Below are 57,671 nucleotides of genomic sequence, written 5' to 3'. Positions count from 1 at the left end.
TCTCAATCACGCTTTCGCCTCCGCGGCAGCTGCGTTGCGGCGCGCAGAGCTCGCCGGGGTGGACATCATCGCGCTGCAGGCAGACCTTCCCGCCCTACGTCCCGCCGAGCTGGAGCAGGCCTATGCCTCGGCACGACGGGGAGGCAGATCGCTGGTGGTCGATCATCACGGCACCGGTACCGCCGCTCTGATTCTCAAGGATTCCCCCGGTCAGCTCGAGCCACTGTTCGGGGTGGACTCCGCACGCCGCCATGCCGAATCCGGAGCACCGACACTCGACGGCATCTGGCCGGGTCTTCGGCTCGACGTCGACACCGCCGTGGACGTCCGCGCCGCACACCGGCTCGGAGTCGGACCGGCGACGGCAACCGTCCTGCGCTCGCTCGGTTGGACCGACGACGCATCGGCGACAACGGCCTGACCGAGTTTCCCCCTTCGGTGTTTCACCCGCGCCGGGTATGAGGGATGATCGTCCGGTGAGCACAGACGACGCGCAGCCAGCGAACGAAGATCCGTCGATCGAGACCGGGGCGGGCACCGGTTCGGAACCGGTATGGAGCGCTCCGATCGCCTCGACCATGCCGAGCATCCCCTCCGCGCTACCGGCCGCCACGCCGGAGTCGGTGGACGTCACGACTACCGTGCTCCCCGAAAATCGTTATCTGAACCGGGAATTGAGCTGGCTGGACTTCAATTCTCGTGTCCTCGCGCTGGCCGAGGATTCATCGCTGCCGCTGCTCGAACGAGCGAAATTCCTGGCGATCTACGCCTCGAACCTCGACGAGTTCTACATGGTTCGAGTCGCCGGCCTCAAGCGCCGAGACGAAACCGGTCTTTCCGTGAGATCGGCCGACGGAATGACCCCGCGCGAACAGCTCGCGGTGATCGGCCAACGCACCCAGGAGTTGGCGCTCAAACATGCGCGAGTACTGCTGGATTCGATCCTCCCCGAGCTCACTGCCGAAGGCATCGCCATCATTCGGTGGTCGGATCTGGACAGCGACGAACGTGCCCGGCTCTCGGATTACTTCACCGAACAGGTCTTTCCGGTACTCACTCCACTGGCCGTCGATCCGGCTCACCCGTTCCCCTACATCAGCGGCCTGAGCCTCAATCTCGCTGTGACGGTGAAGGATTACTCGACAACCGGCGAGCACTTCGCGCGCGTCAAGGTTCCGGACAACGTCGATCGCTTCGTGCGGGTCAAACGCGGCGAGGGCTCGCACCGGATCGACGCCTTCCTGTCGATGGAGGAGCTGATCTCGGCTCACCTCGACGTGCTCTTCCCCGGCATGCAGGTCGTCGAGTCCCATGCGTTCCGCATCACGCGCAACGCCGATTTCGAGGTCGAGGAAGACCGAGACGAGGATCTGCTGCAGGCGCTCGAACGAGAGCTGGCCCGCAGACGTTTCGGCTCACCGGTCCGTCTCGAGATCGCCGACGACATGACCGAGCACATGCTCGAATTGCTGCTTCGTGAACTCGATGTCGATCCCGGCGACGTCATTCAGGTGCCGGGACTGCTCGATCTGTCGTGCCTCTGGCAGGTCTACAGCGTCGATCGCCCCAATCTCAAGGACGCTCCCTTCGTCCCGGCAACACATCCCGCGTTCGGTGAGCGCGAGACCCCCAAGAGCGTGTTCTCGACGCTGCGCGACGGCGATGTCCTGGTGCATCATCCGTACGATTCGTTCTCCACCAGCGTTCAGCGCTTCATCGAACAAGCGGCGGCCGACCCGCAGGTGCTCGCCATCAAGCAGACGCTGTACCGCACCTCGGGAGATTCGCCGATCGTCAATGCACTCGTCGATGCTGCCGGTGCCGGCAAGCAGGTGGTTGCCCTGGTCGAGATCAAGGCGCGTTTCGACGAGCAGGCCAACATCGAGTGGGCGCGCAAGCTGGAAAAGGCAGGCGTACATGTGGTGTACGGCCTCGTCGGCCTCAAGACACACTGCAAGACCTGCCTCGTGGTGCGCCGAGAAGGCTCCGTCATTCGCCGGTACTGCCACATCGGAACCGGTAACTACAACCCCAAGACTGCACGCATCTACGAGGACGTCGGTTTGCTCACATCGTCCCCGGAAATCGGTGCCGACCTCACCGATCTCTTCAACTCGCTCACCGGTTACTCGCGAAAGTCCAAGTACCGCAACCTCCTGGTGGCACCGTACGGAGTGCGGCGCGGCATCGTCGAACGCATCGAGGCGGAGGTCGAACACCTCAGGGAGGGGCGCGCCGCCGGAATTCGCCTCAAGGCCAACGCATTGGTCGACGAGCAGGTCATCGACGCGCTGTACCGCGCGTCCATCGCCGGCGTTCCGGTCAAGGTGGTGGTTCGCGGCATCTGCGCGCTCAAGCCGGGTGTCCCCGGATTGTCGGAGAACATCGAAGTCCGATCCATTCTCGGCAGATTCCTCGAACACTCGCGCGTTCTGCACTTCCAGGGTGCCGACGAGTTCTGGATCGGCAGTGCAGACATGATGCACCGCAACCTCGATCGCCGAGTCGAGGTGATGGCTCAGGTCAAGGACCCGCGATTGGCGAATCAACTGAGCGAGATCTTCGATTCCGCACTCGACCCCACCACGCGCTGCTGGGAGCTGGGAGCGGACGGCGGGTGGGTGGCCTCACCGGCGCAGGGTGAGAAAGTTCGTGAGCATCAGGTGGAGTTGATGCGCAGTCGGAGGAATCAGGGGTCCTGATGGGCACATCCGACGGAGCCCCCCGCGCCAACATTTTCGCGGCCGGCTCGATCCTCTGGCGCCGGTCCCCTGAGAACCACTCGTCCGTCGAGGTCGCCCTGGTTCACCGCCCCAAGTACGACGACTGGTCTTTTCCGAAGGGAAAGCTGGATCCGGGCGAAACCGCAGTCGATGCGGCCGTCCGAGAAGTGAAGGAAGAGACCGGGTTCGACTCCCGACTCGGTCGATCCTTGTCCTACGTCACCTACCCGATTCCCGGTCACCGTCGGGTCAAGAAGGTCTTGTACTGGGCAGCCGAGGTCACCGGGGGTGAATTCGTCCCCAATGCGGAGGTGGACGAACTGCGCTGGATAGCTCCCGAGAAGATCGGCGGTGAGCTCTCGTATCCCATGGACCACAAGATTCTTCGGCGGTTCGTGGCGAAACCCGCGGACACCTCGACGGTGCTCCTGGTTCGGCACGGCAGCGCGGGCTCGCGCTCGCGGTACAAGGGCAACGACGTGGACCGCCCTCTCGACAGAACCGGCCGGCGGCAGGCCGCCTCCTTGGTCTCGCTGCTCCGAGCATTCGGGGCCGATTCCGTGTATGCGGCCGACCGCGTCCGATGCGTCCAGACGGTGGCCCCGTGTGCGGAAGCGTTGGGGGTCGAGATCACCGAGGAGCACCTCCTGTCCGAGGAGGGGTACGCCGACGATCCTCGCAAAGGCCGCCACCGCGCTCGCGACATCGCCGAACTACCGGGCACTCCCGTCATCTGCAGCCAAGGAAAAGTGATTCCAGACCTGATGCGATGGTGGGCCGAGAAAGACGGAATTACATTGCCCGCCAACAGAAATCGAAAAGGCAGCGTGTGGGTTCTCTCGCGTCACGACGGTAGGCTCGTCGCGGCCGACCACATCGCCAGTCCCCTGCCGACCCTCGTCGCCGACGACTAGCGATACGCCACGACGACAGCAAGGCCCCCGACTCACCGTTGGAGTCGGGGGCCTTGCTGTCGTTCGACAGGTCGAAACGTGGAACCTACAGGGTTCTACTTCTTCGCTGCGCGCTTCGCGGGAGCCTTCTTCGCCGGAGCCTTCTTGGCCGGAGCCTTCTTGGCTACGGTCTTCTTGGCAGCCGTCTTTGCCGGAGCCTTCTTGGCGGGTGCGGCCGTCGTTGCTGCCTTACGAGCAGTGGTCTTGGCCGGGGCCTTCTTGGCAACGGTCTTGCGCGCGGTGGTCTTCGCGGGAGCTGCCTTCTTCGCTGCGGTCTTCGCCGGAGCCGCAGTCTTACGAGCGGTGGTCTTGGCCGGTGCGGCCTTCTTCGCCGCCGCGGTGGTGGTTGCCTTGCGTGCGGTTGTCTTCACGGCTGCCTTCTTAGCAGCCGTCTTCTTCGCCGCAGCGGTCTTCTTGGCCGGAGCCGCAGCCGAACCGCGCTTGACGGCAGGACCGGTGGCAGGCAACTTCTGGCCGCCTGCGATGACTGCCTTGAACTGAGCGCCCGGACGGAACGCCGGAACGTTGGTCGGCTTGACGCGAACGGTCTCGCCGGTGCGGGGGTTACGTGCGACACGCGCTGCGCGACGACGCTGTTCGAACACGCCGAAGCCCGTGATCGTGACACTCTCGCCGCGGTGTACCGCGCGCACGATGGTGTCGACGATGTTCTCGACAGCCTCTGTGGCGCTCCGCCTGTCAGACCCCAACTTCTCGGTCAGGGCGTCGATCAGCTCTGCCTTGTTCATGGAATTTCCTCCGCTATATTGTGGCCCATCGTCGGACCGACTACTACAACGGTAAACCCCAAGTCGTCAAGAGTCTATGCGCCACGCCAATTTTCATTTCGGTGTCGCGGAATGATTCACGGCCGCATAGCGTGTCGGACCCCCACCCGATCAGCTTTCGGCAGGGGTCTCGATCCGCGCCGGGAGCGTCAGGGGTTTGTATGACGGCCTTGACTTTTCGTACTCGGTAATGGCCTCTACCTGGCGTAATGTCAATCCGATGTCGTCCAGACCTTCCAACAGACGCCACCGGGTGTAGTCGTCAATAGCGAAGCGCACCACCAAGGTTCCAGCGGTCACGGTCTTGTCGACGAGGTCGACAATTATCTCCAAACCGGGCTGTTCTTCTAAGGCTTTCCACAGCAATTCGACGTCCGACTGTTCCACTTCTGCCGCCAGCAACCCGGCTTTGCCAGAATTTCCGCGGAAGATATCGGCGAAGCGCGACGCGATGACAACCCTGAAACCGAAGTCCGACAGCGCCCAGACGGCATGCTCGCGTGACGATCCCGTACCGAAATCGGGTCCGGCCACGAGTACGGATCCGCGGTTGTAGGGCTCGAGATTGAGGATGAAGTTCGGATCCGAACGCCAGGCCGCGAACAGCCCGTCCTCGAAACCGGTACGGGTCACCCGCTTGAGGTAGACCGCGGGGATTATCTGATCGGTGTCGACGTTGGACCGCCGAAGCGGAACTCCGATACCGGTGTGCCGAGTGAAAGCTTCCATCGAATTTTCTCCTATGCGTTCGATCGATCCGAGCGAGGACGCGTGCTACGCGAGATCCGCCGGAGAGGAAAGGGTTCCGCGGATCGCGGTAGCGGCTGCAACCAGAGGCGAGACGAGATGAGTACGACCTCCCTTACCCTGTCTCCCCTCGAAGTTGCGGTTCGAGGTCGACGCCGATCGCTCACCGGCCACCAGTTGATCCGGGTTCATACCGAGGCACATCGAGCATCCGGCCTGACGCCATTCGGCCCCTGCGGCAGTGAAGATGTCGCCGAGACCTTCCTCTTCGGCCTGCGCTCGTACCCGCATGGAGCCGGGTACCACCAACATTCGCACTCCCTCGGCAACGCGGTGCCCCTCGAGAACGGACGCAACGGCACGCAGATCCTCGATCCGGCCATTGGTGCACGAACCGACGAACACGGTGTCGACGGCGATCTCGCGAATAGGCGTTCCGGCCTCGAGGCCCATGTACTGCAGCGCCTTCTGCGCCGACAACTTTTCACCCTCGTCGGTCATCGCTTCCGGATCGGGCACCGTACTGCCCAGGGGCGCACCCTGACCGGGATTGGTCCCCCACGTGACGAACGGCGTCAACGTGTTCGCATCGATGTGGACCTCGTTGTCGAACACTGCATCCGGATCGGTCGCCAATTCGTTCCACGACGCCACTGCCGCATCCCAATCGGATCCCTGCGGAGCGTGCGGACGGCCTTTCAGGTATTCGTAGGTGATCTCGTCCGGTGCGATCATGCCCGCTCGTGCACCGGCTTCGATCGACATGTTGCAGATGGTCATTCGCGCTTCCATCGACAGCTTTCGAATGGCTTCACCGCGGTACTCGAGAACGTAGCCCTGTCCGCCACCGGTACCGATCTGGGCGATGACCGCGAGAATCAGGTCCTTGCTCGTGACGCCGGGTGCGAGTTCGCCGTCGACGGTGATCGCCATGGTCTTGAACGGACGCAGCGAGAGGGTCTGCGTGGCCATCACGTGCTCGACCTCGCTGGTGCCGATACCCATCGCGATCGAGCCGAAGGCACCGTGCGTCGAGGTGTGACTGTCTCCGCACACGACCGTCATTCCGGGTTGGGTCAGGCCGAGCTGAGGACCGATGATGTGCACGATGCCCTGATCGAGATCGCCCATCGGGTAGAGCCGCACTCCGAATTCCTCGCAGTTGCGCCGTAGCGTGTCCACCTGCGTACGCGAGACGAGATCTGCGATGGGCGCGAAGATGTCGGCCGTCGGGACATTGTGGTCCTCGGTCGCGATCGTCAGATCGGGACGGCGAAGCTCGCGGCCGGCCAACCGCAAACCGTCGAACGCCTGCGGACTGGTCACCTCGTGCACGAGGTGAAGGTCGATGTAGATCAGGTCCGGCTCACGCGCGCCGCCCTCTCCGCCGCCTCGGACCACCACGTGCTGGTCCCATACCTTCTCTGCCAGAGTCTTCGGTACTTCGGTCTTCGGTGTTTCGGACATCGGTGTCGTCGACCTCGTCTTCCTGTCGTCGCGCTGGCGAACGTCGCTTGTTCGCCTCGCGTCATCGTCTCGACATCATCCCTCTCGGCACGCAGGAGATCTCGCAGTTGTGCAATCTCAGCATGCGGGAGGTTAATATCGTTCTATGAGACAGCATAGCCTGGGTGGCCTCGTCGACAAATCGAGCGGCATCGGCGTCCTCGACAAGGCGATGGCCGTGCTGCACGCAGTGGCCGAAAAACCGTGCAATCTCGGCGATCTCTGCGCCCGAACCGCGTTGCCCCGCGCCACCGCTCACCGACTTGCCGTCGGCCTCGAGACCCACCGACTGCTGGTGCGAGACGCCGACGGCCTGTGGCACACCGGGCCGGGCCTCGGGGAGCTCGCGGCAAGCGCGTCCGATGCGTTGCTCGATGCAGCCGCCTCCGTACTTCCACGCCTACGCGAAATCACCGGCGAAAGCGTCCAGATCTACCGGCGGGAAGGAACCGTACGTGTCTGCGTTGCATCCATGGAACCCCCGACGGGCCTTCGAGACACGGTGCTCGTCGGCGCGCGGCTGCCGATGACCGCCGGTTCCGGTGCCAAAGTTCTTCTCGCATGGGCAGACTCGCACACTCAGAGAATCGTTCTACCCGATGCGGAATTCGGCGAGCGCGTCCTGGTAGAAGTTCGGCGCCGCGGCTGGGCGCAGAGCGCAGGCGAACGCGAACCCGGTGTCGCGAGTGTGGCGGCACCGGTTCGAGACGGCAACGACACTGTGGTGGCCGCGATCTCGGTGTCCGGCCCCATCGATCGAATCGGACGCAAGCCCGGTGCGCGCTGGGCCGCGGATCTCCTCGCGGCAGCCGACGCGCTGCACAAGCGACTGTGACCGACGCTCGTCGGCCGGACACCCGAACCGCCAGGGTCGCACACCCGAAAAAGCAGCTGAGCGCGCGGCGAAAAGGGAGTAGCTTCGTCTCGAGCGGTCCCACCGGCCGGTCGTCTACTGCGAGGAGTCACCCATGCCCGAATCCGGCAGTGAAGAACTGAAGAAGAAGTTCCGCGAAGTTCTGGAACAGAAGAACAGCAAGGCTCACAATTCCGTCGAGCACAAAGACGGTGGGCCGAAGGTCAACAACGCACACGGACCGGCCGATCATCAGAAAATGTTCCGACGCAAGAGCGTGTGAAACTTCGGACCGAAACGACAACACCCTCTCGATCCGCGGATCGAGAGGGTGTTGTCTGTTGTAGCCCCGACGGGATTCGAACCCGCGCTACCGCCTTGAGAGGGCGGCGTCCTAGGCCGCTAGACGACGGGGCCAGGAACTTCACCTGCATTGTTTCAAGCTTGTGTGTGCCGAGTCAGCTTAACCGCCTCGGCACCGGCGACAAAATCGCCGTTACCTGCTCGCTGGGGTACCAGGACTCGAACCTAGAATGGCGGTACCAGAAACCGCTGTGTTGCCAATTACACCATACCCCAAAGGACTTGAATCGAATTGCTCACCGGATGCGGTGTGCACTGCGTTTCGAGCCGGGATAGAGACTATCAAAGGTGCATACCGTTTCTCCAAATCGGCTGCTCAGGGCATCGAAAACTGCGCGATGGGTGCTGTCCGGCAGCGTCGAGTCGGTCATCCTCTGCGATCCACGAGCCCGAAGTACGCCTCGGTTCACACGTGCAGCAGACTCGGTGACCGTGACCTCGCACACCCACTGCACCATCCGATGAAGGTCGTGCTCGTTCCTCACGGCGAGCAGGCGGTACTGACGTATCTGGACGACGACTGTTCGATACGGCGGGCTCCCACTGTGGTCGAGGACCCGGCCGCGGCAGTCGCCGAGCTCGAGGAGTCCGAGCGACCCAGGTGGGTGTGGGAGGACACCAGCCGGATCTACCCTCGCCTGCTCGCACGTGGGGTCCGCGTGCGCCGCTGCCACGATCTCGCTCTGGTGGGAGCGATCCTGGCGATGCGAACCGGCACCGCAACTGCCTCGTCCGCGCCCGCGGACCTGCGACCGGGACTGTTCGACGCGGACCCGCACTCCGACCCCGCAGCAGTGCTCACCGAGTACCACCGTCAGTTCCGGACCATCGGTGCAGACCGTGCACTTGCGCTACTGGCGGCGGCCGAATCGGCAGGAGGTCTGGCTGCTGCCGAGATGACCCACGACGGATTGCCGTTCTCGGCTGCAGCCCATCGGCGACATCTGGAGTCGACACTCGGGACCCGTACGGTCGACGGTTCTCCTCCCCCGGCGCTCGTACAGCTGGAGAACGAGATCTCCTCGGCGTTCGGCCGACGCGTCAATCCTTCGTCTCCGGTGGACGTGGTAGCCGCGTTCGCACGCGCGGGAATCGAACTGACATCGACTCGCGCACACGTCATCCGCGAGATAGATCACCCCGCCGTTCCCCTGCTGCTGCGCCATCGCGATCTCTCGAAACTGCACAGTACGAACGGATGGGCCTGGCTCGACTCGTGGGTCCGAGGAGACAGGTTCCGGCCGGTCTACGTTCCCGGTGCCGTGGTCTCGGGCCGGTGGGCAAGCCGCGGCGGAGGCGGCCTACAAATTCCGAAACCGTTGCGAGCCAGCGTGATCGCTGACTCCGGGCACACCTTCGTGGCTGCCGATGCCGGTCAACTCGAACCTCGTATTCTCGCGGCCATGTCCAACGACCCACGCATGGTGGCCGCGGCCGGGACCGCAGATCTGTACGCACCGGTGGCCGCAGAGTCGTTCGACGGCGATCGAAGCAAGGCCAAGGTCGCCGTGCTCGGCGTACTCTACGGCGCAACCTCGGGCGAGGCCCGCGGATTGCTCACGCGACTGCGGGCCAGGTTCCCCGGCGCGGTGGCGCTCGTGGAAGACGCCGCTCGCGCCGGCGAACGGGGCGCAGTGGTCCACTCGTGGTTGGGGCGCGCCTGCCCACCGCCCTCAGCGCAGTGGTGGTCCAGTGGGGACGAGCACGCACGCGGACGGTTCACCCGAAACTTCGTGGTTCAGGCCACCGCTGCGGAATGGGCATTGTGTCTGCTGGCCGATCTGCGGGGGCGGTTGCGCGACGAGATCGGAGGCACCAGCGAACTGGTGTTCTTCCAGCACGACGAGGTGGTGGTCCACTGCCGGACAAACGATGCGATTCGGATATCGGAAGCCGTTGCGGCAGCAGCACTGTCGGCGACTCGATTGATGTTCGGCCACACGGCCGTGCGTTTTCCGATGGAGACGAGGATCGACCGCTTCTACGGCGTTCCGGCGTCCGATTCGGAGCCGGTGCCCGCGTTCGATTCCGAGTCGGATTCCGAGTCCGGGTCGGATTCCGACTGAGCACTCGGTGGGTCCTCGAAGGTCACGTCGATTTCCTCGAATGCTGTGCTGCGCTGCGCTTCTGCCTGCCCGGTGTAGGTGAGCTTGTCGCCTTCGGTCAGTTCCACGTCGTCGGTGAAGGGTGCCAGGAGAGCTCGCGGAAAGAGTCGATCGACGCGAACGACGTTGATCTCGATACACATCACCACGGACAACGAAGTGACGTACAGAAACGCGAGCAGTCCGAGCACCACTGCGAACACTCCGTTGGTGACGGTTGCATTGCTCACCACGTATTTGACGTAGACGCTGCCGAAGCTCTGCAGCAGTTGCCAGATGATGCCCGCGACGATGGCCCCCGGCAGGACGTCCCGGACCGACAACGGCCTGGCGGTGGCCAAGCGAAAGGCCACCACGAACACCGCGAGGTACAGGAGGGTGCCCACAGCGAAAATGATCGGGCCGGCTTCCGGGCCGAAATACCCTGCGGCACGGAGCACATTGACCGCGGTGATCGTCAGGGTGGCGAGTCCGACAGTGCCGAGCAGGCCCAACCCCCGCACCCGCGCGCGGATCGGATCGGGGCGCAGGTTCTTGGGCACGGCCCACGCGGTGTTGGTGGCGTTCTGCAGTGCCACGGACACACCGAGCCCGCCGTAGAGGGATCCGAGCCCACCGACGACCAAACCCACGACCCCGCCGCTGATTCGATCCGGCTGTCCGAGTTCGTCGCCGATCACCGGAATCTGTCCCAGCGCCGAATCGAGGATCTGTTGCTGCAACGCGGGGTTTCCGACCAAGACGATGCCGAGGACCGTCGAGAGCAGCAACAGCAGCGGGAACAATGAGACGAATGCGTAGTAGGCGATCAGCGCGGCCAGGTAGCCGCCCTGATCGTCGACGAACTTGTAGACCACGGCGATCGGAAATCCGAGAACCGGACGTCTGCGCTGCAATCGATCCAGTCGATCGGCGACGCTCACGTGCCGAGGTCCCCGACCGACCGTGACGATCCGCGGCGAACTGTCGTCACGCGATAGCAGTGCGCGCAGCAGCGAGGCGCGCGAGGGTTCTTTCGCGGCCGAGCAGTTCCATGGACTCGTAGAGCGGCGGGCTGATGTGCGACCCTGTCACTCCCACTCGCACCGGCGCAAAAGCCTTGCGCGGCTTCAGTTCCAGCTTCTCGATCAACGCGTCTTTGAGAGCCGCCTCCACGTCGGCTGTGGTCCACGTGTCCAGCGACGTCAACGCGTCGATGGCCGCGTCGAGAACGGGTGCCGCATCGGGCCCGAGGTTCTTGGCCGCAGCGGCGGGATCGATCTCGAAGTCGGCCTCGTCGACGAACAGGAACTTCAGCAGTCCCCACGCATCCGACAGCACCACGATGCGGGTCTGCACGAGCTCGGCTGCAACAGCGAATGTCTTCTCGTCGACCGGCTCGGTGAGATGCCCCCGCGCGACCAGGTACCGACGGAGCCGCGCTGCGAAGTCGTCGGGCGCCAGCAATCTGATGTGCTCGGCGTTGATCGCGTCGGCCTTCTTCTGATCGAAGCGTGCCGGATTGGAATTGACCGACGAGATCTCGAACGCCGCCACCATCTCGTCGAGCGAGAAGACGTCGTGGTCGTCGGAGATACCCCACCCGAGAAGCGCGAGGTAGTTCAGCAACCCTTCGGGGATGAATCCCCGATCGCGGTGGATGAAGAGATCGGCTTCGGGATCGCGCTTGGACAGCTTCTTGTTGCCCTGACCCATGACGAACGGCAGATGCCCGAACTCCGGGGTGCGATCGGCCACGCCGATACGGATCAGCGCCTCGTAGAGGGCAAGTTGGCGCGGCGTCGACGACAGCAGATCCTCGCCGCGCAGCACATGGGTGATCTTCATCAGTGCGTCGTCGACGGGATTGACCAACGTGTACAACGGAACTCCGTTGCCGCGGGTCAGCGCGAAGTCCGGGACGGTCCCTGCCTTGAAGGTGGTCTCGCCGCGCACGAGGTCGTTCCACGTCAGATCGTGATCGGGCATGCGCAGGCGAACCACGGCTTTACGGCCCTCGTCCACGAAGCCCTGTCGCTGCTCCGGAGTGAGATCGCGATCGAAGTTGTCGTAACCGAGCTTGGGATCGCGCCCGGCGCTCTTGTGCCGAGCTTCGACTTCCTCGGGTGTGGAGAACGATTCGTAGGCTTCGCCTGCATCGAGCAGTTGCTGGACGACGGCCACGTGCTGGTCGCGTCGCAACGATTGACGGTAGGGCTCGTACGGTCCACCCACCTCGGGGCCTTCGTCCCAGTCGAGGCCGAGCCAACGCAAGGCGTCGAGCAGCGCGGCGTAGGACTCCTCGGAGTCGCGTGCGGCGTCGGTGTCCTCGATGCGGAAGACGAACGTGCCGCCGTGGTGCCTGGCGAAAGCCCAGTTGAACAGCGCTGTTCGGATCAACCCGACGTGCGGGGTTCCGGTGGGAGACGGGCAGAACCGAACGCGTACGTCTGCTGGAGTGGTCATCGTTGTCCTACTTCTTCGCTGCGACGGGGTTGGTCAGGGTACCGATTCCCTCGACGGTGATCGACACGCTGTCACCGTCGGTGATGGGTCCCACTCCCTCGGGGGTTCCGGTGAGGATGACGTCGCCGGGAAGCAGCGTCATGACCGCGGACACCCATTCGATGATCTTCGGAATGTCGTGCAGCAGAAGCGAAGTCCGACTCCGTTGCTTGACGACGCCGTCGACCTCGGTCTTGATCTCCAGATCGGTCGGGTCGAGGGAGGTCTCGATCCACGGCCCCAGTGGGCAGAAGGTGTCGTGCCCCTTCGCACGAGTCCACTGCCCGTCGTTCTTCTGGTGGTCGCGGGCCGACACGTCGTTGGCGACGGTGTAGCCGAGTACCACCTCGTACGCCTTGGACGCGGGAACGTCCTTGCACGGACGACCGATGACGATGGCCAGTTCACCCTCGTAGTGCACCTCGTTGGACGACGGTGGCAGCACGATGGCGGCACCCGGGCCGACGATGGAGGTGTTCGGCTTGATGAAGATCACGGGGTCCTTCGGTGCCTCACCACCCATCTCGGCGGCATGTGCGGCGTAGTTCTTGCCGATGGCGATGACCTTGCTGGCGAGAATCGGTGCCAGCAGTCGTACGTCGGCCAGTGGCCACGACCGACCCGTGAACGTGGGTGTGCCGAAGGGATGTTCGGCGATTTCCTTCGCAGTCTGCGAGTCACCCTCACCTTCGATACTCACGAATGCCACACCATCAGGACTTGCAATTCGACCGAGACGCATGCCGGAAGTCTATCGACCGTCGTAACTCGTACATCGACGCCATCCGATCCGCCGATCTTTCGCCGGTGTAAAGTTCCGTGCAAGATCCATATACCAAGATTTACGTTCCATATAGTGAGAACAGAGGCGACATGAACGTCACGAAGCAGCGGGCCGACATCGGTGAGACACGGCGTTGGTTCATGCTCGTACTCGGAATGCTTGCGCAGACCGCAGGGGCCGTCTTCATCAACGGTGCTGCATTTCTCATTCCGTCACTGCACGACGACCGAGGGCTGAGCCTCGCGAGCGCAGGCTTCGTCGTCGCGATGCCCACCGTCGGCATCATGTCGACCCTCATCGCATGGGGCGTGCTGGTCGACCGCATCGGCGAACGACTCGTCCTGGTGATCGGACTCGGGCTCACCGCGGCCGCGAGCATCGCCGCGGTGGTCACCACGTCCATTCCCGTCCTGGCCGTCTTTCTGTTGATCGGCGGTATGGCGGCCGCCAGTGCGAACAGCGCGAGCGGACGCGTCGTCGTGGGATGGTTCCCCCCGCATCGCCGCGGGCTTGCGATGGGGATCAGGCAGATGTCGGTGCCGCTGGGCGTTGCCATTGCCGCACTGACCATCCCGCCGATCGCCCGAGATCACGGCGTCGGCGCGGCACTGCTGGTTCCCGCTACCGTGTGCGCGAGCGCGGCCCTTCTGTGCCTGTTGGTCGTCGACCCTCCCCGTCCGAATCGCATCGACGCGGCCGAGCAGGGTTTGCTCGACAATCCCTACCGAGGCAGCAGCCAACTGTGGCGCATTCACGCCACGTCCATCCTGTTGGTGGTGCCGCAATACGTGGTCTGGACTTTTGCGCTCGTGTGGCTGATGACCGACCGAGGATGGACGGCTGCGGCGGCAGGCGTCCTCGTCACGGTGACGCAGATTCTCGGTGCACTCGGCCGAATGAGCGTCGGCGCACTGTCCGATCGCGTCGGCAGTCGCATGCGGCCGCTTCGGTGGGTCGCACTGACTGCCACCGCAGCCATGATCGGACTGGGAATTGCCGACTGGTTCGACTCCCCCGCCGCGATCGTTCTCCTCGTCGTCGCGTCCGTTGCCACCGTTGCCCCGAACGGGCTTGCCTTCACCGCTGTCGCAGAGATTTCGGGACCGTACTGGAGTGGACGTGCCCTCGGGGTGCAGAACACGAGTCAGTACGTGTTCGCATCGGCAGTGCCGCCGGTGTTCGGGGCCATCGCGGCGATCAGCTTCCCCGTCGCGTTCCTGGTGTCGGCAATCTTCCCCGCGCTCTCCGTACCGATCGTCCCCGACGATCCGGCCACCGAGCCCTCGGACGAGAGAGCCGACGAGAGTGCGGACCACGCCAAACGATGACCGGCCCATGACAGACGAGATGCCACGGAGGGCCGTCGGCCCTTCCGTGGCATCTCGTGGAGTTCGAGTTACAGGCGACCGGCGATTCGCGCGCCGATCTCTTTCGTCGACGCCGTCGTGGTTCCACGCTCGGCGAGATCCGCTGCGACAGCAGCCTCGACCCGTGCCGCGTTCGCCTCGTCGCCGAGGTGTGCCAGTAGCAGTGACACCGACAGGATCGCGGCCGTCGGGTCGGCCTTCTGCTGCCCGGCGATATCGGGCGCGCTCCCGTGAACCGGCTCGAACATGCTCGGGTTGGTACCGGTGGCGTCGATGTTTCCACTGGCAGCCAAACCGATTCCGCCGGTGACGGCAGCCGACAGGTCGGTCACGATGTCGCCGAACAGGTTGTCGGTGACGATCACGTCGAACCGGCCGGGATCGGTGACGAGGTGGATCATCGCGGCATCGATGTGCTGATACGCGACCTCCACATCCGGAAACTCCAGCGACACTGCCTCGACCGTGCGTGACCACAGACTGCCCGCGAACGTCAGCACATTGGTCTTGTGCAACAGCGTCAGGTGCTTCCTACGGGTCATCGCCCGCTCGAAACCGTTGCGCACCACCCGCTCCACGCCGTAGCGAGTGTTGACGCTGACCTCGGTGGCCACCTCGTGCGGCGTACCGACCCTGAGCGCGCCGCCGTTTCCGGTGTACGGACCTTCGGTGCCCTCGCGAACTACGACGACGTCGATCTCCTTGTCGCCGGCCAACGGGCCGACGACTCCGGGATACAACTTGGCCGGCCGCAGATTGATGTGGTGATCGAGCGCGAATCGAGCACGCAGCAGCAGCCCGCGTTCGAGCACACCACTGGGTACCGACGGATCACCGATGGCTCCCAACAGAATTGCGTCGTGCTCACGCAGTTCCGCCAACACCGAGTCCGGCAGCAGCTCCCCGGTGGCGTTGTAGCGGCGCGCACCGAGGTCGTACTCGGTCTTTTCGGTGCCCGGCACTACCACGTCGAGCACGGCAAGCGCCTCGGCGACGACCTCGGGTCCGATTCCGTCCCCGGCGATGACGGCCAGCTTCATCTCACTCCTCGTAGTTCGTGAACTTCGGTCCGATCGACTTCGATCGATCAGGACAGGTCGACCAGCTCGATGGTGGAGGCACCCACCGCGGTTGCAATACTGGCGCTGAGCTCTGCCGGCACGTCCTTGTCGACACGCAACAGAATCGTTGCGCCGTCACCCTCGGAGTCCTGGCTCAACGCAGCAGCTTGAATGTCGATGCCGGCGTCGCCGAGCAGCGTGCCGATCCGGCCGAGGCTGCCGGGCTGATCCGCGTAGTTGACGATGAGGTTCTTGCCCTCGGCGCGCAGGTCGAAGTTACGACCGTTGATGTTGACGATCTTTTCCACCTGCGTCGTACCGGTGAGAGTGCCGGCCACGTTGAGGACCGTTCCGTCGCCGTACACGGCCCGGACGTCGACGACGCTACGGTGATTCTCGCTCTCCGACGCCGTGGTGACCTCGGCGGTGACGCCGCGTTCCTCGGCGAGCGAGGGAGCGTTGACGAAGGTGACCGAGTCCTCGATGACGGCGGAGAACAGACCCCGCAACGCCGACAGCTTGAGGATCTCGACGTCCTCGGCGGCGAGCTCGCCGCGGACGTCGACCGACAGCGAGGCGGGCAGCTCGGTGGACAGCGCACCCAACAGGACACCCTGCTTACGCACGATCTCGAGCCACGGCGACACCTCTTCGCCGACGGCTCCGCCCTTGACGTTGACCGCGTCGGGCACGAATTCACCTGCGAGAGCGAGCAACACGGACTTGGCGACATCGGTGCCTGCACGATCCTGAGCCTCGGTGGTCGACGCCCCGAGGTGCGGGGTGACAACGACCTGCGGCAGCTCGAACAGCGGGCTGTCGGTGCACGGCTCGGAGGCGTACACGTCGATGCCTGCGGCGAACACGTGACCGGAGGTGATGGCGTCGGCGAGCGCCTGCTCGTCGACCAGACCACCGCGGGCAGCGTTGACGACGATGACGCCGGGCTTGGTCTTGGCGAGGGCTTCCTTGCCGATGATGCCCTTGGTCTCCGGCGTTTTCGGCAGATGCACCGAGAACATGTCGGCACGCTCGAGCAGCTCGTCCAGGCTCACGAGTTCGATACCGAGCTGGGCCGCGCGTGCTGCCGAGACGTAGGGGTCGTAGGCGATGATGTGGGTCTCGAACGCGGCCAGGCGCTGCGCGAAGAGCTGGCCGATGCGGCCGAGTCCCACTACGCCGACGGTCTTGCCGAAGATCTCGACACCGTTGAACTTGCTGCGCTTCCACTCGTGCTGACGCAGTGTGGCGTCGGCGGCGGGAATCTGGCGCGCGGCCGCGAGGAGCAACGTGACGGCGTGCTCGGCAGCGGTGTGGATGTTCGAGGTCGGTGCGTTGACGACGAGGACGCCGCGCTCGGTGGCTGCGGGTACGTCGACGTTGTCCAGGCCGACACCGGCGCGGGCAACGATCTTGAGATTGGTCCCGGCAGCGAGCACCTCGGCGTCGACCGTGGTCGCGGACCGCACGAGGATGGCATCGGCCTCGGGAACCGCGGCGAGCAGTGCCGGACGATCCGGGCCGTCGACCCAACGGACCTCGACGCCGTCACCCAGTGCCTCGACGGTGGACTGCGCAAGTTTGTCGGCGATCAGTACGACAGGACGGCCTGGCTGGCTCACGTGAAGAACTCCCTAAGTCGGTTCGAGTCGGTTGACGGTAAAAATTCGGAGCTGGTGCAGCAGAAACAGTTTAGTGGCCGGTGATGCCGAACTGCGACGCCACCGTCGGCCACGCACCGAAGGGCACCGCCACCTGTGTAGCGGTGCCCTTCGGATCAGCGTGCGTACGAACGCGATTCGACGAAAATCATGCCGTTTCGGTGATGGGGCGATCGACCCAGCTCATGAGGTCGCGCAGCTTCTTGCCGGTGACCTCGATGGGGTGCTCGGCGTTGGCCTTGCGCAGGCCTTCTAGCTCGGTGTTGCCGTTCTCGACGTTGGCGACCAGGCGACGAGTGAACTCACCCGACTGGATGTCGGCCAGAATGGCCTTCATGCGCTCCTTGGTGCCGGCGTCGATGACGCGCGGTCCCGAGAGGTAGCCGCCGAACTCCGCGGTGTCGGACACCGAGTAGTTCATGCGAGCGATGCCGCCCTCGTACATCAGGTCGACGATGAGCTTGAGCTCGTGCAGCACCTCGAAGTAGGCCATCTCGGGCGCGTAGCCGGCCTCGACCATGACCTCGAAGCCCGTCTTGACCAGTTCTTCGGTGCCGCCGCACAGCACGGCCTGCTCACCGAACAGGTCGGTCTCGGTCTCTTCCTTGAACGTGGTCTTGATGACGCCTGCGCGGGTGCCGCCGATGCCCTTGGCCCACGACAGCGCGAGCGCCTGGCCCTCGCCCTTCGGGTCCTGATCGATGGCGATGAGCGCGGGAACGCCCTTGCCGTCGACGAACTGGCGACGCACGAGGTGGCCGGGACCCTTGGGGGCAACCATGCCGACGGTCACGAACTCCGGAGCCTTGATCAGGTCGAAGTGGATGTTGAGGCCGTGGCCGAAGAACAGCGCGTCGCCGTCCTTCAGGTTGGGCTCGATCTCCTCGGAGAAGATCTTGGCCTGAGCGGTATCGGGTGCGAGCACCATGATCACGTCGGCCCACTCGGACACCTCTGCGGGCGTTCCGACCTTCAGGCCCTGCTCCTCCGCCTTGGCGCGGGACTTCGAGCCCGCCGCCAGGCCGATGCGAACATCGACGCCGGAGTCGCGCAGGCTCAGCGAGTGCGCGTGGCCCTGGCTTCCGTAGCCGATCACAGCGACCTTGCGGCCCTGGATGATCGACAGATCAGCATCGTCGTCGTAGAACATCTCGACTGCCACTGGTTGTTACCTTTCCTCTTGGGTTTTACGCATGTTCGTCACCGGGGCCGCTATCGCGACGCAGTGATCGATTTCGGTCCACGTCCGACGGCAACGACTCCCGACTGAACTATTTCTCGAATTCCATAGGGGTCCAACATCTTCAGCAACGCGTCGAGCTTGGAGCGCGTGCCTGTCGCTTCGACCGTCACCGCCTCGGGCGAGACGTCGATGACCTTGGCGCGGAACAGATTCACAGTTTCGATGACCTCGCTGCGAACGCTCGCGTCGGCACGAACCTTGATCAGCACCAGCTCACGGGCCACCGACGAATCGTCGTCCTGCTCGACGATCTTGATGACGTTGATGAGCTTGTTGAGCTGCTTGGTCACCTGCTCGAGCGGGAACTCGTCGACTGTCACCACGATCGTCATGCGCGAGATATCGGGAATCTCCGTACCGCCGACGGCGAGTGAGGAGATGTTGAAGCCGCGGCGCGAGAACAACGCGGCCACGCGCGCCAGCACACCTGGCTTGTCCTCGACGAGAACGCTGAGGGTATGGCTCGTGCTCACTTGTCGCTGCCTTTCACATCGTCGGTCGATGCACCGTTGGCACGCTGCGCGCCGTGCGCCTGCTCGCGGGCCATTGCCTCGTCGATCACCGCGGGCTCGACGCCTTCGGCTTCGTCGTCGTCGAACAGGGGACGGATACCGCGGGCGGCCATGATCTCGTCGTTGCCGGTTCCCGCGGCCACCATCGGCCACACCTGCGCGTCGGCACCGACGATGAAGTCGATGACGACCGGGCGATCGTTGATGGCACGCGCCTGAGCGATCACCGCATCGACGTCTTCCTCGCGCTCGCACCGCAAGCCGACGCAACCGAGCGCCTCGGCCAGCTTGACGAAGTCGGGAATGCGCACCGCGCCGTGAGTTCCGAGATTGGTGTTGGAGTAGCGCTCCTCGTAGAACAGGGTCTGCCACTGGCGGACCATGCCGAGGTTGCCGTTGTTGATGAGCGCGACCTTGATCGGGATGCCCTCGACCGCGCAGGTGGCAAGCTCCTGGTTGGTCATCTGGAAGCAGCCGTCACCGTCGATGGCCCACACCTCGGCGTCGGGCAGACCCATCTTGGCACCCATCGCCGCCGGCACCGCGTAGCCCATCGTGCCCAATCCACCGGAGTTGAGCCATGTTCGAGGCTTTTCGTAGTTGATGAACTGCGCTGCCCACATCTGGTGCTGGCCGACACCCGCGCAGTAGATCGCGTCGGGTCCGGCGAACTTGCCCACCGAGGAGATGACGAACTCGGGAGACATCGCACCGTCCGAGGGACGGTCGTAGCTCAGCGGGTACGTCTTGCGGATGCCATCGAGGTAGACCCACCACTGCTCGAGGTCGAGAGTCGTTCCGGTGGCGCGATCGGCCCGCAGAGCCTCGATCAGCTCGGTGATGACCTCGCCGCAGTCGCCCACGATCGGCACGTCCGCGTACCGGTTCTTACCGATCTCGGCCGGGTCGATGTCGGCGTGGATCACCTTGGCGTCGGGCGCGAAGGACGAGAGCTGACCGGTGACGCGGTCGTCGAATCGGGCACCGAGCGTGATCAGCAGGTCGCTGCGCTGCAGCGCTGCGACCGCGGCGACGGTGCCGTGCATACCGGGCATGCCCAGGTTCAGCTGGTGGGTATCGGGAAAAGCCCCGCGCGCCATCAGCGTGGTGACGACCGGGATGCCGGTCAGTTCCGCGAGCTCGAGCAGTTCTGCCGAAGCGTTGGCCTTGATGACTCCACCGCCGACGTACAGCACCGGCTGCTTGGCATCGGCGATGTAGCGCGCTGCCTCACGAACCTGCTTGCCGTGCGGCTTGGTGACCGGGCGGTAGCCGGGCAGACGCATTTCCGGCGGCCACGAGAACGTGGTCTGCGCCTGCAGCACGTCCTTCGGGATGTCGACGAGGACAGCACCGGGACGACCCGACGCGGCGATGTAGAACGCCTCCGCCATGATCCGCGGAATGTCCGCGCCGTCGGTGATCAGGAAGTTGTGCTTGGTGATGGGCATCGTGATGCCCGAGATGTCGGCTTCCTGGAAACCGTCGGTACCGATGAGGCTGCGTGCGACCTGACCGGTGATCGCGACGATGGGAACCGAGTCCATCTGCGCATCGGCCAAAGGGGTGACCAAGTTGGTCGCGCCCGGACCGGACGTCGCCATACAGACACCCACCCGGCCGGTGGCCTGGGCGTAGCCGGTTGCGGCGTGGCCTGCCCCCTGCTCGTGGCGCACCAGCACATGGCGCACCTTGACGGAGTCGAAGAGCGGGTCGTAGACGGGGAGAACCGCGCCACCGGGAATGCCGAATACGGTGTCGACGTCGAGTTCTTCGAGGGCTCGAACGACCGACTGTGCGCCGGTGACCTTCTCGGGCGCGACGTGACGTCGCGATCCGTTGGTCGCCGCTTCTGCGGACGGGCTGCTGGTCGACGGGCTTGCGGCCGGCCCCGACTTACGAGTCGTGGGCCCCGGGCGTGCGGTTGGTGCGCTCACTGATTGCTTCCTCAGGAATGTGAAATTGCTGGGCGATCTCTGGGCAAGAAAAAACCCCCGTCAGCGTGAGCTGTACGAGGGTGGCGCGTCGATGCGAGTTTGAACAACCGGCTCAGGCGTTGACGCGCCGGCCGATTACGAGTATCCAATTCCGCTTCACGCGCTCGACGGTAGGCGCGCGCACAGGGAAGAGTCAAACTCGTCACGACGCAATCCCATTATGTGAGATCGCGTAGATGCAATGCGAAGATGAATGGGTGTCGTCTCCGCAGCAGTCCGAACCACCTCGGCCATCATCCCACACTGTCCCCGACGCACCGAACGGTGCCGAGGGTCGGCAACCGTCGACCACGCAGGTCATTCGGCTACCGCGTCTTGCGCTGATCGGCGTGGCCCTGCTGTTGTTCAGCACCGCGCTGCCCGCGTTCAGCTGGCCCGCTGCTCTCGGCTGGCTGCTGATCCTGCCCATCGTCGCGTTCGTGTGGGTCCTTCGAGTGCGCACGGTGGTCACCCCCGACGCGATCACCGCTCGACGGTTCGTGGGCTCGGACGTGATCGAGTGGAGTTCGGTGACGGGTCTGCACTTTCCGGATCGCCGCTGGGCCCGCGTGGTCCTGACCGACAAGACCGAGAAGTCGCTGCCCCTGGTGCGGTTCGATCTACTCCCCCAACTCGCCGCGGCCAGCGGTGGCCGCATCACCGACCCCTACGCTGCGGCCGCGGCGGCCGAGGAGCAGGCTCGAGCGGAAGCCGAGGACGACGGCGAGCAGGCGTCGAAAGAGCAGTAGTCGACGGCGAGTAGCCTCTTCGATGCGAGAAACCGCTGCAACGAACGAGGACTACGCATATGCCGCCGCTACGCTCACGGGTCACCACAGTCGGACGCAATGCTGCGGGCGCACGCTCGCTCTGGCGCGCCACCGGAATGACCGATTCGGATTTCGGTAAACCGATCGTCGCCATCGCGAACTCGTACACCCAGTTCGTACCGGGCCACGTCCATCTGAAGAACGTCGGCGAGATCGTCGCCGACGCCGTCCGCGCGGCCGGCGGGGTCCCTCGTGAGTTCCACACGATCGCCGTCGACGACGGCATCGCCATGGGTCACGGCGGCATGCTTTACTCGCTGCCCAGCCGCGAGATCATCGCCGATTCCGTCGAATACATGGCCAATGCCCACACCGCCGACGCGCTGGTGTGCATCTCAAACTGCGACAAGATCACCCCCGGCATGCTCAATGCCGCGATGCGCCTGAACATCCCGGCAGTCTTCGTCTCGGGCGGACCGATGGAGGCAGGTAAGGCCGTCGTCGTCGGCGGCGTCGCGCAGGCACCGACCGACCTCATCACCGCGATCTCCGCCAGTGCCAACGACGCGGTGTCCGAGGAGGGCCTCGACGAGGTCGAGCGCAGTGCGTGCCCGACGTGCGGGTCCTGCTCGGGAATGTTCACTGCGAATTCGATGAACTGCCTCACCGAAGCGCTCGGACTGGCGTTGCCCGGCAACGGCTCGACGTTGGCTACCCACGAGGCCCGCCGTGCCTTGTTCACCCGCGCCGGCACCACCATCGTCGAGGCAGCGCTCAAGTACTACCGGGACGAGGACGAGTCGGTACTTCCCCGCAACATCGCCACCCCAGCGGCATTCCGCAACGCAATGGCGCTGGACGTCGCAATGGGCGGATCCACCAACACCGTGTTGCACACGCTCGCCGCCGCGCAGGAGGGCGAGGTCGATTTCGACCTCGACACCATCGACGCCATCAGCCGTAAGGTGCCGTGCCTGGCGAAGGTCTCTCCCAATTCCGATTACCACATGGAAGACGTGCATCGCGCCGGCGGAATTCCGGCGCTGCTGGGTGAGCTGCGGCGAGCGAATCTGCTCGAAACCGATGTCTCGACGGTGCACACCAAGAGCTTCGACGAGTGGCTCGACACCTGGGACATCCGGTCCGGGGCGGCATCCGAGGAAGCGCTCGAGCTCTTCCACGCAGCTCCTGGCGGCGTCCGCACGGTCGAGCCTTTCTCCACCAGTAATCGTTGGTCGTCGCTCGACACCGACGCCGCAGGCGGTTGCATCCGCGACCTCGAACACGCGTACACGGTCGAGGGTGGCCTGGTGGTGCTGCGGGGCAACATTGCCATCGACGGAGCGATCCTCAAGACCGCAGGCATCGACGAGGATCTCTTCTCGTTCCAGGGGCCGGCATTGGTCGTCGAATCCCAGGAAGAAGCCGTCTCGGCCATCCTGCAGAAAAAGATTCAGCCCGGCGACGTGCTCGTCGTGCGGTACGAAGGACCCAAGGGCGGACCGGGAATGCAGGAGATGCTGCACCCGACCGCGTTTCTCAAGGGGGCCGGCCTGGGCAAGGTCTGCGCGCTCGTCACCGACGGACGCTTCTCCGGCGGCACCTCCGGCCTGTCCATCGGCCACATCTCCCCCGAAGCCGCCGCCGGCGGAGTCATCGGGCTCGTCGAGAACGGCGACCAGGTTCGTATCGACGTTGCCTCGCGCACCCTCGAGATCCTCGTCGACGACGAGACGCTCGAGACACGTCGCGCGAAGATGAATGCGTCCGAGCGGCCGTGGCAACCGGTGGACCGTCAACGAACTGTCACCACGGCGCTACGGGCCTACGCAGCCTTGGCGACATCCGCGGACAAGGGTGCTGTGCGCTACGTGCCCTGACCAGACCGAAAAACATGTGAGCGGTTCCTCGTAGCCTGCTACGAGGAACCGCTCACATGGTCGTCTCGACTGGATCAGCGAACGACCGGGTTCGCCCCGTTGAGGAAGATCCAGATGCATACGCCCGCAGCGATTCCTATCGCGAGCGCGAGGAACGATCCGATACGCGGGCGGGTCGCCCAGCCGCGGCGGCCGTCGAACGCGATCTTTCCGGGTCCGGTGAGGATGATGGCCGCGGCCGCGAAGCCCAGAACCGTCTCGTACTCCACGCCGGTTTCACCGGAGAACTGCAACCCCGGCTCGGCGGCCTGCTTGAAGCACCAGGCGTTGATGATGGTGGCCAACACTGCCGCACCGCCCAACGGTGTCGCCAGTCCCAGGATCAGCAGCGCGCCGCCCAGAGTCTCCCCTGCGGCGGCCGCGATGGCCAAGATCTCCGGATAGCGAAAGCCGTCCTGCTCCAGTAGCTTCTGAAATCCGTCGAGGCCGGGACCGTTCCACAATCCGACGAGCTTCTGCAGCCCGTGCCCGAGAAACACCGCTCCGATCGTCACGCGCAGTACGAACAGTCCGAGATCGGCGGTCCCACGTCGCGCAGAAACCTCGACGGTCTCGGTCCGAACCTCGGATCGGTCCGCGACTGCCGCCCCGGACGCAGCGGCACCTGCACCCGCCGACGTGCCGAGGTACTCGGTGGAGTGGTCGGAATATGCGGCCGAGGACGTGCTGTCGGCTGCAGACGCGCCGGTGGAGGACGAATCCGCATACGCCGACGGCCGAAAGGCCTGAATCTTCTCGGTCGGTTGCGCGTCGGTCGACCTGGCATCGGAAGAACGTACTTCGCTCGAACGCGCTTCGGTCGAACGCGCATCGGACGTCGTCGAGTACGGGAAGTCGAGCTCGTCGTCGGTCCGAGGCAGTCGGTCCGAACGCTGGGCACCGAACGCAGCAGTCGGTGAGCCGGAGCTGCCCGCCGCAGTTGTACCGGACGCAGAGCGCGAGGGTGGGATCTGTTCGGTGGGGTTGTCGTACGGGCTCTCGGCCGGTTCGTACGACTGATCCGGCCGGTTGGGGTCGCGCGGTGTATCGGTCACCCCTCCAGAGTAGAGCCGATACACGCCGATCCCCTTCATGGCCGCGTGGCGAGTCCGCGCCGCTGCTGCGTACCGTTCGAAGGATGAAGCCGGTCCGAGCGTCACCTCGAAGCGCCACTACCGTCGTCGTCGCACTGTCCATGACGGCCGCCATGCTCGCCGGGTGCGCCCGATTCGACGACTCGAATTCGTCGCCGTTCACTCCTGCACCCGAGGTCGGTGCCGCCGAGTTGAAACCCACGACCCCCAGTGAGGCACCGCCGTCGTCGGATCCGAATGCTCCGCCTCCGCCGTCGGGCCCCTGCGTCGATCCCGACCCGTCGGTCATCGCGACATGTCTTGACACCACCGGCGGCCTCGTCGCCCTGCCGGACGGACAGAGCGCGCTGGTCGCCGAGCGTCGAACCGGTCGCATCATGGAGGTCGCGGCCGGGCGGACGCCAACCGAAGTGGCCCGGATAGCAGTCGACGGCACCGGCGACGGCGGTCTGCTCGACATCGCGCTCTCTCCGACGTACGCCGAAGACAAACTCCTCTACGCTCTCGTCACCACGACATCGGACACCAGAGTGGTTCGGCTCGCTCCCGGCGACGTCCCCAAGGACATCGTGACCGGAATCCCGCGCGGCGCGACGGGCAATCGTGGATCGATCGATTTCTACACCCCGACCGAGCTGCTCGTCCTCACCGGTGACAACGGTGATCCGGCCGCAGCCCTGAGTCCGGATTCACTGTCCGGCAAGCTGTTACGGGTGACGTCGTTGTCACCGACAGCCGATCCCCCACGTCCGCAGATCGCACTGAGCGGAATCGGGACGGCAGGCGACGTATGCACGGACGGTGCCGGAAACATCTACGTCACCGACCGCACCGCGATCGAAGACCGCTTGCAACGCATCGACAAACTGGGCGCGGTGTTCTCCCCGGTATGGACGTGGCCGGATCGCCCCGGCGTCGCCGGATGCGCAGCAGGCGACGGCGGAGTGGCCGTAGCACTCACGACCGCGAAAGCTGTTGCGGCGCTGACCACCGACGCGACCACAGGGGCCGTCTCGGCCGAGCCGACTCTGCTGATTCAGGACCGCTATGGGCAACTGAACGGAGCAACGAGCTCGGCCGACGGCCAGATCCTGGTGGGCACGGTGAACAAGAACGGCGCGGAGCCCGGCCCCACCGACGACCGAGTCGTCAAGGTGCCCTTCCCCGGCGGCGGCGGAGGCGGTAACGACTGATCGATACACGACTGCGGCCGAGCGCGATTGCGCTCGGCCGCAGTTGTTTTCGAAGATCAGGACTGGCCGCAGGCCTCGAGAACGAGCTCCTTGACACGGGCCGCGTCGGCTTGACCGCGCGTCGCCTTCATCACCGCACCCACGATCGCACCGGCGGCTTGAACCTTGCCACTCCGGATCTTCTCCACCACACCGGGATTGGCCGCAAGTGCCTCGTCGACGGCAGCTTGCAACTTGGTGTCGTCCTTCTCCAACACGAGGTTTCGGTCGGACATGACCTGGGCCGGCTCGCCCTCGCCGGCGAGAACCCCGTCCACCACCTGACGGGCGCCGTTGTTGTTGAGCTTGCCGTCGGCGACCAATGCGGCCACTTCCGCCACCTGGGCCGGAGTGATCGCCAGATCGGCCAGCTCGACACCGGCAACATTGGCCTGCTGAGACAGGTAGGACACCCACCAGGACCGAGCAGCCTGCGGTGACGCACCTGCATCCACCGTTGCCGCAACGAGCTCGAGCGCGCCCGAGTTCACCAGGTCTCGCATCTCCTCGTCGGAGACGCCCCAGTCCTTCTGGATTCGGCCGCGTCGCAACCACGGAAGCTCGGGCAGGGTGCCGCGCAGCTCCTCGATCCACGCCGCGTCCGGAGCGACGGGTGCAAGATCGGGCTCGGGGAAGTACCGGTAGTCCTCCGCGGTCTCTTTCTTACGGCCGGGGGTGGTGGTGCCGTCCGATTCCTGAAAGTGCCGCGTTTCCTGCGTCACCTCACCACCGGATTCGAGAACCGCTGCCTGACGGCGCATCTCGTATCGAACGGCAACCTCGACGCTCTTGAGCGAGTTGACGTTCTTCGTCTCGGTGCGGGTGCCGAATTCCGTCGCCGTCTTCTTCATCAGCGACACGTTCGCGTCACAGCGCAGCGAACCCTGATCCATCCGGACGTCGGAGACGTTCAACGACTTCAACAGATCCCGGAGTGCGGTGACGTACGCACGCGCGACCTCGGGCGCACGCGCACCGGTCCCGGTGATCGTCTTCGTCACGATTTCCACCAACGGCACACCGGCACGGTTGTAGTCGAGCAGCGAGTGCGACGCCCCCTCGATCCGGCCGGTCGCTCCCCCGACGTGCGTCGACTTGCCGGTGTCCTCTTCCATATGAGCGCGCTCGATCTCGACGCGGAAGGTACTGCCGTCGTCGAGCAGAACGTCGAGGTAACCCTCGGTGGCGATGGGCTCGTCGTACTGCGAAATCTGATAGTTCTTCGGCTGATCCGGATAGAAGTAGTTCTTGCGCGCGAACCGACCCCATGGAGTGATCGAGCAATTGAGCGCCAACCCGATCCGGATCGCGGATTCCACGGCAGCGGCATTGACCACCGGAAGCGCTCCGGGAAGGCTCAGGCACACCGGGCACACCTGCGTGTTGGGCTCGGCACCGAACGCGGTGGGGCAACCACAGAACATCTTGGTCTCGGTACCCAACTCCACGTGGACCTCCATGCCCAACACGGGGTCGAACGTGGCGAGCACATCGTCGTAATCGATCAGATCGACGGTTGCAGCAGTCATGGCTCGTAGTTTATGCATTGCCCACGACGCGTGAGTAACCACGTGTACCGGTGACCGTGCACGGGCGAGGTACACCGATGAGCACAGACTGTCGATGACCGTGTGATGACGCCGGACATGAGGTCTGGACCTCGGGCGACCGGGTTTCAGCCGAAGAACGCGGCGGCGTCGTCGTATCTGGTCTGCGGTACGCGCTTGAGTTGCTTGGTCGCCTCGGCCAAGGACACCAGGCCGATCTCGGCACCGCGCAGCGAGACCATCTTTCCGAAGTCTCCGGAATGCGCCGCGTCGGTGGCGTTGACACCGAATCGCGTGGCGAGCACGCGGTCGTAGGGAGTGGGAGTTCCGCCGCGCTGGACATGTCCGAGGACCGTGGTGCGAACTTCCTTGTTGATGCGGCGTTCGATCTCGACGCCGAGCTGATGAGCGACTCCGGTGAACCGAACGTGACCGAACTCGTCGATACCGCCGTCGAGCAGTTGCATCGAACCCTCGATGGGCTTGGCCCCTTCGGCCACGACACAGATGAAGTGCGAATCTCCACGCTGAAAACGCTTGCGTACCAGAGTGCAGACTTCCTCGACATCGAACGGATGCTCCGGGATGAGCGTCATGTGCGAACCCGACGCCAACCCGGCGTGCAACGCGATCCACCCCGCGTGCCGGCCCATCACCTCGACGAGCATCACCCGCTGATGGGACTCGGCCGTGCTGTGCAAACGGTCGATCGCGTCGGTGGCGATCGTCAGTGCCGTGTCGAAGCCGAATGTGACGTCGGTGCAATCGATGTCGTTGTCGATGGTCTTGGGCACCCCGACCACCGGCACTCCCTCTTCCGACAACCACGCGGCCGCAGTCAGGGTTCCTTCGCCCCCGATCGGAATCAACACGTCGATACCGTTGTCTTCGAGGGTCTGCTTGACCCGATCGAGCCCGGCGCGCAGCACATCCGGATTGGTGCGCGCGGTGCCGAGCATGGTGCCACCCTTGGTGAGCAACCGGTCGTTGCGATCGTCGTTGCGCAGCTGCACGCGACGGTCCTCGAGAAGGCCGCGCCAGCCGTCCTGGAAACCGACGACCGTGGAGCCGTACCGCGCATCGGCGGTACGAACCACTGCTCGGATCACCGCATTGAGCCCTGGGCAATCGCCGCCTCCGGTCAGAACTCCGATGCGCATCGATTTTCGCCTCTCTGCTTGCAGATCCGTGACGCAATGACGGTCGTCAGCCTAATCGGGTGCGGGGTGCTGCGCGCGCCGGTACCGCCCGCAGCTCACTTCGGCGTCACGACACCGGTCTCGTAGGCCAGCACGACAGCCTGGGCACGATCGCGCAGACCGAGCTTGGCCAGAACCTTGCCCACATGGGTTTTGACGGTCTGTTCGGCCAGGAACAGCGAGCCCGCGATCTCGGAGTTGGACATACCGGTGGCGATGAGTTCGAGCACCTCGCGTTCGCGGGGAGTCAGATCGCTCAGACGCGGCGACGGGTGACGGCGCGCTCCGCGGCGGGCGGTGACCTCCGCGATCAGCCGTCTGGTCACCGACGGAGCCAGCAGGGCCTCACCCGCGGCGACGACGCGCACACCTCGAATCAACTCCTCTGCCGGCGCATCCTTGAGCAGAAAGCCGCTCGCGCCGAGCGCCAGCGCCTCGTAGACGTAGTCGTCGATGTCGAATGTGGTCAGCATCAGCACGCGCACCGGCGTCGGGAGAGACGCCGAGAGGATCGCTCGTGCGGCATCGAGACCGTTCATCTCCGGCATTCGAACGTCCATCAGCACCACGTCGGGCAGCAGGCGAGCCACCTCGCTGACCGCCGTCCTCCCGTTGTCCGCATCCCCGATCACCGAGATGTCGGCCTGCGCGCCGAGGAGGGCACCGAACCCTTGCCGCACCATCGCTTGGTCGTCGGCTATGAAGACCGTTGTCACCACGTTCGCCAGCCTAGGCGAGATCGTCCGTGGTCACCGGTGCCGTCGACGTCGGCATGCTCAGGGGGACGTGTACCGCCACCTCGAACCCGCCGTCCGGCAGGGCGGCGGCTCGGAGCCGACCGTGTGCCGCCTGCGCTCGTTCGCGCATGCCCATGATCCCGTGTCCTCCGGTATCGAATTCGGCTCGTCGTCCCACACCGGAGTTCGGTGACGGGCCGTTCCTCACCGTCATATCCACGCCGGTCGAATCGACCGCGATATACACGATTACGCCGGCCTCGGGCGAATGTCGCGCAGCATTGGACAGCGACTCCTGGAGAATTCTGTACAGCGTCAAACCTGTTGTATCCGATATTAATTCGACCGGACCCGTGATGTTCCAGCGCAGTTCCATACCGGCCTTGCGGCTCGCATGGAGGGTGCGTTCGAGATCGAGTGCTGTCGGTGCCGGCGCATCCTGCCACTGCTGACCATCGCTGCGGAGTACACCGAGCATTCCCCTGATCTCGTTCAGCGCCTCGCGCGCCGTGGCACCGATCGACGCGAATTCCGACGCGGCGGCCTCGGAGACGTCGTCCAGTCGATACGGCGCACTCTGTGCCTGCACAACCACCATGGACATGTGATGCGCGACGACGTCGTGCAGATCACGAGCGATCTTCGCCTTCTCCTCGAGAATCGTGCGCCTGGTGCGCTCGAGTTCGCTGACCTCCTCCTGTTGCGCAAGTTGCCTGCGGGAGAGGACGAGCCAGCGAATCAACAGTCCGAACACGACGACCGCCGTCAGACCGACCGACCACCCGACTCCATCCGAGCCCGGCATGTACGCGAAGAACACCAGCATGCTGGCCAACCAGGCCACCAACAACACTGATGGCGGCGACCGCAGAGCGACCGCGAACAACAGCGCCAACAGGACGAGAATGTGCACGACCTGCCACGGGTAGTCGTATCCCGGAGTGCGGTCGAACGCTGCCGGAACGACCAGAGCCGCCAGAGCCGAGATCGCCCACCCCACCGCGGGATTGATTCGAATCAGCACGAACGGGAACGCCGCGAGCGCACCGACGATGGGCATCAACGGCGCCGAAACCTGATGGGTGACCGGCAGTGTCGGCCAGGCGATGGAATACAGCACAGCACCGACGACAACGATCAGCACGTCGACCGAACGGACACCGGCAATTCGTGTCGGCACCCGACGCCTTGCCGCCGAGGGCTTCGATTCTCCTGCTCTGTTCTTGCGCACGAACCGAGCCTAGGCAGTACGTGCCGACGACGACGTCATACCTGAGTATCAGTTCCGCCCGCACCTGCAGTATCGGGCCGGTCGCAGTCCGACACCCACCGGTGTTGAAGAACGGGGACCTCGGTGCGATGCTCGTCGGGCATATCGCTCCTTAGCGTCGAAACCCATGAACAGGAACACTTCTCGCATCCTGATGTGCATCGCCGCTGCGACGGTAGCGGTGACTGCGACCACCGGTGCCGCCTCGCACCCACCGTCGGCCCCTGACCGGTCCGGCCCTGTCGCGGCGGCCGTGCACGCGCTCGTCACCGAACCGGCAGACGAGGCGACCCGAGCTATCCCCGTCGACTTCGCCTCGGTGCTGAGGTACCGCCCGATCGTGCTCGACGACATGGCCGAGAATCCCCACGGGGACTGTTCCTCACCCGTGCCGCTGCCGCCGGAATTCGAATCCGCCTGCAAGGCTCACGATCTGGGTTACGACCTCATTCGGTACGCCGCCGCGACGGGCACGGCCGTCGACCCACAGTGGCGACGAGCCATAGACGCCCAGTTGGAGCGCAGAATGCACGCCGCCTGCAGCGAGCGAACCGACGATGGATCCCGCCGGGCCTGCGACGTCGCCGCGTCGGTGGCCGCGGTGGCCGTGGACGTCAATTCCTGGCGGCAGTCGTTCGGCGCACCGGTGGCCGAACCCGCACTGCCGATCACGCTGGGCGGCGCAGCCGGTGTGCTGATAATGCTCTCTGCTCTTCTGGCCGGCCGATTCCTCCGCCGCACAGGAGTATCGGTACCCGAGATCGGCGCGCACGCATGATCACCTCGGTCACCGGATCCTCCGAACGAGTCGGCAATACCGCCCCGACAGTTGCGCCGCCACTCTCGACGGGCATCCGGCTGCCGCGAATCGGAACGTCGATTGCGCTCACAGTTGCAGTGTCGATGGCGTCGGCCCCTGCACTGCTCCCCCGCCCGGCCGTCACCCAGGCACTGTTGATCGGCGTATCGACGGCGATCGCGCTCGCCGTCGCATGGCTGGCCCGGAACGTGCTCGGCGCGCGCCACCCTGCCGGGTTCGGTGCGCGAGCCTGGGCAGTAGGCGTTGGAACGCTGATCTCGATCACCGCGATGTACTCGAATATTCTGTGGCAGAACAAGATACGATCCGCGATGGCCACTCGCACCGTCGACTGGCATTACGCGGTCGACGCCATCGGTGGAGCGGCGTGCGTCGCCCTCGCCCTCTGGGGAATCGGTCTCGGAGTCCGGCGGGCCTGCACCGCGCTCGGCGGTGTGCGATCGATCGTTCTGATCACGCTCGTCGCCGTGCTGTCGTACGTTTTCGCCGTGCCCGCGCTCCCGTCGGCAGTGTCCCGTCATTTCTCGGCCTCGAACTCGGTCTCGGACGATTCGGTGATCGCGCCTGATACAACGACGAGATCAGGGGGTCCCGGATCCCTCGTTCCGTGGGGCACGCTGGGTGACGAGGGGAGAAAATTCGCGTCCGGCGGCCCTGTACGCAGCACCGTGCGCACCTACGTCGGACTCGACTCGGCACCCACGCTCGATCAGCGCGTCGCGTTGGCCGTCGCGGACATGGAACGGGCAGGGGCATTCGATCGCAGCGTGGTGGTCGTCGCGATCCCGACGGGATCGGGCTGGGTGGACGAGAACGCGGTCACCGGTGCCGAGAGCAGATTCGGCGGGGATGTCGCGACCGTGGCAGTGCAGTACTCGAACAAGCCCAGTTGGGCGACGTTCCTGTTCGCCGAGGACGATGCACGCCGGTCGGCCGAGGCCGTCACACGCGCAGTCGCCGAGGCGGCCGCCAACACATCGACACCTCCGCAGATCGTCGTGTACGGCCAGAGCCTGGGGGCGGTAGCGGGTAGCGACGCCTATTCATCCCTTCTCGAGGCGAACCCCCACGTCTGCGGAGCAGTATGGGCAGGGCCGCCCGCCGGAGACGTGAACACCGACCGCGCAACAGTCCTCGCCAATTCATCGGACCCCGTCGTCCGTTGGTCTGCAGATCTCTTGTGGTCGGCTCCTGACACTCCGGCCACCCACCACGATGCGCCGACGCCGATGTGGCTACCGCTCGTCAGCTTCGTCCAGACATCCGTCGATCTTGCCGCGGCGCTCGACGTGGGGGCCGGCCACGGACACAGATACGGAATCGACCAGGGCACCAGCATGCCGCTGTGCCGATGACCGGCCGGTGCCACCGACAACGGAGTCAGTCGAGCAATCCCAATCGTCCACCGAGCCAGTCCATCTCCTGCTCCAAGGCCGGAGCCCACACCTGCATCGAGTGTCCGCCGGGCAACTCGCTGTAGTGCACGTCCAGACCGGCGCCGGCGGCGGCCTCGAAGGCATGCTCGGTTTGCGGCCTGAATTCTTCGTCGTCGGACCCGGCGACGAAGGCACCGGCCGAATCGGGAAAACTGTGACGCGACAATAGGTTCAGCGGCGTGACACGCTCGAACCGCTCCTCGTTCGCGGGGGTATCCGCTCCGAACGCCGCGGCAACCGATTCGGCTCTCGTGCCGCGACGTTGCTCGTCCTCCCCGGAGATATCGAGAAACGTCGGGAACACCGACGGTGCAGTCACCGCGAGCTGCAGGGCGCAGGTTCCCCCGTAGGAGTACCCGCCGACCGCCCAGGCCCGTGGATCCGAGGACGCCCGGAAGTTCGACCGAACCCACTGCGGCACGTCGACGGAGAGGTACGTCGCCGCATTTCCGAGGTTCGAATCCATGCACATCGGATTGGCCTCGGTGTCGCCGAGGCCATCGGCCACGACGACGATCGGCGCAGCACCGTCGTGGCGGGCTGCATACGCGTCCATCGTCTGCATCAGGTGGCCACCCTCGACCCAGTCGACGACGTGACCGGGTTGCCCGGTGAGCAACACCAACACCGGCAGGTCGTCTGCTCCGCGGTCGTACGAGGCCGGGAGGTAGATCGTCGCGGGCCGCGCGTCGAAGTGCGACACCGTGCCGGGCACCTCGAGATCGACCAGTCTGCCGTGGCCCTCGACCGGGACCACCGGTCGATGCCCCAGCGCGAGCGCCACCGTCGGATACCGGGTGACGGTCAGATTGGTGACTACCGCTGCGGCCACCAGTACCGCTGCCAGCAGCCCCAGGGCACTGAGCGAACCGAGCACCGGGCCCGGCCTCGACCCGCGCCGAACCCGTACGACGACGGCACCGATCGCCGCCAGCGACAGCACCGCCGCCACGGTCAAGGCAGCAGTCGGCACCGCGCCGGACAGCAGCGGTAGATGAGCCAGGTCTGCAGCCCACCGATGCAGCACCTCGAATTACCTCAGTTCGCCGCGAGCGGCCTCGTACGCGGCACCGACACGGTAGAGGCGCTCGTCCGCGAACGCCGGAGCCATGATCTGCAGTCCCACGGGCAGACCGTCCTCGGAGGCGAGACCCGACGGCACCGACATCGCGCAGTGACCGGCAAGGTTCGTCGGTAGCGTGCAGAGGTCGTTGAGGTACATCGCCATGGGATCGTTCACCTTGTCCCCCAACGGGAATGCCGTCGTCGGGGTCGTCGGTGACACCAGTACATCGACCTTCTCGTAGGCCGCATCGAAGTCGCGGGCTATGAGCGTGCGCACCTTCAGAGCCGAGCCGTAGTAGGCGTCGTAGTACCCGGCCGAGAGCGCGTACGTACCGATCATGATGCGGCGCTTGACTTCCGGACCGAATCCTTCGGCACGCGTGAGCGCCATGACCTGCTCGGCGCTGTGCTTTCCGTCGTCACCAGCGCGCAATCCGTAGCGCATACCGTCGAATCGAGCCAGATTGGACGACACCTCGGACGGCAGAATCAGGTAGTACGCGGCCAGAGCGTGCACGAAATTGGGGCACGAGACCTCGACGACCTCGGCACCGAGCCCGGTGAGTGTGGCCACAGCCGCGTCGAAGGACGAGATCACACCGGCCTGGTAGTTGTCGGAATGCAATTCCTTGACGACCCCGACACGAACTCCCGACAGGTCGCCGCGAGCGCCCTCCCGCGCCGCTGCGACGACCGGACGAACTGCGGTATCGACGGACGTGGAATCCCGCGGGTCGTATCCGGCGATCACCTCGTGCAGCAGCGCGGTATCGAGCACCGTTCGCCCGCACGGCCCGCCCTGGTCGAGCGAGGACGCGCAGGCGATCAGACCGTAACGAGAGACGCTGCCGTACGTCGGCTTGGTCCCCACGGTGCCGGTCAGTGCGGCCGGCTGGCGAATGGATCCGCCGGTATCGGTGCCGATGGCCAGCGGTGCCTGATACGAGGCGAGCGCCGCCGCGCTGCCACCGCCCGAGCCGCCGGGAATCCGAGTCGTGTCCCACGGGTTCTTGGTCGGCCCGTACGCCGAGTTCTCGGTCGACGAGCCCATCGCGAACTCGTCCATGTTCGTCTTGCCCAGCACCGGGATGCCCGCTGCCCGCAGCTTGGACGTCAGTGTCGCGTCGTAGGGCGAGACCCAGCCGTCGAGAATCTTCGAGCCCGCCGTCGTCGGCATGTCGGTCGTGGTGAACACGTCCTTGAGTGCCAGCGGGACCCCGGCCAGAGCCGACGCAGGTGCACGACCTGCCGACAGTCCCGCATCGACGTCGGTCGCGGCCGAGAGTGCCTCGGCGGCTGCGACGTGCAGGAAGGCGTGCAGGTCTGCGTCGACCTCCGTGATCCGGTCGAGATGCGCCTGGGTCACCTCGACTGCACTGATCTCGCGCGCGTGGATACGGGTGGCGAGCTCGGACGCGTCGAGCTTCGTCAGGTCGGTCATTCGCTCTCTCCCAAAATCTGCGGCACCGCGAAACGGCCCTCTTCCGCATTCGGTGCGCCGGCGAGCGACTGCTCCGGCGTCAGCCCGGGAACGATCGTGTCGGGACGCGTCACGTTGACGATCTCGCTGGGGTTGGCCGTCGGCGGAACATCGTCGGTAGCCACCTCCGCCACGGCTTTGACGTGATGAAGAATCGAATCCAGCTGACCGGCGAACTCGTCGAGTTCGGCGTCGCTGAGAGCCAAACGCGACAGCCGGGCGAGGTGAGCGACCTCGTCGCGGGAGATGTCAGGCACCGCGTGGACCCCTTTCACACTGTAGGAGTGGAGCCGGACGAAACGACTCCGTATTTGTGCAGAGCGAACCGAACGGGTCCGCGAACGCCGTCCAGCCTAGTGCGGAACCTGTCGCAGGCTGCACGCACTCCTCGTGGGCGCTTCGGGTGTCAGAATTGTCACTGCCCGCGTTGCGGGACGTCGAGTACAGGTCGAAGATGCAAGGATTGCTCGCGCCGGGTGGCCGAAGTCCGCCAGAAGTCGAAAAGGAGCGTGACATGTCTTATCTGCTCCGTGTTCAACTGCCGGACCGGCCGGGCAGTCTCGGGTCGTTGGCCGTCGCGCTGGGGACGGTAGGCGCAGACATCCTCTCTCTCGACGTCATCGAACGCGGTGACGGATACGCGGTCGACGATCTGGTGGTCGACGTCGCGCCCGGTTCGCTTCCCGACACACTGATCACAGCCGCCGAGAACCTCGACGATGTCCGGGTCGATTCCATCCGGCCGTACACCGGATTCCTCGACACGCACCGCGAACTGGAATTGATCGATCGGGTCGCCGCTGCGTCCGACGATCGATTGCAGGTGTTGGTCGACGGCGCTCCTCGCGTTCTGCGAGTGGGGTGGAGCACTGTCGTGGCCACCAACGCGCACGGACCCTTCCGCCTGGTCGGCAGTTCCGGAGCACCCGAGACGCATGCGGCAGAGCTGCCGTGGTTCCCCTTGGCGGCTGCTGCAGCACTCGACGCCGATGCAGAGTGGGTTCCGCAGGTGTGGCGCGACATGGACACCCAGATCGCCGTCGCTCCGCTCGGGAACACCGGAACCGTCCTCATGCTGGGTAGGCCGGGTGGACCGGAATTTCGGCCGTCGGAGGTGGCCCGTCTCGGTTACCTCGCCGGCATCGTGGCCACCGTACTGAATTGACTCCTCCGCACCCCGTCAGTCATCCGCTCCTGCTTCTTCCTCGGCGGTAGTCACCGCCTCCGGTCCCTCGGTCAGCAGGCGCGTGAACCCCGCCTCGTCCAGTACCGGCACACCGAGCTCGATTGCCTTGTCGTGCTTGGACCCCGGCGATTCTCCGACGACGACGAACGCGGTTTTCTTCGACACCGAACCCGCGGCCTTCCCACCGCGGAGCAAGATCGCTTCTTTGGCCTCGTCGCGTGAATACGAGGTGAGCGACCCGGTGACGACAATCGACAGCCCTTCGAGATTTCGCTCGATGGAGGCATCGCGCTCGTCTTCCATACGCACGCCCGCGGCCCGCCATTTGTCGACAATGGTTCGATGCCAGTCGACACCGAACCATTCCGAGACCGCCGCCGCGATGGTGCCACCCACCCCGTCGACCGCGGACAGCTCCTCGACGGACGCCGCCTCGATACGTTCGAGGCTGCCGAACTCCCCGGCCAGCGCCCGGGCCGCCGACGGCCCCACGTGCCGGATGGACAGGCTGACCAGGACACGCCACAGTGGCTGGTTCTTCGCGACGGCAAGGTTGTCGAGCAACTTGCGACCGGTGGCCGAGAGCGCCCCTGACTTGGTCCGAAAGATCGCCGTCTTCATCAAGTCCGCTTCGGTGAGCGAGAACAGGTCGCCCTCGTCCTCGATGGCACCGGCGGACAACAAGTCCGATGCTGCCTCGTACCCGAGTCCCTCGATATCGAATCGCTGCCGCTCGGCCACGAAGAACACGCGCTCACGGCGTTGCGCCGGGCAGTACTGCGAGTTGGGGCAGCGTAGGTCCGCGTCGCCCTCCTTGGCCGGAGCCAATGGCGTCGAACACTCCGGGCATTCGGTGGGCATCACGAATTCGGTCTCGTCACCGGTCCTGGCGTCGACGACAGGTCCGAGAACCTCCGGAATGACCTCACCCGCCTTGCGAATGGTCACCGTGTCGCCGATCAGCACGCCCTTACGCTTGACCTCGGAGGCGTTGTGCAAGGTCGCCAACGACACCGTCGAACCGGCGACGAGAACCGGAGTCATGTAGGCGAACGGCGTGACCCTGCCCGTCCTGCCGACGCTGACCCGGATGTCGAGCAGAGTCGTGGTGACTTCCTCGGGTGGATACTTATAGGCGATGGCCCACCGCGGTGCCCGAGACGTCGTTCCCAACCGACGATGTAGGGACATCTCGTCGATCTTGACCACCAGGCCGTCGATCTCGTGTTCGACGTCGTGTCGATGCTGGTCCCAATAGACGACCTTCTCGACAACCGCGTCGATCCCCTGCACACGCGTGGTGTGCGTGGAGATCGGCAGGCCCCAGGCTCGTAAGGCCTCGTAGGCATGCCATTGCGAATCCGGAGTGAAGCCCACCATGCGGCCGAAACCGTGGCAGATCATGCCGAGGCGTCGTTTGGAGGTAACGGCCGGATTCTTCTGTCGAAGCGACCCTGCGGCAGAGTTCCGCGGATTGGCGAACGGCGGCTTTCCCTCCTCCACCAGAGAGGCGTTGAGTGCCTGGAAATCCTCGAGGCGGAAGAACACTTCCCCGCGCACTTCCAGCAGCTCCGGCACGGGATACTCCGCGCTACCGGTGAGGGTGTCCGGGATGTCGTCGATGGTGCGCGCGTTGAGCGTGACGTCCTCGCCCGTCCGTCCGTCGCCGCGGGTGGCACCCCGTACGAGGGTGCCGTTCTCGTACACCAGATTCAGCGCGACGCCGTCGATCTTGACCTCGCACAGGTACTGCAGATCCGGTCCGGCCTCGGTCTCGACTCGTTTGGCCCAGGCACGAAGCTCGTCGTGGTCGAACACGTTGTCCAGGCTCAGCATTCGTTCCAGGTGGTCCACGGCGGTGAATTCCGTCGCGAAGCCGCCTCCGACGAGCTGGGTCGGTGAGTCCGCAGTACGCAGATCCGGGTGCGCCTCTTCCAGATCGTTGAGCTCGCGCAACAGAGCATCGAATTCACCGTCGGACACGATGGGCGAATCGCGGACGTAGTACCGGAATTGGTGGCCGCGCACTTCTTCGGCCAGCGTCTGCCATCGCTCGCGATCGGCAGAGGATGCGGCATCGAGTTCCACACCGGCTGCGTTCTCGTCGATTCCTACTGGTATTTCCGTCGGCTCGGGCACGTCTCGAAGATTATCCGAACCCACCGACACCGAACCATCACCCGACCCGGCGCGACTAGCGACCCATGAGTCCGAGCAACAACGTCGCCGCCACGAGCGCCACCGCGCAGATGCCTGCGGTCAACGCGAAACCTGTCACGAAGGACTCGGAGTAGATTCCGCCGAGCACGGAGGCCATCACGGACAACAACACTCCGGCGGGCAATCCACGTCGCTGGGCATCCGATAGCCGATACATTTCACGATCATCGCAGAGGTCTCCGGCAAGCACGCCGGCGCACCGAGCCGAAGGCGGATCGCGGTGTCAGATCTCGTCGATCACCAGACTGTTGCCGCCGGACTGCTTGGACCGGTACATCGCGGCGTCGGCAGTGCGGGCAGCTCTACCGACGACGGACGTTCCCACGTCCCACAGGGCCGAATTCTCGTGCAGCAGTGCCATACCGACGCTGACCGTGACAGGGATGTCGTCGCGCCGGTCACAGAGCACCCGCACCATGTCGAAGCCGAGATCGACCATGCCGCGCGCGTCGCCGACCACAGCCACCAGGAACTCCTCCCCGCCGGTGCGAGCCAGGACTCCGCCCTGGTGCCGAACCAGACGGCGGAGTCGGTCGGCGACCCGAACGATCACCTCGTCACCGCGGCTGTGCCCGAATCGGTCGTTGACGGCCTTGAACTTGTCGATGTCGACAACCAGGAATGCCATGGACAGATCGCGCTTTCGTGCCAACTGCCACAGATCCAGCAATTCACTGTCGATGCCTCGACGGTTGTACACCCCGGTGAGCGGATCGAGAACCGAGCGCTTGGCATCGTTGGACAGGGTGGTCCATGCCACCTGCGCGAAGACCGGTACAGCCACCGTCGCCAGCAGCAACACCACCGTTGCCGTCGCCACCGCAGGTCCGTCGACCGCAACGAACTTGCCGTCCATCACATCGACGAGTGTTCGAACTCCGAAGCCGATGATGAACGTGCCCGTCCACACCAGGTGAGCCACGAGCAGTCGAGGGCTGAGGAAGTACGTGCAGAACGCTCCGGTGACGGCGAAGAGCACCGTACCGATCATCGATGCGAAGGGCGCGTAGAGAATCAAAACGGACGTGGTGAGAATGTCTCCGAAGGCAAGGAACCCGACGAAGAACTTCTTGCCCGGGATCGGGCCGAACACGCATCGTGCGGCGACGAGCATCTGAACGACCAAGACGAAGAAGACCCACCCGATTGCCAGCGAGCCGCGTGGACCGAGATCACTGAACAGCATCAGAATCGAGGTGAGCGCGTACATGAGGACCGCCGAGCCGAACACGACGCGGATGATTCCGGTCAGGGGACGAGTGGATCGGTGGTTGATGATCCACTCGAAATCGTGCGGCGCTCGGTACCAGTCGGAGGTCGCGGCAGCGAGTTTGGCCAACACACCTCGGCGGTGTCTGCCGGAACGTCGGAGGGAGGCGACCTCGTCGAAGTCGCGACCGCCTGATGCCATGTTCCGAACTCCCACCGATCGATAGACCCCCGACGGCCATGTGAATAGTGTCACATCTGTTCGACGTCCCAACACCTGTGGGCTGCCAGGCCGCGGAGACCGTGCGCTGTCACTCCAGGCGACTGTGCAATCTCACAACGAATCGGGTGACTCGGCGAATGCGACGGCCACGTCGCGAGCGAGTCCTGTTGCGCGACGGGCCCACTCCGGTGTGCTGCCGGCCAGACCGCAACTCGGCGTGACCGAAATCTGCGATGCGAGCACGGAACGGTCGAACCCCAAGCGGTCGACCAAGGTGACACCGGGCTCGGCGAGTTCCCGCCAGCCGGGCGGACGCTCGGGTGCGTGCGTCGGAATCAGGCCCAACATCAGCGTCTTTCCCGTCTGCAGCAACTCGCCGATTCCGTCGAAATCGTTGCGACGCAGACCGGCCGCGTCCACGGCCACCGCGACGGCTTTCGAGCGGCGCAGCAGATCGAAAGGAACACCGGAGTCGCAGCAATGCACCGCTACCGGGAGCGCGACGATATCGATCAGTGAATCGAGGAGGTCGAGTGCATCCGGTTCGGGGACCGGACGTACGGTGTCGAGCCCGGTGATTCCGGTCAGGCTTCCGGCCAGAACGGCTGCGAGACTGGGTTCGTCGAGCTGGACCACGACGTCGGCGCCGAGTCGACGTGTCACCTCCGCGCAGTGCAGTCGAAGTCCTTCACCGAGGGCCTCCGTGAAATGCCGGACGGCACCCCGATCGGTCAAGGCCCGATGCCCGTGCCGCAGTTCCACCTGGGCTGCCATCGTGAACGGTCCGGCGGCCTGGATCTTGATTGTTCGGCCGCTGCCACGAAGCCCCGAGACCTCCCACAGTTCCTCTAGCACATCGAGATCCTCGGCGAGAAAATCGTTCGCTCGACGACCGGCAAGCATCGGACGTGGCACGACGCGGTATCCGGACGTGCGCACGTCGAGTTCGACGTCGACCATGATGGCTCCGGTGCGCCCGATCGTGTCGGCACCGAGTCCGCGTGCCGGAAGCTCCACAATGTGCGGTAGTTCGGCGAACTCGCCGAGCACGATCGCAGCCGCCTCACGTATGTCCGTACCCGGCCACGAGCCGATACCGGTCGCAAGTCCGGCGAAATCGCTCGGGGTCACTCGCGCTCGGATCGAGTACCCGAAATGGTCGAGCTACCGATGACGACGTCACCGTGAATGTCCTTGCGGTACAACACCGCTGCCTGCCCTTTGGCGACACCGGTCAGCGGAGAGCGCAACTGAATCTCCATCCCATCGCCCACCGCCTCGGCGACAGCCTCGGTCAGGCCGCCGTGCGCGCGGACCTGAACGATGCATTCGATGGGACCGGTGGGGGCCGTGCCCTCGGTCCACACCGCGCGGTCGCCGGTGATGGCCCAGACGTCGAGCTTCTGCGCAGAACCGACCATGACCGTGCCGGTGTCGGGCTCGATCGAGGTGACGTACCGGGGACGGCCGTCTGCGGCAGGCCCTTCCACGCCGAGCCCCTTGCGTTGTCCGATGGTGAAACCGTGCACACCGTCGTGGTCGGCCAATTCGGCTCCGGTATCGGAGTCGACGACCTTGCCCGGGCGCACGCCGATATGTGCGCCGAGGAACGCGCGAGTGTCGCCCGAGGGAATGAAACAGATGTCGTGGCTGTCCGGCTTGTCGGCAACGGCCAGCCCGCGCTCGGCTGCTTCTTCGCGGATCTCGGATTTCGGAGTGTCCCCGATCGGGAACATCGCACGCGAGAGTTGTCCTCGATTCAGAACGGCCAGCACATAGGACTGGTCCTTGTCCGCGTCGACGGCCCGGCGCAACACGCCGTCGTGCAGCTGCGCGTAGTGCCCGGTGGCCACTGCATCGAATCCCAGTGCGAGAGCGCGGTCCGCCAGAGCGGAGAACTTGATCTTCTCGTTGCATCGCAAGCAGGGATTGGGAGTTTCGCCCGCCGCGTAGGACGCCACGAAGTCGTCGATGACGTCCTCTTTGAATCGATCGGCGAAGTCCCAGACGTAGAAGGGAATTCCCAGTACGTCGGCAGCGCGACGAGCATCGCCGGCGTCCTCTTTCGAGCAACATCCGCGCGAGCCTGTGCGCAGCGCACCGGGAGCGGTCGACAGCGCCAGATGAACGCCGACGACATCGTGGCCTTCGTCCACGGCACGGGCCGCAGCCACCGCCGAGTCGACTCCCCCACTCATTGCAGCCAGAACACGCATCAGCGATTTCCTCCTCGAGCTCCGACGCCTGCCAGTCCGGCGGCGCGAGCACGTTCGACGACCTGCGGCAGGGCCGCAAGCACAGTGGTGACGTCCGCTTCGGACGAGCCGGCTCCCAGCGAGAATCGCAGTGATCCGCGGGCGACGTGGGGATCACTGCCGAGCGCGATCAGAACGTGGCTGGCGCTCGCCACGCCTGCGGTACACGCGGAGCCTGTCGAACATTCTATGCCTGCCGCGTCGAGCAGCATCAACAACGAATCGCCCTCGCATCCGGGAAAGGTGAAGTGCACGTTTCCGGCCAGCCTGTCCTCGCCCTCCGGGCCGTTGAGCACGGCGTCGGGAACGGCGTCGCGGATTCCCTCGATCAGCCGATCGCGCAGCGCACTCATTTCGACGCGGTGCCTGGATGCGTTCTGAACCGTCGACCGCAGCGCAGCCGCCATCGCGACGACACCCGCCGTGTCCGGGGTGCCCGATCGCACGTCTCGCTCGTGTCCGCCGCCGTGGAACAACGGAACACACGGAACCTGGCGACCGAGCAACAGTGCACCGACGCCCTGGGGCCCACCGAACTTGTGTGCTGCGATACTCAGCGCGGACAGGCCGCTGTCGGAGAAACTCACGGGCAGATGCGGCACGGCCTGAATCGCGTCGCTGTGCATCGGGACGCCGTACTCGGCAGCGACGCCGGCCAACTCGGTGATCGGCATGATGGTGCCGATTTCGTTGTTGGCCCACATGATCGTGACCAAGGCGGTCTCGTCTGCGTGCAGGGCGAGTTCGGCGCGCAGTACGTCCGGAGTCACTCGGCCGTCGGCATCTACCGGGAGCCACGTGACACTCGCACCCTCGTGCGCGACGAGCCACTCCACCGCGTCGAGCACCGCATGATGTTCGACGGAGCTGGCGATGATTCTCGTCAGCGCGGTGTCGGAGTCTCGACGAGCTGCGAAGATGCCCTTGACGGCGAGGTTGTCGCTTTCGGTGCCCCCGGAGGTGAAGATCACTTCGGACGGACGTGCACCGAGGTCGGCAGCGATCGATTCGCGGGACTCCTCCACTCGCCGGCGGGCCGATCGGCCGGACGTGTGCAGCGAGGACGCATTGCCGACCGTGGCGAATACAGACGTCATGGCCTCGATGGCGCTCGGCAACATCGGAGTCGTCGCTGCGTGATCGAGGTACACCGGTGGCCGCGGCGGGGCGGAAGCAGTCGTACTGCGCACAGAAGGCATAACAGGCTAGACGATACCCGCTGCCGTGAGTGCGGACCTACCTGCGCGAGGTGGGTCCGCGGCCACGGTGATCGTTGCTCGTCAGGCCGCCACCGTCGGCGGTATCGGACTGCGTTCGGCCTCGGCCATCACCCCGTGCACAGTGGGGTCATAGACCTCCCCGCGTCGAATCGCCACCTCGCATCGTCGAGCGAGGTCGCGTCGATCGCCGCCGGGTGCCTCCGGAGCCGTGAACTCCACCTCCGCACGCAGTCCTCGCAGGCGAAAGATTCGGCCGATGGATGCACCGATCGTTTCGTCACCGACGAAGCACGTGGCGGTGGTCTGCTCGTCGATTTGGTCGAGATAGCGCAGCCGGATCGGCTGGACCCATGTCTCCGAGTCGATCGCCGCCTGGAGCAACGCCGGCCTCAGGGATCCGTACGCGCGACCGCACCAGGTGGTGGCCTCGGGGAAGACGACGACCGATCCCCCGGCACGGACACGATCGGCCACCTGCTCGACGACGCCGGGTAGCTGACGTAGTCGAGCTCGATCGATCGGAAGTACTTTCATGGCGCGCGCGAGGCGACCGAGCGCCGGCCAGTCGATCAGATCGGCGCGTGCGACGAAGGTCGACGGTTGTACCGCGGTGAGAACAACGACGTCGGTCCAGGAGATGTGACCGGCGACGTGCAGTGCACCGGCGGCGGTTCGGGATCTTTCGCGATCGGAGCGGGTGTCGAGCACGGTCAGGTCGATTCCGATGGCGAACAGCAGGGTGCGAGCACCAATCCGGGTCAGCGAACGCCGCACTCGGGGAAAGGGCACGCCCAGTACGACCAGCACCGGCAGCAGTCCGAACGCAATCAGTGCCAGCACGATACGCAGGACGAGCACGATGCGCCCCACAGTCGGCGGGTTCTTCGGTAGGCAGCCGTCGCTGCACGGCGACGACGGCATCCACGCATGCGACAGTGCAACCGGTTGCGTCACTGGGCAGCCGACTCGAAAGTCGTTGCCGCCGAGCGCAACCGATCGAGATAACGGGTGTTGGCCTCGTGCAGCCCGAGCAGCGCAACGAAATCCGCGACACCGAAGTCGGGGTCGTGTGCAGGCTCACCGCAGATGGAGGCCCCGAGTCGGAGGTACCCGTTCATCAGCGGGGGCATGGACGTTCGCGCGGCGGGCGCGATGTCGATGAGATCGACTCCGTCGACGACGACCGGAGCGTAGGGACGCACTCGTCGATCGGGTGCCGTTGCATGCTTGCTCAACAGACGATCACGGACGTTGCGGACATTCGCCCCCGACGGCTCACCCGGGGCCGACTGCATGGGCACCGATACGCAACCCATCACCCACTCGTACCCCGTGACGTCGAGATAGTGCAGTATTCCGGCCCACATCAGACCGAGAACAGACCCTGATCGATGGTCGGGATGCACTGCAGCTCTTCCCATCTCGACGATGTTCATGCCGACGGGATCGAGCGCGGAGATATCGAACTCGGTGGCGGTGTAATAACCACCCGCGGCCACCGCAGCCGGTGGCGGCAACATGCGGTAGCACCCGACGAAGGTGTCGGTCCACTGGTCGCGGACGAGAAGGTGATCACAGAATTCATCGAACCGATCGGCGTCGAGGCCGTCCGTATCGGTGGGGATGGCAAATCCGGGCTCGGAGGCGAACACGTCGTAGCGCAGGCGCTGCGCCGCGAGTCGATGTTCGGGGTCGGTGGACAACACGAGCGAATAGCGGTCGGTGGCCGGGACGATCAATGCAGTCGAGCTCATGACGGAAGTGGTCATGAGGTGTGTCTAACGAGCGGGGAAGACCACCGGGCATCGACCGGGGAACGTGTCGGAAGAGTTTGCGTGAACAAGGTTGCGCCGTCACGCGCGAGAAGGCCCTCACCACCGTAGCGGTGAGGGCCTTCTCGAAACAGCGCTGGTTGCTATCCCTTGTGCTTCTTGACTGCGTCGGTCAACTGCGGTGCGACGTTGAAGAGGTCTCCGACAATGCCGTAATCGGCGATCTCGAAGATCGGTGCTTCCTCGTCCTTGTTGACTGCGACGATCGTCTTCGAGGTCTGCATGCCTGCGCGGTGCTGGATGGCTCCGGAGATGCCCAGCGCCACGTACAGCTGCGGCGAGACGGTCTTGCCCGTCTGGCCCACCTGGAACTGGCCCGGGTAGTAGCCGGAGTCGACAGCGGCACGCGAGGCACCGACTGCGGCACCCAGCGAATCGGCCAGGTCCTCGACCACCGTGAACTTGTCGGCGCTGCCGACACCACGTCCACCGGAGACGACGACCGTCGCCTCGGTGAGCTCCGGACGGTCGCCGCCGACGATCGGGTCACGGGAGGTGACCTTCACGGTGCCGTCTTCCTGCGCCGGCACCTCGACGGTTTCGCGCGTGCCCGCTCCGGCCTTCGGCTCGGCCTCGACTGCACCGGGGCGCAGCGAGATGACCGGCACGTCGCCGTTCGCCTTCGCCTCGACCGTGAACGCGCCGCCGAAGATCGAGTAGACGGCGCTGCCGTCACCGTTGAGCGAGACGACATCGTTGTGGTAGCCCGAGCCCAAACGTGCAGCGAGCCGGCCCGCAACTTCCTTGCCCTCGATCGTGGCCGCGGTGATGATCGCCGCCGGCGAGACCGACTCGGCGAGTGCCGAGAGCACGTCGACCTTCGGGGTGACGAGAAATCCGTCGACGTCGTCGGACTCGGCGGCGTAAATTTTCTCGGCACCGGCCTCGGTCAACGCGTCGGCGACCTTGTCGGTGGTGCCGACCGGGCCGGTGACGACCGCAGACGGCTCACCCAGTGCGCGGGCAGCGGTGATCAGCTCGGAGCTGACCTTCTTCAGTGTTCCCTCGACGTGCTCCACGAGCACGAGTACTTCTGCCATGACTTAGCTCCTCGTTTGTCTTCGATTGCTCGGTGGGCGGGATCAGATGATCTTCTGGCCTACGAGGTAGGTGGCGATCTTGTCGCCGCCGTCGCCCTCGTCGGTGAGCCGCTCGCCGGCAGTCTTGGGAGGCTTGGGGGTCGACGAGGTGACGGTCGTGCCCGCGTTGTCGACGCCGACGATGCCGTCCTCGACACCGATCTCGGCCAGCGTGATGGTCTGCACCGTCTTCTTCTTGGCGGCCATGATGCCCTTGAACGACGGGAACCGCGGCTCGTTGATCTTCTCGGTGACGCTCACGATGGCGGGCAGCGTCGCTTCGAGGCCGAAGATGCCCTCGTCGGTCTCGCGCTCGCCGGTGACCTTGCCGTCCGCGACGGAGAGCTTGCGCAGCTGCGTCAGGGCAGGGATCTGCAGGTATTCGGCGATGATCGCCGGAACTGCGCCCGTGCGGCCGTCGGTGGCCTCGTTGCCGGCGATGATGAGATCGGCCGGCTCGTCGTTCTCGAAGGCGACGTTGCCCAGTGCCGCAGCCAGGGCGTACCCGGTCTGGATGGCGTCCGAGCCGTGCAGGCTCGGGTCGTTGAGGTGCACCGCGCTGTCCGCACCCATCGACAGAGCCTTGCGGATGGCATCGGTGGCGCGATCGGGGCCTGCGGACAGAACCTTGACCTCACCGCCCTGAGCTTCCTTGATGAGCAATGCCTCTTCGACGGCCCGCTCGTTGATCTCGTCGAGGACGGCGTCGGCAGCCTCGCGATCGAGGGTGTAGTCACCGTCGGTGAGCTTGCGCTCGGACCACGTGTCTGGAACCTGCTTGATCAAAACAACGATGTTCGTCATGGGTCTGCGTCGACCTCCTGGTCATGTTCTGCTGATCGTGAGTGTTCTAACGGTTCGTGCAGTTCTGGTGGTGCAGTTCTACGGTCTGTGACGAGGTTACCTCACCGTAGTTACTCATGGGTAACTTACCTCCCCGTCCGTCCGACCATACATCTGCGCCCTGACTGTTACGGAGACCACGTTGGCTTACCTCTCCCATGTCTCCACTAACCTTCCGTCGGTGAACGATTCTGCGGCTCAGGCACCGGCACCGGAACCACTCCCCCTCACCGGCGAGAGAACCGTGCCGGGCATAGCCGAGGAGAACTACTGGTTCCGCCGACACGAGGTGGTCTACCGAGCTCTGGTCGAGCAGTGCCGAGATTCCACCGTGCTCGAGGCCGGATCGGGAGAAGGCTACGGAGCCAACATGATTGCCGATGTTGCAACGCACGTCATCGGTCTCGACTACGACGCGTCCGCCGCCGCGCACGTGCGTGCGCGGTATCCCCGGGTGACGATGCTGCGCGGCAACCTCGACCGCCTCCCGTTCGCAGATTCCACCGTCGACGTCGTCGTCAACTTCCAAGTGATCGAGCACCTCTGGGACCAGGGCGCGTTTCTCGCCGAAGTGCATCGAATTCTCAAACCCGGCGGCGTACTGCTGATCAGTACTCCCAACCGCATCACGTTCTCGCCGGGTCGGGACACTCCCCTCAACCCTTTCCACACCCGCGAACTCGACGCAGCCGAACTGACCGAACTTCTCGTCGCCGCCCGCCTCGAGGTCACCGAGCTCACCGGGGTCCGGCACGGCAGTACGTTGGCCGCGCTCGACGCCAAACACGGTGGCTCCTTCATCGACGCCCAGATCGAGCGCGCCCTTGCAGGCGAACCGTGGCCGAGCGAGCTGGCCGAGGACGTCGCGGCGATCACGATCGACGACTTCGAGATCGCTGCCGACCGCATCGACGACAGCCTCGACCTCGTTGCCATCGCGCACAAGAGTTCGGGCGCGGTGATCGGGTGACATCCGGCACCACCGTGCCGGGCATGTTCTCCCTCGTGCTGCACTCCCATCTGCCCTGGTTGGCCAATCACGGTAGGTGGCCGGTCGGCGAGGAGTGGCTGTACCAATCCTGGGCCGACTGCTACCTGCCGCTCACCGCGGCCCTGGAGCGACTGGCCGATGACGGTCACAGCGACGTGCTGTCGCTCGGTGTCACTCCCGTTCTGGCTGCTCAGCTCGACGATCCACACTGCCTGTCGGGTATGCATCACTGGCTCGGAAACTGGCAACTACGCGCCCACGAGGCCCACGATCGTGCGCTGTCCGTTCGCGAACATCGGGGTTCCGCCGCTGCGCTCGAGCAATTCGAGACACGCTGGCGGCACGGCGGCTCCGCTGTGCTCCGGCCCCTGATCGACGCCGGTACAGTCGAGCTGTTGGGTGGCCCTCTCGCGCACCCGTTCCAGCCGCTGCTCCATCCGCGACTGCGCGAGTTCTCGCTAAAAGAGGGTCTGCGCGATGCCCACGCACGCTGGGGCAGCACCCCGTCGGGCATCTGGGCCCCGGAATGCGGCTTCACCCCCGGGATGGAAAACGAGTACGCGGCTGCCGGAGTGTCGCATTTCATGGTCGACGGCCCCGCGATGCGCGGCGACACCTCCCTCGGTAGGCCGGTGTGGGACTCCGACGTCGTCGCGTTCGGTCGCGACCTTCCTGTCAGCTACCGCGTCTGGTCACCGAGATCCGGCTATCCGGGACACAGCGCCTACCGGGACTTTCACACCTACGACCACGACACGGGCCTCAAGCCGGCCCGCGTCACGGGCCGCACGGTGGCCTCGAACGACAAGGCTCCCTACGATCCGGAGCGGGCTGCGGCGACAGTGGATCGCCACGTCGCAGATTTCGTGGACGTGGTTCGTCGACGGCTGATCTCGGAGTCCGATCGAATCGGCCGTGACGCACTGGTCGTGGCCGCCTTCGACACCGAGCTCTTCGGTCATTGGTGGCACGAGGGCCCCCAGTGGCTCGAGAAGTTGATGCGCGCACTCCCGGCCGCCGGAATCACCGTCGGCACGCTGAACGATGCACGCGAGCGCGGGTCCGTCGGTGATCCGCTGGAACTTCAGGATTCATCGTGGGGATCGGGCAAGGACTGGCGGGTGTGGGCCGGGGACGATGTCGCCGACCTGGTGGCGCTGAATTCCGAGGTCTCGCGAACTGCACTCGACGCCGTCGATGCCGCCCGGGAGAACGGACGCCGCGGCGGTGGGCCCGAACTACGCAATCGGGTCAGTGATCAGATACTGCGTGAGACACTGATGGCAGTGGCGAGCGACTGGGCCTTCATGGTCAGCAAGGACTCCGCCGCTGGTTATGCGCGGGAGCGAGCGCACGTCCACGCGCACGCTCTGCGTGAGATTGCTGCTGCAGCCGTGAGCGGATCGACGAGCCGGGCGACCGGATTGGCGCAGCAGTGGAATCGCGCGGACGGATTGTTCCCCGCGTTGGACGCGCGCCGCCTACCCGGCGCGCATCGTGGTGGCGAGCCGAAATCTGCAAGGGGACGTCGATGAAGATCCTGATGGTGTCGTGGGAGTACCCACCCGTCGTCGTCGGCGGGCTCGGTCGGCACGTTCATCATCTGGCTACCGAACTGGTCCGCTGCGGGCACCAGGTCGTCGTACTGTCGCGTCGGCCCACCGGTACCGACGCCGCCACCCACCCGACCTCGCATCACATCGAGGACGGCGTGCTCGTCGTCGCCGTCGCGGAAGACCCGGCTCATTTCGTTTTCGGGGAGGACATGCTCGCGTGGACTCTTGCAATGGGCCACGCGATGGTTCGCGCGGGTGTCGCGTTGGGCAAACCGGGGCTGGGCGAGGGCTGGCAGCCCGACGTGGTCCACGCACACGATTGGCTCGTGGCGCACCCCGCCATCGCTCTGGCCGAGTTCTACGACGTACCGCTCGTGTCGACCATTCACGCCACCGAGGCCGGACGCCACAGTGGCTGGATCTCCGGTCCCGTGAACCGTCAGGTGCATTCCGTCGAATGGTGGCTGGCCAACGACTCGGATGCGGTCATCACCTGCTCGGCGTCGATGAGAGACGAGGTGACCACGTTGTTCGGTGTGCCCGAGTCGGCAGTGTCGGTCATTCGCAACGGAATCGACCGATCCACCTGGAACTTCCGGCGACGAGAGCCCCGGTCCGAGCCCGCCACGTTGCTCTACGTCGGTCGCCTCGAGTACGAGAAGGGGATTCAGGACGCCATCGCCGCCCTGCCCCGTATTCGGCGGAGCCATCCGGGTACCACCCTGCACATCGCCGGTGAGGGAACGCAGTTCGCCTGGCTGGCGGGGCTCGCGCGCACACACCGGGTTGCCCGAGCAGTGTCGTTCCTGGGTAACCTCGACCACACCGAACTGCTCGGTTGGCTGCACGGAGCGGATGCGATCGTGCTGCCCAGCCGATACGAGCCGTTCGGCATCATCGCCCTCGAAGCCGCCGCGGCGGGAACTCCGTTGGTCGCATCCACCGCGGGCGGACTGGGCGAGGCAATCGTCGACGGCGTCACCGGTCTGTCCTTCGCGCCCGGGGATGTCGCCGGTCTGGCCGCAGCAGTACGAAAAGTGCTCGACAACGCAGATGCCGCACAGGAACGTGCTGTGGCGGCCCGCGAACGCCTCACCGTGGACTTCGACTGGAAGCACGTGGCCGAATCGACGGCCATGGTCTATCTGGAGGCCAAGCGCAAGGTTCGCCATCCACTGGGCCGCCCACACATCGTCGAACGCGCACTGCCGGGCCGCACCTGACCCCTGTGGTCAGCTCTCGCGCGCCGCCTCGGCCTGACCGAGTGCCTTCTTGCGCGCTATGTCTTCCAGCGCTGCAATGTATTTCGCGCGTTCGGCGGCGCCGGCTTCCCAGGCATCCTTACGGTTGCGGACAACCTTGGCAGGGGCGCCGACGGCGATGCTGTAGTCAGGAATCTCGCCCTTGACCACCGCATGGGCACCGAGGACGCAGCCGCGCCCGATCCTGGTCTCGCGCAGAATCGTCACCTTGGCGGCTATCCACGTGTCCGGGCCTATTCTCACCGGCCCCTTCACGATTCCCTGATCCTTGATGGGCATGTTCACGTCGTCCATCCGATGGTCGAAATCACAGATGTAGCACCAGTCGGCAACCAACGTCGAGGCCCCGATTTCGATGTCGAGGTAGGTGTTGACGACGTTGTCCTTGCCGAACACCACCTTGTCGCCGATCCGCAGCGAACCCTCGTGGCAGCGAATGGCATTGCCGTCGCCGATGTGTACCCAGCGTCCGATCTCGAGCCGGGAGAGCTCGGGAGTGGAGTGGATCTCGACGTTCTTGCCGAGAAACACCATGCCCCTGAGAATCACGTGCGGATTGGCCAACTTGAACTTCGCCAGTCGGTAGTACCGCACGAGATACCAGGGGGTGTACGCCTTGTTCGCGAGCACCCAATCGAGAGACGCGCGCGTGAGGAAGCGCGCCTGCTCGGTGTCGCGTCGTCTCGACCCGCGCCAGCGTGTCCGCAGCGGCGCGTTCCACATACTCGTCATGGACGTTCACCCTAGTTTCTCGTTCGCCCACTCTCTGCCGGCACCCGTCGGCGGGCTAGGGTTGCCTGTCGACTGTTGCTCGTCGGCGCAGGAGAACAGGACGCCCCGGCACCGCGTCGGGCCCGAACACACTCATGGGGAGCGATCGATGCACGGCGGCAGTGCCCACGGCAGGACCGGCAGAAAGATCACTGCGTTCGCTGCCGCGGTTGTGCTGGTGACCCTGAGCGGCTGCAGCTCCGATACCACCGCCATCGAACCGCTCTCTCCCGATTCGTGGCCCGCCGCACACGCGAACGCGCACAACAGTGGGGCGACCTCGGTGTCGGTGGACTCGCCTGTCGCGTTGGATTGGACCCGGCCCACCGGCGGCACTGTGAGCTCTCCGGTGTCCATCGGCTCGACGGGTCAGATGTTCGTCACCGCCGCCACCGAATCCGGGTGCAACCTCTTCTCCTTCGAAATCGACTCCGCTCGCAAGCGCTGGTGCAATCGTGTGGGGCCCTCGGTCGTGACCGCAACGCCAACCGTCGACTCCGCGATCAACGTGTACGTCGGTGACGACGGCGGCATGAACTCGTTCAACGATCACGGTCAATTGCGTTGGCGAACAACGACGTACGGGGTACCGAAATCCGCTCAGTTCCTCGGGGACGGGAGCGTGCTGTCGGTGACCCAGATGGGTCAGGTCAGTGTTCTGGACACCCAGAACGGGCAGCTTCGAGTGCCCATCCTCGACCTCGTTCCGACGCCGAACTTCCTCACCGATCCGAACTCCGATTTCGAGCCGGTCGACACCGGCCTCGCCGAGTGCAGCGCGGGAGGATCGGAATGCATCGTACCCGCCGCGCCTGCAGTCGACACCGCAACCGGAGCGATCTATCTGACCCTGTGGCGGCCGGGTTCTATTGCCCCACAGCTGGTTTCACTACAATACAACCGCGACGGGTCCCCCGGACTCGCCGAACGCTGGTCCTCCGACCTGCTCCCCGCAGGCGTCGCATCGTCTCCGGTGCTGTCCGAGGATGGGTCGACGGTGTACGTGGCCGACATCGACGGCCGATTGACCGCGTTCGATACCGCGGACGGACGGCAGAAGTGGACGGAGGGCACCGGGCTCGGAATCGGCGGATCCCCGTCGATAGCCGCGGACGGCACCATCGTCCCGGCGGGCGGCGACGGCACCCTGATCGGCTTGCGCGACAACGGCGATTCCGTCGAGCGGGTATGGGTACGCGACGACATCGAGCAAGCCGGGACGGCTGCGCAGACCGCCGACGGCCACGGCCATACCGTCGTCCGCGACGGCGACGGCCTCGCGCTGCTCGCCTTCGACTCCGCAACCGGCGAGACGCTGGACTCGCAGCCCGTTCCCGACGTCGTCGGCTCGACGGTCGGTACGTCCATCGGTCCCGACGGCCAGGTGGTCACCGCGAGCTACCTCGGTGAGATCTTCACCTACACCGACTGATCGATCGCCCCCGGCGCGCAGACGAAGGACACCGCGGACCGATCGATGCGCGTGATCACCACCGACAGCGCGACGGTTCCACGCAGCTTGAGCTTGGGTCGCAGTAGTGCCGGATCCACGTCCACCCCGCGCACGAGAATCTCGACCGAACCGCAGTCCAGTCGATTCAGTTGCTGCCGAAGCACTTTCTCGGAGAACTTGGAGTGCTCCAGAATTCGGAAGCCCCGCACTCCGGCCGGTACGGTGTCGCCCGTCAGGTAGGCAATCCTCGGATCGAGTTGCCACAGGTCGAATCTGGCACCGTAGTGACGAACGAGACCGGCCCTGACCACAGCTCCGTCGGGGTCGACGATGTACCGCCCCGGTGGGCGAACCGGAATGTCGTCGGATTCGGCATCGGTGATGTCCATCGCGCTGCCGTCGGATCGCAGAACCGCCGCACGACGCCGAACGCCCCTCTCGCTGAATCCTTCCGACCAGATGCACGCTTCGCGCACTCCCCCGTCGAGCGAGACCACCTCGATCTCACCGGGCTGATCGACGGCGTCGAAGTCGAGACCGGGAGCGCATTTGACCACCAGGTCCCGGCCGCGATAGGCGTCGAACAAGTCCGGTAACGGCGGTTGCAGCATGGCCGGATCGTGGCGTCGCCGTCCGCCCGCTCGCCGGCCCGGATCGGCCACGACGACCGTTCCCCGCGTCGTCGGCGTCAGGGCGTCGGCCCGCAGCACGCGGGCACCAGGAACGTTGTGTACGGCCATCTGCAGCCGGATGGGGTCTAGGTCGCTGCCGACCGCCAACTCGGCCGATTCGACCAGCACCGCCAGTTCACTGCCGATCGAACACGTGACATCGTGCACTCGGCGGCCGGCCAGTCGGGCCGCGCGCCTGCGAGCCACCAGAGTGGGGGTGGCCTGCTGGACGGCGTCGTCGGTCACCAGCCAGTGGTCGGCACCGAACAATTTCACTCTCGCCTTGCGGCGGACGGTGACGGTTTCGATCAAGGCGCTCGCGTGGTCGGGGAAGCGGCTGCGCACGGACGCTGTGTCGCGCAGCGACGTTCGAGCACCGAACTCCAGATCGCCGATTGCGGCGAGAGCTCCGGCTCCGGCCTCGCTCCGCAGGAAGTCGAGATCGGAGCCGGTGAACTCGTAGCCCACTAGCGGGCTCGATCGATGCGGCGGTCCGAGCCGGTCAAGCGCGAGGAGCGGGTTTTGTGCCGGTGATCATCACGTTGTAGAACAGACCGCGCGGCACCACGTGCTGCAGCACGTTCTCGTCGACCCAGCTCAGTGTCTTCCAACCGCCGAAGGCGAATTTCGCCCAGTTCCAGCCCAGCTTCCCGGCGGGGACGGCAGCCTCGAACGTGCGCACCGGCCAGCCGAGCAGAGCGGCGGCGAACTCCTCGGTGTTGGCCTGAACCGACTCCGCACCGGCCGAGAGCGCGATGTTCTCCAGATCTGTCGGGTCGAAGGTGTGCAGGTCCACGACGGCTTCGAGCGCGGCTGCCCGCGAGGACTCGTCCAACTCTTCCTGCGGCTTGCGCCAGCTCGCCAGGAACGGCAACTTGGTTGCGCGAGTAGTCGCTTCCCACGTGATACGGCCGAGCCAGCGAGCGTAGAAATTGCCCACGGTGGTCGGCTCCCCCGCGAAGACGAATCGTCCGCCGGGCTTGAGGACACGAAGAACCTCACGAAGGGACTGTTCCACATCCGGGATGTGGTGCAGGACGGCGTGTCCCACGACCAGATCGAAAGTGTCGTCCTCGTAGGGAATGGTCTCGGCATCGGCCACCCGACCGTCGACGTCGAGACCGAGGTGCTCGGCGTTGCGCAGCGCAACCTTCACCATTCCAGGAGACAGGTCGGTGACGGAGCCCTTGTCCGCGATACCTGCCTGCATGAGGTTGAGCAGGAAGAACCCGGTTCCACAGCCCAGTTCGAGGGCTCGTCCGTACGGCAGAGCGGACTGCGCCGAGGCGTCACCGGAGACGGCCTGATCGAACCTGCCGCGGGCGTAGTCGATGCAGCGCTCGTCGTAGGAAATCGACCACTTGTCGTCGTAGGTCTCGGCTTCCCAGTCGTGATAGAGCACCTGCGCCAGTTTGGTGTCCGATCGCGCTGCTTCGACCTGTTCGGCCGTGGCGTGCGGGTTGGGGGCGGGATCGACCGTGCGGTCGTCACCCTCGCCCGGGGCCGTCACACTGGAGATCGATGGATTGACACCGTCGTGGGGGCTTGCAGTCATCAGGCGAGCCTACTATCCGGTAGCTGTGAGACAACTCCGTCGGTCGTGAGGGCCCCGCCTCACCGTCCGGTGAATGTCGCTTTGCCCGGACCGTCCGCCACGAACGATGTCATCCCGATCGTACGATCGTCGGTTGCGAACAGCGCCGCGAACTGCTGGGCCTCGATGCGAAGCCCGGTGGTGAGGTCGACGTCGAGGCCCTGGTCGATCGACGCTTTGGCCGCGGCGAGCGCCCGCGATGCACCCGTGGTGAATTGCATGGCCCACGCCCGCGCAGCGTTGTACACCTCGTCGGGGGCAACCACCTCGTCCACCAGACCGATCCGCAGAGCCTCCTCCGCTCCGACGAAGCGGCCGGTGAAAACCATGTCCTTGGCTCGACTCGGACCGATCAGCCGCGCCAGCCGTTGTGTGCCGCCGCCGCCGGGAATGACGCCGAGGAGAACCTCGGGGACACCGAACTTGGCGTTGTCTCCGGCAATGCGACGGTCGGCACCGAGAGCGACCTCGAGTCCGCCGCCGAGCGCGTATCCGGTCACGGCGGCAACGACAGGCTTGGGGATGGTGCTCAACGAGCCCAGAGCGGATTGCAGGTCCCCGGCGATTTCCGCCATCTCCGCCGCGGTCAACGCCACCATCTCCTTGATGTCGGCACCGGCTGCGAACACCTTCTCCCCGCCGTAGACGATGACCGCCTTGACGTCGGAATTCACGGTTGCTTCACGAGCCGCCGAGCGAATCTCTTCCTGCATCTGACGATCGAGTGCATTCATCGGCGGTCGGTCCAAGCGGATGGTGCCGATGCCGTCGGATACTTCGAGATTCACGTACTCAGCCATGGGCGGAAAGGCTACCCGGCAACAGTTCAGCGATCGGCCCAGGGATGTCGAGCTCCGGCGTAGTACGCATTGTCCCCGTCGAAGAGCACCCGAACAGCGCCGTCCTCACGGGTGAGGATCGGCAGAACCGGGGCGAACTCACGTTCGTGCTCGACCACCTCGGCAACGGTGGTGAATCGAGACAGGGCGTCCAGTTGACTCCAGGTCGGTGGGAGCAGGATGGTCTCTCCCCGTCGCCAATCCGCCAAGGCTTCACCGATCGAACTCCATTTCACCGATGCTGCCTCGCTGGTTTCCCCGTCCGCCGTCTGGCCTTCCGGGATCACGGCGACGAAGAACCGGGTGTCGTACCGTCGCGCTTCGCCCACCGGCGTGATCCAGTGAGACCACGGCCGGAGCAGATCCGAGCGAAGTACCAGATCGTGTGCAGTGAGAAACTGGGCGAACGACAGTTCTCGGCGTTCCAGACGACCCCGCTCGGCAGCGAACGGGGCAGTGTCGGACACGATCGAATCCGGTGCGGATCCGGCCAGCAGCACACCGCATTCCTCGAAGGTCTCACGCGCCGCAGCGCACACGAGTGCTTGCGCGTTGCCCTCGTCGGTTCCCAGCCGTTCGGCCCACCACGAGGGCGGTGGGGGGGGCCCCCCCCCCCCACCCGCGGCCGCCGCCCGCGCGCCGCCCCCCCCCCGCCACACCCCCAATACACCCCCGACGCCCAAGCCCCCCCCCCGCCGCGCGGCGCCGCCCCCGACCGCCACCCCCTCGGTTCTAGTCGCGCGGCTTTTCACGGAGTTCGTACGCCTCGATG

Annotated in this window: 51 protein-coding genes and 2 tRNA genes (1 of these 53 running past the window's edge); 17 read left to right on the top strand and 36 right to left on the bottom strand. The window is 65.3% G+C overall.

Features of this window, described 5'->3' with window-relative positions; genetic code table 11:
- The 3 genes from cofC to ACFI9K_RS08355 all read left to right on the top strand — a co-directional run.
- A protein-coding gene (gene cofC / locus ACFI9K_RS08365; RefSeq protein WP_462663068.1) for a 2-phospho-L-lactate guanylyltransferase crosses the window boundary here: on the top strand, positions 1–421 show its 3' portion. Its footprint begins 320 nt before the window's first position; only the last 421 of its 741 coding nucleotides appear in the window; the start codon falls outside the window, past its left edge; the stop codon is at positions 419–421.
- A 157-nt stretch (positions 422–578) separates the two neighbouring features.
- Positions 579–2,702, top strand: a complete 2,124-nt coding sequence (locus ACFI9K_RS08360) for an RNA degradosome polyphosphate kinase (protein ID WP_462663233.1) — start codon at positions 579–581, stop codon at positions 2,700–2,702.
- A complete protein-coding gene (locus ACFI9K_RS08355; protein ID WP_462663067.1) occupies positions 2,702–3,637 on the top strand; it encodes an NUDIX hydrolase in 936 nt (311 codons plus the stop codon). Before ACFI9K_RS08360 ends, ACFI9K_RS08355 begins: the two co-directional genes overlap by 1 nt.
- Positions 3,638–3,732: 95 nt before the next feature.
- Here the strand turns inward: ACFI9K_RS08355 and ACFI9K_RS08350 are convergent, their stop codons facing one another.
- The 3 genes from ACFI9K_RS08350 to leuC form a co-directional block, all read right to left on the bottom strand.
- Positions 3,733–4,425, bottom strand: coding sequence for an HU family DNA-binding protein (locus ACFI9K_RS08350; RefSeq protein WP_222093124.1), 693 nt, complete (start codon positions 4,423–4,425; stop codon positions 3,733–3,735).
- Positions 4,426–4,575: 150 nt separating this feature from the next.
- The gene (gene leuD, locus ACFI9K_RS08345; protein ID WP_222093123.1) at positions 4,576–5,193 is read right to left on the bottom strand and encodes a 3-isopropylmalate dehydratase small subunit; all 618 of its coding nucleotides are present in this window, start codon (positions 5,191–5,193) and stop codon (positions 4,576–4,578) included.
- Between the two features lie 45 nt (positions 5,194–5,238).
- On the bottom strand, positions 5,239–6,678 hold the full coding sequence (gene leuC / locus ACFI9K_RS08340) for a 3-isopropylmalate dehydratase large subunit (RefSeq protein ID WP_462663066.1): 1,440 nt from the start codon (positions 6,676–6,678) through the stop codon (positions 5,239–5,241).
- Between the two features lie 145 nt (positions 6,679–6,823).
- Here leuC and ACFI9K_RS08335 point away from each other — a divergent pair, with 145 nt between their 5' ends.
- Entirely contained in the window at positions 6,824–7,552 is a 729-nt protein-coding gene (locus ACFI9K_RS08335) for an IclR family transcriptional regulator (RefSeq protein WP_462663065.1), read from the top strand.
- Between the two features lie 133 nt (positions 7,553–7,685).
- Positions 7,686–7,853, top strand: a complete 168-nt coding sequence (locus ACFI9K_RS08330; RefSeq protein WP_162248334.1) for a DUF5302 domain-containing protein — start codon at positions 7,686–7,688, stop codon at positions 7,851–7,853.
- 61 nt (positions 7,854–7,914) lie between these two features.
- Here the strand turns inward: ACFI9K_RS08330 and ACFI9K_RS08325 are convergent.
- Both ACFI9K_RS08325 and ACFI9K_RS08320 read right to left on the bottom strand, forming a co-directional pair.
- Positions 7,915–7,987: transfer RNA gene (locus tag ACFI9K_RS08325), tRNA-Glu, on the bottom strand.
- A gap of 90 nt (positions 7,988–8,077) precedes the next feature.
- Positions 8,078–8,149 (bottom strand) — tRNA-Gln (locus tag ACFI9K_RS08320).
- Positions 8,150–8,394: 245 nt separating this feature from the next.
- Between ACFI9K_RS08320 and ACFI9K_RS08315 the strand changes: the two genes are divergently transcribed.
- Positions 8,395–9,999, top strand: a complete 1,605-nt coding sequence (locus tag ACFI9K_RS08315; RefSeq protein ID WP_462663064.1) for a bifunctional 3'-5' exonuclease/DNA polymerase — start codon at positions 8,395–8,397, stop codon at positions 9,997–9,999.
- On the opposite strand, the gene ACFI9K_RS08310 is transcribed toward ACFI9K_RS08315, so the two are convergent.
- Genes ACFI9K_RS08310 through ACFI9K_RS08300 form a run of 3 tightly spaced genes read right to left on the bottom strand, consistent with a single transcriptional unit; the run spans position 9,915 to position 13,264 of the window.
- Complete coding sequence (locus tag ACFI9K_RS08310) at positions 9,915–10,961, bottom strand: YihY/virulence factor BrkB family protein (RefSeq protein WP_462663063.1); 1,047 nt, start codon at positions 10,959–10,961, stop codon at positions 9,915–9,917. The genes ACFI9K_RS08315 and ACFI9K_RS08310 overlap by 85 nt on opposite strands.
- Before the next feature lie 46 nt (positions 10,962–11,007).
- Positions 11,008–12,483 (bottom strand): glutamate--tRNA ligase, encoded by a 1,476-nt coding sequence (gltX, locus tag ACFI9K_RS08305; RefSeq protein ID WP_462663062.1) that lies wholly within the window; start codon positions 12,481–12,483, stop codon positions 11,008–11,010.
- A 7-nt stretch (positions 12,484–12,490) separates the two neighbouring features.
- Positions 12,491–13,264 carry a fumarylacetoacetate hydrolase family protein gene (locus tag ACFI9K_RS08300; protein ID WP_222093117.1) on the bottom strand — a complete coding sequence of 258 codons (774 nt, stop codon included), beginning with the start codon at positions 13,262–13,264 and terminating at the stop codon, positions 12,491–12,493.
- Positions 13,265–13,395: 131 nt separating this feature from the next.
- Between ACFI9K_RS08300 and ACFI9K_RS08295 the strand changes: the two genes are divergently transcribed.
- Positions 13,396–14,634, top strand: coding sequence for an MFS transporter (locus ACFI9K_RS08295; protein WP_462663061.1), 1,239 nt, complete (start codon positions 13,396–13,398; stop codon positions 14,632–14,634).
- Between the two features lie 68 nt (positions 14,635–14,702).
- On the opposite strand, the gene ACFI9K_RS08290 is transcribed toward ACFI9K_RS08295, so the two are convergent.
- The 5 genes from ACFI9K_RS08290 to ACFI9K_RS08270 form a co-directional block, all read right to left on the bottom strand.
- Entirely contained in the window at positions 14,703–15,713 is a 1,011-nt protein-coding gene (locus ACFI9K_RS08290; RefSeq protein WP_462663060.1) for a 3-isopropylmalate dehydrogenase, read from the bottom strand.
- Between the two features lie 47 nt (positions 15,714–15,760).
- Entirely contained in the window at positions 15,761–17,356 is a 1,596-nt protein-coding gene (gene serA, locus ACFI9K_RS08285) for a phosphoglycerate dehydrogenase (RefSeq protein ID WP_462663059.1), read from the bottom strand.
- Between the two features lie 187 nt (positions 17,357–17,543).
- Complete coding sequence (gene ilvC, locus ACFI9K_RS08280) at positions 17,544–18,545, bottom strand: ketol-acid reductoisomerase (RefSeq protein ID WP_170944858.1); 1,002 nt, start codon at positions 18,543–18,545, stop codon at positions 17,544–17,546.
- Positions 18,546–18,607: 62 nt separating this feature from the next.
- Complete coding sequence (gene ilvN, locus ACFI9K_RS08275) at positions 18,608–19,111, bottom strand: acetolactate synthase small subunit (RefSeq protein ID WP_008717436.1); 504 nt, start codon at positions 19,109–19,111, stop codon at positions 18,608–18,610.
- A complete protein-coding gene (locus tag ACFI9K_RS08270; protein WP_462663058.1) occupies positions 19,108–21,087 on the bottom strand; it encodes an acetolactate synthase large subunit in 1,980 nt (659 codons plus the stop codon). Before ACFI9K_RS08270 ends, ilvN begins: the two co-directional genes overlap by 4 nt.
- A gap of 236 nt (positions 21,088–21,323) precedes the next feature.
- Between ACFI9K_RS08270 and ACFI9K_RS08265 the strand changes: the two genes are divergently transcribed.
- Both ACFI9K_RS08265 and ilvD read left to right on the top strand, forming a co-directional pair.
- The gene (locus ACFI9K_RS08265; protein ID WP_462663057.1) at positions 21,324–21,875 is read left to right on the top strand and encodes a PH domain-containing protein; all 552 of its coding nucleotides are present in this window, start codon (positions 21,324–21,326) and stop codon (positions 21,873–21,875) included.
- Between the two features lie 59 nt (positions 21,876–21,934).
- Positions 21,935–23,776: a dihydroxy-acid dehydratase gene (gene ilvD, locus ACFI9K_RS08260; RefSeq protein ID WP_462663056.1), complete on the top strand. Its 1,842-nt coding sequence runs from the start codon at positions 21,935–21,937 to the stop codon at positions 23,774–23,776.
- 74 nt (positions 23,777–23,850) lie between these two features.
- Here ilvD and ACFI9K_RS08255 read toward each other — a convergent pair whose 3' ends face one another.
- Entirely contained in the window at positions 23,851–24,870 is a 1,020-nt protein-coding gene (locus tag ACFI9K_RS08255) for a DoxX family protein (protein ID WP_462663055.1), read from the bottom strand.
- Between the two features lie 83 nt (positions 24,871–24,953).
- Between ACFI9K_RS08255 and ACFI9K_RS08250 the strand changes: the two genes are divergently transcribed.
- The gene (locus tag ACFI9K_RS08250; RefSeq protein ID WP_462663054.1) at positions 24,954–26,102 is read left to right on the top strand and encodes a PQQ-dependent sugar dehydrogenase; all 1,149 of its coding nucleotides are present in this window, start codon (positions 24,954–24,956) and stop codon (positions 26,100–26,102) included.
- 56 nt (positions 26,103–26,158) lie between these two features.
- Here the strand turns inward: ACFI9K_RS08250 and gatB are convergent, their stop codons facing one another.
- The 4 genes from gatB to ACFI9K_RS08230 all read right to left on the bottom strand — a co-directional run bounded on the left by gatB (position 26,159) and on the right by ACFI9K_RS08230 (position 30,855).
- A complete protein-coding gene (gene gatB / locus ACFI9K_RS08245; RefSeq protein WP_462663053.1) occupies positions 26,159–27,670 on the bottom strand; it encodes an Asp-tRNA(Asn)/Glu-tRNA(Gln) amidotransferase subunit GatB in 1,512 nt (503 codons plus the stop codon).
- Positions 27,671–27,816: 146 nt separating this feature from the next.
- Complete coding sequence (locus ACFI9K_RS08240) at positions 27,817–28,848, bottom strand: ATP-dependent 6-phosphofructokinase (protein ID WP_462663052.1); 1,032 nt, start codon at positions 28,846–28,848, stop codon at positions 27,817–27,819.
- A 95-nt stretch (positions 28,849–28,943) separates the two neighbouring features.
- Entirely contained in the window at positions 28,944–29,606 is a 663-nt protein-coding gene (locus ACFI9K_RS08235) for a response regulator (protein WP_462663051.1), read from the bottom strand.
- A gap of 10 nt (positions 29,607–29,616) precedes the next feature.
- Entirely contained in the window at positions 29,617–30,855 is a 1,239-nt protein-coding gene (locus ACFI9K_RS08230; RefSeq protein ID WP_462663050.1) for a sensor histidine kinase, read from the bottom strand.
- 166 nt (positions 30,856–31,021) lie between these two features.
- Between ACFI9K_RS08230 and ACFI9K_RS08225 the strand changes: the two genes are divergently transcribed.
- Together ACFI9K_RS08225 and ACFI9K_RS08220 are read left to right on the top strand one after the other, a co-directional pair.
- Positions 31,022–31,672: a hypothetical protein gene (locus tag ACFI9K_RS08225; protein ID WP_462663049.1), complete on the top strand. Its 651-nt coding sequence runs from the start codon at positions 31,022–31,024 to the stop codon at positions 31,670–31,672.
- Positions 31,669–33,069 (top strand): alpha/beta-hydrolase family protein, encoded by a 1,401-nt coding sequence (locus tag ACFI9K_RS08220; protein ID WP_462663048.1) that lies wholly within the window; start codon positions 31,669–31,671, stop codon positions 33,067–33,069. The genes ACFI9K_RS08225 and ACFI9K_RS08220 overlap by 4 nt, the downstream gene beginning before the upstream one ends.
- Before the next feature lie 25 nt (positions 33,070–33,094).
- Here the strand turns inward: ACFI9K_RS08220 and ACFI9K_RS08215 are convergent, their stop codons facing one another.
- Genes ACFI9K_RS08215 through gatC form a run of 3 tightly spaced genes read right to left on the bottom strand, consistent with a single transcriptional unit; the run spans position 33,095 to position 35,952 of the window.
- Positions 33,095–34,177, bottom strand: coding sequence for an alpha/beta hydrolase (locus ACFI9K_RS08215; protein WP_462663047.1), 1,083 nt, complete (start codon positions 34,175–34,177; stop codon positions 33,095–33,097).
- Positions 34,178–34,183: 6 nt separating this feature from the next.
- Positions 34,184–35,656 carry an Asp-tRNA(Asn)/Glu-tRNA(Gln) amidotransferase subunit GatA gene (gatA, locus tag ACFI9K_RS08210; RefSeq protein ID WP_462663046.1) on the bottom strand — a complete coding sequence of 491 codons (1,473 nt, stop codon included), beginning with the start codon at positions 35,654–35,656 and terminating at the stop codon, positions 34,184–34,186.
- Positions 35,653–35,952, bottom strand: coding sequence for an Asp-tRNA(Asn)/Glu-tRNA(Gln) amidotransferase subunit GatC (gatC, locus tag ACFI9K_RS08205; protein ID WP_222093101.1), 300 nt, complete (start codon positions 35,950–35,952; stop codon positions 35,653–35,655). Before gatC ends, gatA begins: the two co-directional genes overlap by 4 nt.
- Before the next feature lie 257 nt (positions 35,953–36,209).
- Here gatC and ACFI9K_RS08200 point away from each other — a divergent pair, with 257 nt between their 5' ends.
- Complete coding sequence (locus tag ACFI9K_RS08200) at positions 36,210–36,860, top strand: ACT domain-containing protein (RefSeq protein WP_222093100.1); 651 nt, start codon at positions 36,210–36,212, stop codon at positions 36,858–36,860.
- Positions 36,861–36,875: 15 nt separating this feature from the next.
- On the opposite strand, the gene ligA is transcribed toward ACFI9K_RS08200, so the two are convergent.
- The 10 genes from ligA to ACFI9K_RS08150 form a co-directional block, all read right to left on the bottom strand.
- Positions 36,876–38,990, bottom strand: a complete 2,115-nt coding sequence (gene ligA, locus ACFI9K_RS08195; RefSeq protein WP_462663232.1) for an NAD-dependent DNA ligase LigA — start codon at positions 38,988–38,990, stop codon at positions 36,876–36,878.
- Between the two features lie 85 nt (positions 38,991–39,075).
- Complete coding sequence (locus ACFI9K_RS08190) at positions 39,076–39,258, bottom strand: hypothetical protein (RefSeq protein ID WP_462663045.1); 183 nt, start codon at positions 39,256–39,258, stop codon at positions 39,076–39,078.
- Positions 39,259–39,324: 66 nt separating this feature from the next.
- On the bottom strand, positions 39,325–40,512 hold the full coding sequence (locus ACFI9K_RS08185) for a GGDEF domain-containing protein (RefSeq protein WP_462663044.1): 1,188 nt from the start codon (positions 40,510–40,512) through the stop codon (positions 39,325–39,327).
- Positions 40,513–40,644: 132 nt separating this feature from the next.
- On the bottom strand, positions 40,645–41,664 hold the full coding sequence (locus ACFI9K_RS08180) for a methionine synthase (protein ID WP_462663043.1): 1,020 nt from the start codon (positions 41,662–41,664) through the stop codon (positions 40,645–40,647).
- On the bottom strand, positions 41,661–42,749 hold the full coding sequence (gene mnmA / locus ACFI9K_RS08175) for a tRNA 2-thiouridine(34) synthase MnmA (protein ID WP_462663042.1): 1,089 nt from the start codon (positions 42,747–42,749) through the stop codon (positions 41,661–41,663). Before mnmA ends, ACFI9K_RS08180 begins: the two co-directional genes overlap by 4 nt.
- Complete coding sequence (locus tag ACFI9K_RS08170) at positions 42,749–43,987, bottom strand: cysteine desulfurase family protein (RefSeq protein ID WP_462663041.1); 1,239 nt, start codon at positions 43,985–43,987, stop codon at positions 42,749–42,751. The genes mnmA and ACFI9K_RS08170 overlap by 1 nt, the downstream gene beginning before the upstream one ends.
- A gap of 81 nt (positions 43,988–44,068) precedes the next feature.
- A complete protein-coding gene (locus ACFI9K_RS08165) occupies positions 44,069–44,962 on the bottom strand; it encodes a lysophospholipid acyltransferase family protein (protein WP_462663040.1) in 894 nt (297 codons plus the stop codon).
- Complete coding sequence (locus ACFI9K_RS08160) at positions 44,959–45,777, bottom strand: GNAT family N-acetyltransferase (protein ID WP_462663039.1); 819 nt, start codon at positions 45,775–45,777, stop codon at positions 44,959–44,961. Before ACFI9K_RS08160 ends, ACFI9K_RS08165 begins: the two co-directional genes overlap by 4 nt.
- A gap of 146 nt (positions 45,778–45,923) precedes the next feature.
- The gene (locus tag ACFI9K_RS08155; RefSeq protein ID WP_222093093.1) at positions 45,924–46,880 is read right to left on the bottom strand and encodes an electron transfer flavoprotein subunit alpha/FixB family protein; all 957 of its coding nucleotides are present in this window, start codon (positions 46,878–46,880) and stop codon (positions 45,924–45,926) included.
- A gap of 42 nt (positions 46,881–46,922) precedes the next feature.
- The gene (locus tag ACFI9K_RS08150) at positions 46,923–47,723 is read right to left on the bottom strand and encodes an electron transfer flavoprotein subunit beta/FixA family protein (RefSeq protein ID WP_222093092.1); all 801 of its coding nucleotides are present in this window, start codon (positions 47,721–47,723) and stop codon (positions 46,923–46,925) included.
- Between the two features lie 220 nt (positions 47,724–47,943).
- Between ACFI9K_RS08150 and ACFI9K_RS08145 the strand changes: the two genes are divergently transcribed.
- Genes ACFI9K_RS08145 through ACFI9K_RS08135 form a run of 3 tightly spaced genes read left to right on the top strand, consistent with a single transcriptional unit; the run spans position 47,944 to position 51,532 of the window.
- Positions 47,944–48,732 (top strand): class I SAM-dependent methyltransferase, encoded by a 789-nt coding sequence (locus tag ACFI9K_RS08145; RefSeq protein WP_462663038.1) that lies wholly within the window; start codon positions 47,944–47,946, stop codon positions 48,730–48,732.
- A 23-nt stretch (positions 48,733–48,755) separates the two neighbouring features.
- The gene (locus tag ACFI9K_RS08140) at positions 48,756–50,288 is read left to right on the top strand and encodes a 1,4-alpha-glucan branching protein domain-containing protein (protein WP_462663231.1); all 1,533 of its coding nucleotides are present in this window, start codon (positions 48,756–48,758) and stop codon (positions 50,286–50,288) included.
- Entirely contained in the window at positions 50,285–51,532 is a 1,248-nt protein-coding gene (locus tag ACFI9K_RS08135; RefSeq protein ID WP_462663037.1) for a glycosyltransferase family 4 protein, read from the top strand. The genes ACFI9K_RS08140 and ACFI9K_RS08135 overlap by 4 nt, the downstream gene beginning before the upstream one ends.
- A 9-nt stretch (positions 51,533–51,541) precedes the next feature.
- Here the strand turns inward: ACFI9K_RS08135 and ACFI9K_RS08130 are convergent, their stop codons facing one another.
- The gene (locus ACFI9K_RS08130) at positions 51,542–52,303 is read right to left on the bottom strand and encodes an acyltransferase (RefSeq protein WP_167325557.1); all 762 of its coding nucleotides are present in this window, start codon (positions 52,301–52,303) and stop codon (positions 51,542–51,544) included.
- A gap of 148 nt (positions 52,304–52,451) precedes the next feature.
- Here ACFI9K_RS08130 and ACFI9K_RS08125 point away from each other — a divergent pair, with 148 nt between their 5' ends.
- Positions 52,452–53,774, top strand: a complete 1,323-nt coding sequence (locus ACFI9K_RS08125) for an outer membrane protein assembly factor BamB family protein (RefSeq protein WP_462663036.1) — start codon at positions 52,452–52,454, stop codon at positions 53,772–53,774.
- Here ACFI9K_RS08125 and ACFI9K_RS08120 read toward each other — a convergent pair.
- Genes ACFI9K_RS08120 through ACFI9K_RS08105 form a run of 4 tightly spaced genes read right to left on the bottom strand, consistent with a single transcriptional unit; the run spans position 53,762 to position 57,399 of the window.
- Positions 53,762–54,934, bottom strand: coding sequence for a THUMP-like domain-containing protein (locus ACFI9K_RS08120; protein WP_462663035.1), 1,173 nt, complete (start codon positions 54,932–54,934; stop codon positions 53,762–53,764). The genes ACFI9K_RS08125 and ACFI9K_RS08120 overlap by 13 nt on opposite strands.
- 34 nt (positions 54,935–54,968) lie before the next feature.
- Positions 54,969–56,021, bottom strand: coding sequence for a methyltransferase domain-containing protein (locus ACFI9K_RS08115; RefSeq protein ID WP_462663034.1), 1,053 nt, complete (start codon positions 56,019–56,021; stop codon positions 54,969–54,971).
- Positions 56,022–56,080: 59 nt separating this feature from the next.
- Positions 56,081–56,860: an enoyl-CoA hydratase/isomerase family protein gene (locus ACFI9K_RS08110; protein ID WP_462663033.1), complete on the bottom strand. Its 780-nt coding sequence runs from the start codon at positions 56,858–56,860 to the stop codon at positions 56,081–56,083.
- A 26-nt stretch (positions 56,861–56,886) separates the two neighbouring features.
- The gene (locus ACFI9K_RS08105) at positions 56,887–57,399 is read right to left on the bottom strand and encodes an NUDIX hydrolase (RefSeq protein WP_462663032.1); all 513 of its coding nucleotides are present in this window, start codon (positions 57,397–57,399) and stop codon (positions 56,887–56,889) included.
- Positions 57,400–57,671: the final 272 nt, after the last annotated feature.

The sequence above is a fragment of the Rhodococcus sp. PSi06 genome (assembly GCF_054960675.1).
The sequence above is the reverse complement of the archived record's forward strand: the minus strand, read 5'-3'. Positions and strand labels throughout refer to the sequence as shown.

Bases quoted from the DNA above. Each gene is read 5' to 3' on its own strand.
- ACFI9K_RS08360 (WP_462663233.1), top strand. From the start codon at position 579: ATGCCGAGCATCCCCTCCGCGCTACCGGCCGCCACGCCGGAGTCGGTG.
- ACFI9K_RS08355 (WP_462663067.1), top strand. From the start codon at position 2,702: ATGGGCACATCCGACGGAGCCCCCCGCGCCAACATTTTCGCGGCCGGC.
- ACFI9K_RS08350 (WP_222093124.1), bottom strand. From the start codon at position 4,425: ATGAACAAGGCAGAGCTGATCGACGCCCTGACCGAGAAGTTGGGGTCT.
- leuD (WP_222093123.1), bottom strand. From the start codon at position 5,193: ATGGAAGCTTTCACTCGGCACACCGGTATCGGAGTTCCGCTTCGGCGG.
- leuC (WP_462663066.1), bottom strand. From the start codon at position 6,678: ATGTCCGAAACACCGAAGACCGAAGTACCGAAGACTCTGGCAGAGAAG.
- ACFI9K_RS08335 (WP_462663065.1), top strand. From the start codon at position 6,824: ATGAGACAGCATAGCCTGGGTGGCCTCGTCGACAAATCGAGCGGCATC.
- ACFI9K_RS08330 (WP_162248334.1), top strand. From the start codon at position 7,686: ATGCCCGAATCCGGCAGTGAAGAACTGAAGAAGAAGTTCCGCGAAGTT.
- ACFI9K_RS08315 (WP_462663064.1), top strand. From the start codon at position 8,395: ATGAAGGTCGTGCTCGTTCCTCACGGCGAGCAGGCGGTACTGACGTAT.
- gltX (WP_462663062.1), bottom strand. From the start codon at position 12,483: ATGACCACTCCAGCAGACGTACGCGTTCGGTTCTGCCCGTCTCCCACC.
- ACFI9K_RS08300 (WP_222093117.1), bottom strand. From the start codon at position 13,264: ATGCGTCTCGGTCGAATTGCAAGTCCTGATGGTGTGGCATTCGTGAGT.
- ACFI9K_RS08295 (WP_462663061.1), top strand. From the start codon at position 13,396: ATGAACGTCACGAAGCAGCGGGCCGACATCGGTGAGACACGGCGTTGG.
- ACFI9K_RS08290 (WP_462663060.1), bottom strand. From the start codon at position 15,713: ATGAAGCTGGCCGTCATCGCCGGGGACGGAATCGGACCCGAGGTCGTC.
- ilvC (WP_170944858.1), bottom strand. From the start codon at position 18,545: ATGTTCTACGACGACGATGCTGATCTGTCGATCATCCAGGGCCGCAAG.
- ACFI9K_RS08265 (WP_462663057.1), top strand. From the start codon at position 21,324: ATGCAATGCGAAGATGAATGGGTGTCGTCTCCGCAGCAGTCCGAACCA.
- ilvD (WP_462663056.1), top strand. From the start codon at position 21,935: ATGCCGCCGCTACGCTCACGGGTCACCACAGTCGGACGCAATGCTGCG.
- ACFI9K_RS08250 (WP_462663054.1), top strand. From the start codon at position 24,954: ATGAAGCCGGTCCGAGCGTCACCTCGAAGCGCCACTACCGTCGTCGTC.
- gatB (WP_462663053.1), bottom strand. From the start codon at position 27,670: ATGACTGCTGCAACCGTCGATCTGATCGATTACGACGATGTGCTCGCC.
- ACFI9K_RS08240 (WP_462663052.1), bottom strand. From the start codon at position 28,848: ATGCGCATCGGAGTTCTGACCGGAGGCGGCGATTGCCCAGGGCTCAAT.
- ACFI9K_RS08225 (WP_462663049.1), top strand. From the start codon at position 31,022: ATGAACAGGAACACTTCTCGCATCCTGATGTGCATCGCCGCTGCGACG.
- ACFI9K_RS08220 (WP_462663048.1), top strand. From the start codon at position 31,669: ATGATCACCTCGGTCACCGGATCCTCCGAACGAGTCGGCAATACCGCC.
- gatA (WP_462663046.1), bottom strand. From the start codon at position 35,656: ATGACCGACCTGACGAAGCTCGACGCGTCCGAGCTCGCCACCCGTATC.
- ACFI9K_RS08200 (WP_222093100.1), top strand. From the start codon at position 36,210: ATGTCTTATCTGCTCCGTGTTCAACTGCCGGACCGGCCGGGCAGTCTC.
- ACFI9K_RS08190 (WP_462663045.1), bottom strand. From the start codon at position 39,258: ATGTATCGGCTATCGGATGCCCAGCGACGTGGATTGCCCGCCGGAGTG.
- ACFI9K_RS08185 (WP_462663044.1), bottom strand. From the start codon at position 40,512: ATGGCATCAGGCGGTCGCGACTTCGACGAGGTCGCCTCCCTCCGACGT.
- mnmA (WP_462663042.1), bottom strand. From the start codon at position 42,749: ATGCGTGTTCTGGCTGCAATGAGTGGGGGAGTCGACTCGGCGGTGGCT.
- ACFI9K_RS08170 (WP_462663041.1), bottom strand. From the start codon at position 43,987: ATGCCTTCTGTGCGCAGTACGACTGCTTCCGCCCCGCCGCGGCCACCG.
- ACFI9K_RS08160 (WP_462663039.1), bottom strand. From the start codon at position 45,777: ATGACCACTTCCGTCATGAGCTCGACTGCATTGATCGTCCCGGCCACC.
- ACFI9K_RS08155 (WP_222093093.1), bottom strand. From the start codon at position 46,880: ATGGCAGAAGTACTCGTGCTCGTGGAGCACGTCGAGGGAACACTGAAG.
- ACFI9K_RS08150 (WP_222093092.1), bottom strand. From the start codon at position 47,723: ATGACGAACATCGTTGTTTTGATCAAGCAGGTTCCAGACACGTGGTCC.
- ACFI9K_RS08140 (WP_462663231.1), top strand. From the start codon at position 48,756: ATGTTCTCCCTCGTGCTGCACTCCCATCTGCCCTGGTTGGCCAATCAC.
- ACFI9K_RS08135 (WP_462663037.1), top strand. From the start codon at position 50,285: ATGAAGATCCTGATGGTGTCGTGGGAGTACCCACCCGTCGTCGTCGGC.
- ACFI9K_RS08130 (WP_167325557.1), bottom strand. From the start codon at position 52,303: ATGACGAGTATGTGGAACGCGCCGCTGCGGACACGCTGGCGCGGGTCG.
- ACFI9K_RS08125 (WP_462663036.1), top strand. From the start codon at position 52,452: ATGCACGGCGGCAGTGCCCACGGCAGGACCGGCAGAAAGATCACTGCG.
- ACFI9K_RS08115 (WP_462663034.1), bottom strand. From the start codon at position 56,021: ATGACTGCAAGCCCCCACGACGGTGTCAATCCATCGATCTCCAGTGTG.
- ACFI9K_RS08110 (WP_462663033.1), bottom strand. From the start codon at position 56,860: ATGGCTGAGTACGTGAATCTCGAAGTATCCGACGGCATCGGCACCATC.